Here is a 54715-nt window from a genome sequence, read left to right as displayed (position 1 = left end):
TACCGGGGCAATGGCCGGCGGCCTCGATAAGCCTTCCGGTGGCTTGGACAATCCGTCCATCGGAGCCGGCGGACCGGGTGCCGCCGAGTCGCATCCGAGCGCCCCGGGTTCGGCAGCTTCCAGCGTGCAGAACCCGACGGTGGACGATCCCGACACGCAGAATCCGGCGGTGGATGATCCCGATTCAGGGGGAGCCAGTTCCGCGCGGTAGCCGGACGCTTCGTTCTCGGCCCACAACGCTGCCCCTCAGCAGCGGTTGGTGGCCAGCGGAGGGCGGAGCAGGCCGGGGGTGACAGCCTCGGCGGGGTCCGTGCCCAGCCGCACGATCCGGTTACCGGCATCAACATGGACGACGGCGGGGACATAGTCGCGGGCCTCCGCCGTCGTCATTTGTGCGTAGGTGATCAGGATGACCAAGTCGCCAACCTGCACCAGATGGGCCGCGGGACCATTGATGCCCAGCACGCCGGAGCCTCGCTCACCCGGAATTGTGTACGTTTCCAGCCGGGCACCGTTCGTGACGTCCACAATGGAGACCAATTCGCCGGGCAGAATATCGGCGGCATCCAGCAGGTCTTCGTCGACCGTTACGGAGCCGACATAATGCAGGTCCGCGTGAGTGACAGTGGCGCGGTGGATTTTGGATTTAAACATCGTTCTGTTCATAACGGGTAATTCTAACGCGACGGAATTCTCCGGGCTCAGGCTGACTCCCTTATTGCGTCCTCGTGTGCGGGGTGAGCTTACGCCCCATGATCGCCTGGGTCAGCGCATCCACGACTTCGGTATTTGCCAACGGATTGCGGATCAGCGTGAAATCCACGTCGCCTACCGGCGGCAGACTGAAGCGTCGGGTGATGACCTTCAGATCCTCCGGCACCAGCGAGGTCGGCATCACGGCGACTCCGATGCCGGCCCGCAGTGCGGCCAGCACGCCGCTGATCTGTTTGGTGCTGCAGGTGATCCGCCAGGTGCGGCCGGCCTGCTCCAGCGCATCGATGGCGAGTTTGCGGCTCAGGCTGGGGGCGGGGTAGGCAATCAGCGGCACCGGGGCGGCGTGTTCCAGCACGGTCTGTTCCAGCCCCACCCAAGAGAAGGAATCCTGTTTAACCACCACTCCCTCCTGCGCGCCCGACACCCACTTGATGAACACCAGGTCCAGCTGCCCGGCCTTGAGCCGGCGGTGCAATTGATCGCTTTGGCTGACGGTGAGTTCGAGGTTGATCTGCGGGTACAGCTGGCGGAATTCACGCAGGATCCGAGGCAGTCCGGTGATGGCCAGATCATCGGCGGTCCCGAACCGCAGCCGCCCACGCATCGCTGCGCCGGAAAAGTAGCGGGCCGCGTCTTCGTTGGCCGCCAGAATCGTGCGCGCAAATCCCGTCATGGCGTCCCCGTTGTCCGTCAGCCGGACCTCGCGGGTGTCCCGGGCCACGAGCTGACGCCCGGACTCGGTCTCAAGTTTCTTCACATGCTGGCTGACGGTGGGCTGGCTCAAGTGCAGCCGTTCCGCGGCCCGGGTGAAGCTTCCTGTCTCGGCGACAGCCAAAAAGCTGCGCAGCTGAGCCGGATCGAACAGCATCGGGAGCCTCCTCGTCGGCCTCTCATTACAAACTGTAATGGTACTTATAGACATCATATCCTTTGGGAATACTAGCCCGCTCGCTAGGGTGGAATTTATTCCCGTAACGAAAAAACGACCTCAGAATTCTCTTGACACCCCCACCAGCGCTGCCCGGCGTTTCCACCCTGACCGCTCCAATTGACCTGGCCGCCCAACGTCCGCCGTGGCGCCAAACATTTTCCTCGCTGAAGGTACCCAACTTCAGGCTCTTCGCCGTGGCCCATCTGGTCGCTGTGATCGCGCTCTGGATGCAGCGGATCGCACAGGACTGGTTGGTGCTCCAGCTCTCCGGCAGCGTGACCGCCGTCGGCATTACGGTGGCGATGCAGTTCGCACCGTCGTTGCTGCTCATGCCGTTGGGCGGCATCATCGCCGACCGCTGCTCCAAGCGCATGATCCTCATGATCAGTCAGGGTGCCGCGGGCGTGCTGGCCGTGGTCATGGCCGTGCTCGCGCTCAGCGGCGCCATCCAGGTGTGGCACATCTACGGCATCGCCTTCCTGCTGGGCTTGGTCACCGTCGTCGACCAGCCGGCGCGTCAGGTTTTTGTCAACGAATTGGTAGGGCCGGTTCAGCTGCGCAATGCCATCAGCGTGAACTCCTCCATCTTCCAGATCGGCGCGATGATCGGACCGGCCATCAGCGGCGTGCTCATCAGCGCGGTGGGCGGCGGCTGGGCCTTCGCCGTGAATGCCCTGGCCTGTTTTTTCACGGTCGGCACGCTCGCCCGCCTGCGCACCAGGGATCTGCTCAGATCGGCGCCCGCCCCCAGATCCAAGGGCCAACTGCGCGAGGGGCTTGACTACGCGATGCGGAAACCGACCATCTTCTGGCCCGCCGTGATGGCAGGTTTCATTGCTGTTTTTGCCATGAGCCTGCCCGTGTTGATGGCGGCCTACGCAAATACTGTCTTTTATTCCGGCGCCGGCGGATACGGACTGCTGAACACGCTGGTGGCGGTCGGCGCGCTCGCCGGAGCGGTTGCCTCGACCCGGCGGCCCGTGCTGCGGCTGCGCACCGTCGTCGGGGCGGCCGGCAGTTACGGCATGCTGCTGGTCCTGGCGGCCGCCGCGCCGAGCATGTGGATCTTCTGCGCGGTGCTGGTGGCTGCCGGCTACGCGTCGCTGACCTTTCTGACCAGTTCCAACCAATTGGTGCAGATCTCCACCAATGTCCGGATACGTGGCCGCGTCATGAGCCTGTACATCATTGTGCTGATCGGCGGCCAGGCCATCGGCGGCCCGCTGATCGGCGCCCTCGCCGAGCACCTCGGCCCGCAATGGGCCATGGTCGTCGCCGGAACGGTGCCGGGCGCCGCGGCTGCCCTGATCGCCGTTGTGCTGGCGCGGCGCGGCCATCTCACCCTCAGGGTCGACCGGAAGAGCCGACGGCGTCCAGTGCTGATCGTGCGGCGCCGGGAGACCGGGGAGCTTGGTACCGCGGGCTGAGCCCGGGACGCGTGGGACCGCGGGCGGGTAACCGTCCGCGCGCCGAGAGTGCGGCCCGGGAGTGCGCCGCACGATCAGCAGATTTCTCTACTCTGGCCGGTGCTTTGACGGCCTCGGGGACTTAATCTGAAAGCGTCCATTCCGCCTTTCCGCCACCGGTCGTAGGCCCGGCTTCAGGACTGCCAAGAGAGGTAAGGGAAGCGCAGTCAGACCCCCACCGTCTGTTGTACATCCTGCTCTGAACGGTCCTGAGGTGACCGGCTTGATACCGGCGTCGTCGCCGTTCACGAGGACGCGCGGGGTCAAACATCAAGTCTCCTGCACTGGTCACCCGGCATCAGGACCCGCAGCTGTTCCCGGGTGTGGCCGCGGATCAGGGCCTGCCGCAGACAGCGCGCGCTGCGTGTTACAGCCGGGACTCGCGGAGTGCCGGTAGGGGACCGACGAGCAGGAGAATGTCATGGCACAGATAAGGGTACGCTACATCGTTGATGACGTCGGGGCGGCCATTGCGTTTTACTGTCAGCAGCTGGACTTCAGCGAGGTGATGCATCCGGCACCAAGTTTCGCGATCATTCGCCGCGGCGCACTCCGGCTGCTGCTCAGTTCACCCAGTGCGGCCGGAGGCGGCGGCCAGTCCATGCCGGACGGGACACGGCCGGCTCCCGGCGGCTGGAACAGGATATCGCTGGACGTAGCCGACCTTCCGGCAACAGTGCAACGGCTGCGCGGCGCGGGAGTCCACTTCCGCAATGACATAGTCACCGGAATCGGCGGCAATCAGATTCTGCTGGAGGACCCGTCCGGAAATCCCGTCGAACTGTTCGAGCCGGTTTCCCAGCCCGGACAAGATTGACCGGGCGCGGTCCACCCACCCGTACCCTACCGGCACCGTCCGCACGCACAGCACCCGCCCCACGCCGCGCAGGGGGCGGCGAAAGCCCCCGCTTCAGGGAACGGCCGGGTCCGCCTCGGTCAGGTGCGGGTACCCGGGTGAGCGGTGCTGAAAGCGGAGGGCGTTCTCGTTCAGGATGTGCCCGTCCTGGATTTCGATCGCGCGGCGGATCGTCTCATTGCCGGCCCACGCATCGGGGCCGGCCAGCACGGTCTCCAGGAACGGTAGCAGGGCCTCGCTGATTTCCCACGTTGCCGAGTTCCACAAATACGATGGGCTGTGGTCCACGGCGTAGTAGCCGACGTGGTCGCCGACCTCGAACATCGGTTCCGTGAACGTCGTCGACCGCGCCCAGCTGAAGCCCATGCCCTCATCACAGGAAACATCGATGATCAGACTACCGGGGCTGAAGGCGCCAAGATCCTCGGTGCGCAGGTACATCAGCGGCGCGTTCGGATCCTGCAGCGTGCAGTTGACCACGATGTCGCTCGCCGCGAGGAACGGTGCCAGCGGCATCCGGCCCTCCTCGGTCAGCACATGGCTCAGATACGGAGCGGACTCGTCCTGATCGAACCGGACGATCTGGGCCGAATGGATGGGAGAGCCGACGGCGGCAACATCACGGCTGGTGAGCACCTGGACATCGTGGATTCCGTGCGCGTTCAGCGCGGTGATGGCGCCACGGGCCGTTGCCCCGAAACCAAGAACGACGGCGCTGAGCCGGCGCCCGTAATCGCCGGTAGACCCGGTCAGTGCCAGCGCATGCAGCACCGAACAGTATCCGGCCAGTTCATTGTTCTTATGAAAGACGTGAAGGCTGAACCCACCATCGCTTGTCCAGTGGTTCATGGCTTCGAACGCGATCAGTGTCAGGCGCTTGTCGATGGCGAGCTGGGTGATCGCGCGGTCCTGTACGACGTGCGGCCAGCCCCAGAGGATTTGGCCATCGCGCAACTCGACCAGGTCCTCCGGCTGAGGTTTCGGCAGCAGCACAACGTCAGCAGCGGCAATCAGCTCTTCGCGGCTGGCGATCCGGCCCACTAAGGGCTTTAGCTGCTCATCGGAGAGACCAAAGGGCTCGCCGTAGCCGTGTTCCAGAATGATGTTTCTGCTGATTCCGGCGTTGATGCGCTCCAGATGCAGCGGATGAATCGGAAGGCGGCGCTCGTCAGGCTTGCGTGATGTTGCCAGGACACCCAGCGTCATACCGCCCGCTGACGCAATCACTTCTTTTTGGTTGCCGCGATTTTATCCACCGGGCTGGCAGAGGCTTCGGTGGCCCGCTTTTCTGCGCGCTTTTCCTTGATGGACTTGCCGGGCTTTTTTGCTGAGGATTTTCCTGGGGATTTGTCTGCCATGATCACTCCTAAAGGGAACCGAAATGGTCCGTGTGACTGACCATACACGCTAAGTGCTGCGGAGTCCCACGCCGGCCTGGGCCGTGGACACGACGACAGGCGGCTCTTTCATCAGTTGACGCCGGCGGCCAGCACGGCGGCCAGCCCCGTGCTCGGCAACCCCGGCAGCAGCGCCCGGGGCGGTCCGTCGTCGAACGTCATGTCCGTGGTGTTCAGGACGACGGCGGCACGCGCCGCCCGCGCCCGCCGCCCGCGCCAGGAACGGCGAGAAGGGCCGGGCGCCCACCGACATGAGTCTCAACACGGGCAGCGGTATCCGCTTGGTCGACCCCGCACTCCCGGCCGCGGCGTGCAGCGCCCGGGAGAGCTCGTTCAGGGTCAGGTTGAGGCCTCCCCGGTTGATTAATTGCCCGCGGGAAGCAGGATCCTGCAGGGCGTCTTCCGCCTTCCACCGGCTCCAAAAAGAACCGGGCGGCCGTTATGGCGCCGCCATGGACACTAAAGATGACGACACCGGCCATTTCGTGGGCGTCGCCATCGCGCCGGGTGCCGGTCATCAGCCACTCGGACCATACGTCAACGGCGCCCTTTCCTTCGCCGTCGACGGCGGCGTTCCGGCCGCCGTCGTCCACTCCCCCGCCCGCCTTTCCCCGGCCGTTGACGGCGGTGCCCAGCAGGCGTGTACCCAGATCCGGGACGGCGGAAAAGATGTGGGTCCAGTTGGTGCGGACCTGGTCGCGCCCGGAGAAGCCGCACAGCGGATGGGCCGGAGTTTCGTTGACGTAGTCCACCGCAAAGCAGGCGGCGGCGGCGTCGGGATCGTGGGCATTTGTTGCCTCCAAAAGACCGCTGACCGCGGCCAGCGGAGCCGCTTCCGACCGTGCATCCGGTTCCATCCGGAGCGTCCGGCAAAAATTGGATACAGTTATTTGTATCCAATAAGGAGTGTAGCATTTTGTCCCCAGCCGTCAATGAAAAACGTCCCTACGAGGCCGCCGGGCTCGTAGCAGAGCGCAACCGGGAGGTGATCCTGACGGCGGCGCGGCGCCTGCTGCTCTCCGGCGGATATGGCCCGACGACGATAGCGGCCATCGCGGCGGCGGTGTCGCCGGAAACCGTTTACAAGGCGTACGGAGGTAAGCCCGGGCTGGTGCGGGGGATCCATACACAGAGCGTGTCGGGCGGGGGTTCGGTTCCGGCGGAGATCCGCTCCGCGGCTCATCCGCGAGGCCGCCGCGGCCGGGGACACGGAGATGGCGGCATTGCAGGACGAGGTGGGCGCGGCCCGCTACGAACGCATGCTGCACAACGCCCGGACCATGGCCGCGCGGGGGCTGCTCACGGAGGGCCTCACCGCCGCCCGGGCGGCGGATGTGATGTGGACCTACACCGCTCCGGAATTGTACGAGAACGTGGTGCTCACGCGGGGGTGGACCGCGGCGGAGTTCGGCGCGTTTGTCGGCAAGGCTCTGGCGGCCGCACTGCTGGATTGACTGCGGAACTGAGCCGCGCCGGCCGGTGCCGAACTGCACCGGCCGGCGATCCGCCGCCGCACCTACGCCTTCGGCGCGAAGAGCTCCAAAGCGATATTGTCCGGGTCCCTGAATTCCAGGATGTAACCGACGCCGATGTCCTTGATTCCTTCGTGGGTGACACCGCTGCGGTCCAACTGGGCCGCCGCTGCCTCGAGCTCCGCCTTCGACTGGAGGGCGAAGCTGGCATGGTCCAGGCCCACCCGGTCTTCATCGAAGCTGTCCTTACCGACCGGACGCAGTCCAAACAGGGAGTCACCGAGTTGGTAGACCACCCCGCCGAAGAGCCAGCCCAGCTGTTCGCGGGTGGCATCATCCGCACCAGCGGGCACCTCGAAGGCCACTGGCAAGCCAAAGACTTCATCGTAGAAAGCCCGCGACCGGTCTATATCGGAGACGGTCAAGCGGATATGGGCAAACGCGCGCGTGGGGATCGTCATCTTCCCGATAGTGCCACGGGAATACCCGCGCGGCAAGGGGCCTGATCGACGTGGCGGTGGAGCAGACCGCGTGCGCAGTGGAGCGGGCGACGGGAATCGGACCCGCGTATCAAGCTTGGGAAGCTAGCGCTCTACCATTGAGCTACGCCCGCACTGGAGGGAAACCCTCAGACAGCAATGACCACACTACCTCATTCTGCGGGTCGTTTTGCGCACCCCCGACCGGGAATCAGCAGCTGGATGCACCTTCCCAATCCGATCCGCGGCGCCGGCTGGGCATGGTCAACCCCATGCCGTGCCGTCGTCGTCGTTGGTCAGCGGTAAGAAGCGGTCAGTGCGCGCCCGCACTGGTCGCGGTTGGCGCGTCAGAGGGCAGGGAGGGGCTCCCGCTGGAATAGCGTGACCAGCGGTTCGACGTAGCGGGCCGCAATGGGGCCGAAAACGGCCATGATGAGCACGTAGGTGGTGGCCAGCGCGGCCAGGTCATTGGGCACGCTGCCGGCCGCGACGGCCAGACCGGCAATGACAATGGAGAATTCGCCGCGGGCAATCAGGGCCGCACCGGCGCGTGCCCGACCCAGCCTGCGGATGCCCTGCCGGCTGGCGGCCCACCAGCCGGTGGCGATTTTGGTCACCGAGGTCACGGCGGCCAGCAGCAGGGCGAATCCGAGTACCGGCGGAATGGACGCGGGGTCCGTGTTGAGGCCGAAGACAACGAAGAACATGGCCGCGAACAGGTCGCGCAGGGGCTCCAGCACGCGCGTGGCGTTGTTGGCGGTGGCGCCGGAAATGGCGATGCCGAGCAGGAACGCGCCGACGGCGGCGGAGACCTGCATGGCCGAGGCCAGGCCGGCGATCAGCAGCGCGGCTCCGAGCAGCTTGAGCAGAAAGGTTTCGCGGTCCGGACTGTCGATGATCGCCGAGACCAGGTGGCCGAATTTCAGTGCCAGTACGAGCACCACCGTCACCACGGCCAGGGCTACGCCCACAGCGGTCAGCCCGCCGGCGATCGAAACTCCGGAGAGCACGGCGGTCAGGACCGGAAGATAGGCCGCCATGGCCAGGTCCTCGATCACCAGGATGGACAAAATCACCGGGGTTTCGCGGTTACCGAGGCGTCCGAGGTCGCCAAGGACCTTGGCGATAATTCCGGAGGAGGAGATATAGGTGACGCCCGCCATCACCAGCGCACCCACCGGGCCCCAGCCCAGCAGCAGGGCGACCGCAGCGCCGGGGGCCATGTTGAGCACCAGATCCACCACTCCGGCCAGCCAGGATTGTTTAAGTCCGGTCACCAGCTCGTTGGCCGTATATTCCAATCCCAGCATCAGCAGCAGGAGAACCACGCCGATTTCGCTGGCGATGTGGCCGAAGTCTTCGATCCCGCCGAAGTCGATCAGGCCGCCGTGGCCGAACGCCAGGCCGCCGAGAAGGTACAGGGGAACGGGGGACATGCCGATCATCCCGGCGAGCCGGCCCAGGACGCCGAGTCCGAAAAAGACGATGCCGAGCTGAATGAGCGAGAGCGTGGTGTCGTTCACAGGGGGAAGCCGCGCCTCCTATTTGGACTGCAGGATGTCTGCCGCCGCGGCCAGGCCGGAGTCGGTGCCGACAATGACAACGACATCGCCGGAGAGCAGAAGCTGATCCGGCCGCGGGGAGGCGATGACGCTTCCCTGCCGGAGGATGGCGACGACGGACGCGCCGGTGTGGGTCCGCATCTGAGTGTCACCGAGCGTGCCGCCGGCGAAGCGCGCGCTATCGTGGACGAGGAACTGCTGGGTGCTTACCCCGGGCAGATCCTTCTGTTCCGCGGACAGCTGGGCGATCAGCTTGGTACCCCCGAGCAGGCCACCCAAGGCGGCCGATTCGTCGGCGCTGAGCGGGATGGACGCGGCGCAGGCGTCCGGGTCATCGAGTCTGGAGACGATGAGTTCCGTCTGACCGTCGCGGTGCGTGACCACGCCAACGCGTCGGCCGGTGGTCAGCGTGAGCTCTCTGCGGACGCCGATCCCCGGCAGCGGGGTTTCTACAATGTTCATGGGACTACCTTAGTCGTGCGTTGAACCGTCGGTCCTTGCTGGACCGGTGCTAGATATAACAGCGCTCGGCCCGCCAATAGTCCGCCGTCGTCCCCGCCGGTCCATCCGCACACCGGCGTAGGCTGAAGCACGGCAATGACGCCCATATTAAGGACTGGCTGTGGCGGTAAAGAAGAATACGCGGAAGATTGAATCCGGCATCGAAACGGACTTCCGGGACAAGATGAGCTACGGCTCCTACCTGGCTCTCGATGAACTGCTCTCCGCCCAGCATCCGGTCAGCCGGCCCGAACATCACGACGAGATGCTCTTCATCATCCAGCACCAGACCTCCGAGCTCTGGCTCAAGCTGGTGCTGCATGAGCTCCGGGCGGTGCGGCAGGCGCTGATGGCCGATGATCTGCGCATGGCTATGAAGGGGATCGCCCGGATCAAGCACATCCAGCGGAGCCTGACCGAGCAATGGTCCGTGCTGGCCACCTTGACCCCGTCGGAATATGCCCAGTTCCGTGGTGATTTGGGGGCCGCGTCCGGTTTTCAGTCCGCCCAGTACCGCGCGGTGGAGTTTCTGCTGGGCAATAAGAACGCCGGAATGCTCAAGGTCTTTGCCTCGGACCCCGCCGCGCATGCGGTGCTTGAAGAGCTGTTGGGACAGAGCAGCATCTATGACGAATTCATCCGGCTGCTGGGCCGGCGCGGCTTCGCGGTTCCCGTCGAGCTGCTGGAACGGGACTTCACCACGGCGCACGTCTTCAACGACGAGCTGGTCCAGTTGTACCGGGCAATCTACGAGAACCCGGCGGACAACTGGGATCTCTATGAGGCCTGCGAGGAACTGGTCGACCTGGAGGATAATTTCCAGCTCTGGCGGTTCCGGCATATGAAGACCGTCCTGCGGACCATCGGCATGAAGACCGGAACCGGAGGCTCTTCGGGCGTGGGATTCCTGCAGCGCGCCCTGGAGCTGACCTTCTTTCCCGAGCTCTATGCGGTCCGCACAGAAATCGGTGCCGCTACCGTGGAGTCACGCAGCAGACGGTGAAGGTTTGACCAGGTTCCCGACCGACTCGCCGGCTGTTTTCGTGACACGCGTCGTTTTTCGCCGCCGGGTCCAATGTGGTCAAACCTTGACCAGGGCGGCGGTGGCGGCCCCTTACCTGCCGCGCTTTGGCTCCGCCGTCGCATCCTACCGGCGCACTGCTCTGCGGGGAGGATGATGCGCTAACTTTAGATGGTGCTCATCTCAGACCGCGACATCCGTGCCGAAATTGACGCCAAGCGCATTGTCTTGGACCCCTACGATCCCACCATGGTGCAGCCATCCAGCATCGACGTGCGGATTGACCGGCTGTTCCGGTTGTTCGACAACCACAAGTACGCGCACATCGATCCGGCCGAGGACCAGCCGGATCTGACCCGTCTGGTGGAGGTCGCCCCCGATGAGCCGTTCATTCTGCATCCCGGGGAGTTTGTGCTCGGCTCAACCTTCGAGGCCGTGACGCTGCCGGACGATATTGCGGCCCGGCTGGAGGGCAAATCCTCGTTGGGGCGGCTGGGCCTGCTGACGCACTCGACGGCCGGTTTCATTGATCCCGGATTCTCGGGCCACGTGACACTGGAGCTGTCCAATGTGGCCACACTGCCGATCAAGCTCTGGCCGGGGATGAAGATCGGTCAGCTGTGCTTCTTCCGGCTGAGCTCACCCGCCGAGCACCCCTACGGCAGCGGGGAATACGGCAACCGCTATCAGGGCCAGCGGGGCCCCACCGCGTCCCGTTCCTTCCAGAACTTCCATATCACCGCCATCTGACCCTTTCCCTCACCGGCCCCGGCCCAACTAGGTAGCAGCAGGTGCAGCCAAAACGCGCTTTGGGTGCACCTGCTGCTACCTAGTTGGGGAGGGGAAGGCGACCGGGGTTAGGTCGGGGCCGGGGCGGGGATGTGGTGCTCGGGAGCCTTGACGGGGAGCAGCAGGAGCAGCCCCGCCAAGAGCACGATGAGGATGCCGGCGATGCCCCAGCGCTGGGAGCCGAACCAGACGATGAACAGCCCGAAGAGCATCGGCGCGAGGAAGGACACCGCGCGCCCGGTGGTGGCGTAAAGCCCGAAAAGTTCGCCCTCCTGGCCGGCCGGGGCCAGCCTGCCGATAAAGGTGCGCGCGGAGGACTGCGCCGGCCCGACGAAGAGGGACAGCAGCAGGCCGAAGATCCAGAACACCGTCTTGCCCTGCAGGAAGAGCAGTACCGTCCCGGAGCCGAGCAACCCCACAAGTGAGATGACGATGACGGTTTTAGGCCCGAGCCGATCATCGAGGAACCCGGCTGAAATGGCGCCGACGGCGGCGACGACGTTGCCGGCGATCGCGAAGATCAGCACGTCGCCCTTCGCGAAGCCGAAGCTGCCGACGGCGATCACGGCGCCGAAGGTGAAGATCGCGGCCAGTCCGTCGCGGAAGATGGCACTGCTCATCAGGAAGTACAGCGTGTGCCGCTGGGTCCGCCACAGCCTGGCAATCGTGGCGAAGAGATCCAGATAGGAGCGGACGAGACCGACCCTGGTCTGTGCCGGATCGGCCTTGGATTCCGGCACCGCCAGCAGCACCGGGATGGAGAAAATGATGATCCACGCCGCGGAGAACAACGCCACCACCCGGTAGGTCATCCCGTCGTCGTCGGTGATGCCGAAGATGCCCACCTTGGGTGCGATCAACCCGTAGTAGACGATCAGCAGCGCCACAATGCCGCCCAGATAGCCGGCGGACCAGCCGATTCCGCTGATCCGGCCGATGGTGGCCCGGGTGGAAATCTGCAGCAGCATGGCGTTGTAATTGACCGAGGCGAGCTCGGCAAAAACATGCCCCGCGGCAATGGCCAGGCAACCGAAGAGCAGATAGGACTCATGCGGCTGGACGAAAAAGCAGCTCGCCGTGAGTGCCGCCACCATCAGCGTGTTCACTCCGAGCCACAGCCGGCGCCGGCCGCTGCGGTCCGAGCGCTGGCCGGTCACCGGGGCAAAAAGCGCGATGGCGACCCCGGAAACGGACAGCGCAAAGGCCAGCACGGCCGAGGCGTGATCGGAACCGCCGAAGGCATCCCCGGTGAGGTACAGCGCGGTGAATATGAAGGTGGTCATCACGGCGTTGAATGCCGCCGACCCCCAGTCCCAGGATGCCCAGGCGATAATCTGGCCCTTCGTGGCAGGGGCCTTGGCCTCGGCAAGACCGGAATAACCGGCCGCCGGTGTGAGCTCACTCATAGCCAGAATGCTATACGTCCCCGGGGTCCCGCGCAGCACGGCGCGGTAAACGGCAGCTGAAATACATGCCTGCGCGGGCACATGTGCTCCGGCCGGCGCAGCAGGGTTGGTAAACTGGACGCGACGGACAGGCTAAGGCCGCCCGGTTGGCGCAGAAACGACAAATGACCCCCAGGTATTGCGGAGCCGATCGTGTTGCTCATCCTTGCCCTACATTTCGTAGCCGCATTGGTGGCGCCCTTATTCTTCCGCCGACTGGGCCGGCACGCGTTCTACCTGCTGGCCGCCGTTCCGGCCGGGAGCTTCATCTGGCTGATCTTTCAGCACGACGCGGTTTACTCCTCGGGGCCTGCCAGCGTCCCGACGCAACTGGTCGAGTGGGTCCCGGCGCTCAGACTTGAGCTGGCCTTCCGAATGGACCCGCTGGCCTGGCTGATGTGCCTGCTGGTGCTGGGCGTCGGAACGCTGGTGCTGGCCTACTGCGCGCACTATTTCAAGACCGACGACGCCGACCTGGGCGGGTTTGGCGCGCAGCTGCTGGATTTCGCCGGGGTCATGTTTGGTTGGTCACCGCCGACGACCTGATCCCGCTCCATATTTTCTGGGAACTGACCAGCATCCTGTCCTACCTGCTGATCGGCTACGCACGGACCCGGATCGCCGCCCGCCGCGCCGCTCTGCAGGCTCTGCTGGTCACCATCTTCGACGGCCTGGCGATGCTGGTGGGCCTGATCATGCTGGGCCAGGCTGCGGGGACGTTCCGGATTTCCCGTGTGCTGGAGCTGGCCCCGGCTCTGCTGGCCGGCGGCGGGGGAGTCGCCAGCGGTGCGGCCACCGGTGCGGCTCCCGCGGTCGGGATTGCGCTGGTGCTGATCCTGATCGGCGCGATGAGCAAATCCGCGCTGGTCCCCTTCCACTTCTGGCTCCCGGCGGCGATGGCGGCGCCCACGCCGGTGAGCGCGTACCTGCATGCCGCCGCGATGGTCAAGGCGGGCATCTACCTGATCGCCCGCCTCGCCCCCGGCTTGGCGCAGGAGCCCGGATGGCAGGTTACCGTCACCGTGCTCGGCCGCGGCACCGTGCTGGTGGGCGGCTGGCGCGCCCTGCGTCAGCATGACTTGAAGCTGATTCTCGCCTACGGGACAGTGAGCCAGCTCGGGTTCCTGACCGTCGTCGTCGGGCTCTGCAACCGCGGCGCGGCCCTGGCCGGACTTGCCCTGCTGCTGGCCCACGGTCTGTTCAAGGCGACCCTGTTCCTGGTGGTGGGGATCATCGACCACCAGACCGGAACGCGCGATATCCGCAGACTTTCCGGCGTGTTCCGCTCCGCACCGCGGCTCGGCGTCGTGGCGGTGATCGGCGCGGCCTCGATGGCCGGATTCCCGCCGCTGGCCGGGTTCGTGGCCAAGGAATCGGTCTACGCGGCGTTCATCGAGCGCGCCCAAGGGAACCCGCTGGGCACCGCGGTGCTGTTCGGGCTCGTCCTGGGTTCCGTGCTGACTTTCGCCTACAGCGCGCGGTTCATTTGGGGCGGCTTCGCGGATAAGCCATCCGCGCTCACGCCAGCTGCGGACAAGGGCCGTGCGGATCAGGGCCGCGCGAACCGGGCACGCGCGGGTTACGGCCGCGCGGATCGGGGGAACGGCACGGCCACCGCGTTCAAACCGGTGTCATGGGGATTCCTGGCCACGCCGGCCATCCTCAGCGGACTCACGATTCTCTACGGCTTATTTCCCGGCGCCGTGGACAGCTGGATTGCCCCGTATGCGCAGCTCTTCCCAGCCGGGACGGACGACGGCGGCACCCACCTGGCACTGTGGCATGGACTCACGCCGGCGCTGGGACTGACCGCCGTGACCGTGGCAGCCGGGCTGCTGCTGTTTGCCGGCCGGATCCACGTGGAGCGGCTGCAGGAGAAGGTCCGTCCCCTGCTGGACGCGGAAAGGGGTTACCGCAGGATCATTCTGGCCCTCGACGCGGTGGCGGTGTGGGTTACCGGCCGCACCCAGCGCCGCTCGCTGTTTTTTATCTGGCGGTGATCCTCTCCACCGCGATCGTGCTCGACGTGGCGGCCCTGCTGGCCGCCGGGCGACCCCTGCCTGACACGCTCTATTTTGTGGATCCCGGGTCCCCGGTGCAGATCATTGCCGCGGTGGGGATCATTTTGGGTGCGCTCGCCGCCGTCCGGGCCAGCAAGCGTTTCCTGGCCGTGCTGATGGTCAGCGTCACCGGCTACGGCATTGCTCTGATTTTTGCCCTGCAGGGTGCGCCGGATCTGGCCCTGACCCAGATCCTGGTGGAGACGATCATTCTGGTGGCCTGTGTGCTGGCCATGCGCAGCCTCCCGGCAAGGCTGCGGGAACGGACGGCCGGTTCGCACCGCTGGATCCGTCTGCTGCTCGGGGCAGCATTCGGCACCACCATGATTTTCGTTGCCCTGACCGCTATGGGCTCCCGCGTCGACAGCCCCGTGTCGTTGGGCTTCCCGAAACTCGCCTACGAGGGTGGCGGCGGCCTGAACATAGTCAACGTCACGCTGGTCGACATCCGCACCTGGGACACCTTCGGGGAGATCTCGGTGCTGGCAATTGCCGCCACCGGTGTCGCGAGCCTGATTTTTGTGCGGGGACGCGGAGACCGGCTGCCGCGCGCGGCAACGGTGAAGACCGGCAGCGTGGGCAGGGTGCGCGGGCCGTCCGGTGGCGTCCGCCCGGACATCCGGAACGGCGCTCGATTATTTTCGAGGTGATCACCCGGCTGCTGTTCCACAGCATCATTATCTTCTCCGTGTACCTGCTGCTGGTCGGCCACAACGGCCCTGGCGGCGGGTTCGCGGGCGGACTTATGGCCGGGCTGGCGCTGGCCATCCGCTATCTGGCCGGCGGCAGGTTCGAACTGGCGGAGGCCTCCCGGGTCAGCGCCGGCTGGATGTTCGGGAGCGGCTTGGGCATCGAGGCCTGCTCCGCGTCGGCACCGCTGCTGTTGGGCAGCCAGGTGTTCCAGAGCGCCATTCTCGAGCTGTACCTCCCGGTCTTCGGCGACATCAAATTCGTCACCTCCACCCTGTTCGACATCGGCGTGTATATGGTCGTGGTCGGACTGGTGATGGACGTCCTGCGCAGCCTGGGGCGGAAATCGACCAGTATGAAGAGGACACCGAGCCCGGCGGCGCCGCGGCCATCGAGGACGAATCGCTGGAGGTGGGCCCGTGAATGCGAACATGACGCTACTGCTGGTGATGGGCGTGCTGTACGCAGCCGGTATCTACCTGCTGTTGGAACGCAGTCTTACCCGGGTGCTGCTCGGGCTGGTGCTGCTGGCCAATGCCACAAACATTCTGCTGCTGTCCACCGGCGGGTACGCCGGCTTGGTGCCGATTTTGGCAAAGGTATTCCGGCGCAGGAATACAACGACTCGCTCCCGCAGGCACTGATTCTGACTTCCATTGTCATTTCCTTCGCGGTGACGTCCTTCCTGCTCGGGCTGATTTACCGGTCCTGGCTGCTGGGCCGGCAGGACGAAATCCAGGACGATGTGGAGGATCCAGGGGTGGCCACGCAGGACAATTTTGACGCCGAAGAAGACTCGGAGATAGCCATGGAAACCACGGAGTTCGGCGACGAGGAAAAGCCTGCCGCCCAAACGCCGGGTGACCACAGGACAGACCCGCGCCCCACCGACGGAGGGAGCCGGAAGTGAACGTCACCGCTTTCGCACCCCTCGCCGTCGTCCTGCCCTTCCTGGGAGCCGCAGCGGCCTTCCTGCTGATCCGCCATCCCCGTGCCCAGCGCACCATGAGCATCTCGGTGCTGGCCTTTACGCTGCTGGTGGAGGTGCTGCTGCTGGCCTCCGTCTGGCAGAGCGGGGCGATGGCGGTTCCGCTGGGCAGCCATCAGCCTTTCCGTGTTGATCTACGCGACCGGGCAGGGCGAGGCCGACGGCGACGAAGAGGGTCCCGTTTCGGTGTTCCATCCGACGTACCTGATTCTGGTGGCGGGCGTCTCCAATGCCTTCCTGTCCGGGGATCTGTTCAATCTCTACGTGGGGTTTGAGATTCTGCTGACCGCCAGCTATGTACTGATGACCCTCGGGGGTACGGGGGAGCGGATCCGGGCCGGCGTGACCTACGTGGTGGTCAGCGTCGTGTCCTCGCTGCTGTTCCTGAGCGCCATCGCGATGATCTACGCCGCCACCGGCACCATCAACATGGCGGACCTGGCCGTCAAGCTGGCGCACCTGGACCCGGGGACGCAGACCCTGATGCACGTCGGTAAAACACCTGGAAGCTCGCGGTCACGATGTCCCGAATAAAAATCAGCGCAAAGACGAACGCCTTAACGACGTTGAAGCGGCCGCTGAGTTCGACGGGAGGAAGGTAGAACAGCCGGGATATGCCCAGTGCGATCAGGGCGCCGAACACCAAATTGCCCACGCTGAAGTCGCGCCACAGCGCACCCCAGATGATCAGCAGCCAGATCAGCAGGGGAAGTTCCTGCCGGAGCGGGACTCTTTTTCGCGTCATTTGCCCGCCGCCGTTCCGCCCAGCACCGCTGCAATGTACGCACCACGGTCCAGCATCTCGCTTGCGGCCGAATTGGTCAGCTGGAACAGCGGACCGGCGAATACGGTCAGGGCAAGCCCCAGACCCACCAGCCCCATCGTCGAGCCGACCATCATTTTCGGCAGCAGCGGAACGGTGCCTTTGCCCTGGAAACGCCCCGACGCGGTGTTGCTGACGTACTTGCTGGTGCGCAGCGCCGTCGTCCCGTCGGGTTTGGTGGCCAGCAGCACGGGATCCGGCAGTTCGGCGTCCTGTGGGGTGCGCCAGAATGCGCGGTTCCAGACGCGTGCCATGGCCAGCAGCGTCAGCAGGCTCGCCAACACCCGTGTGCGCGGCGTGGAAGCGTGGCTGATCCGGGTGATGGGCACTCAAGAGGAGGTGGCCGCCCTGCGGGCCGAAACGGGCAGGGCTAAGCCATGAACGCGATGACGTTGGTGCTCGTGATCGTGACGGTAATTCTGTCCCTGGCGGCCGCGGGCGCCATCTACCGGATGGCAGTTGGGCCGTCCCTGCTGGACCGGGTGCTGGCAGCGGATGTCCTGCTGGCCATCGTGGGGGCGGCGCTGGCCACCGATATGGCGGTGAATCACCACCTGCACAGTCTGGCGCTGCTGGTGGCACTGAGCCTCATCGGTTTCATCGGCTCGGTGACCGTAGCACGCTTCGTCTTGGACCGGAAAGGTTAGGAATGAACGGACCTGCAGCAGCCGTCGATGACATCATCGACGTCCTGAGCATCATCTTCATTCTGGTGGGCGCGCTGATGTCCCTGGCCGCCACCATCGGGCTATTGCGGTTTCCGGACCTGATGAGCCGGATGCATGCGGCCACCAAGCCCCAGGTGCTCGGTCTGCTCCTGCTGCTGGCGGCAGTGGGGCTGCAGCAACGCGACTGGGCGGTACTGCCGGTGCTGCTGGTGGCCTGGATATTCCAGCTGCTGACCGTGCCCGTCTCGGCGCACATGGTCGGACGCGCCGGCTACCGGACCAAGCACCTGCGCCAGGACATGCTCAGCGTCGACGAACTGGACGACGTGGTGGCAGCGGCGCACGCGAGGCGGTCCGTGGGAGGCCGGACCGGACACACACTGACCAGGACACCTACGAAACCGGAAACTGAGGCGCCCGTCCCGGCGGGCTAAACCTCGTTCGGGCTCTTGTTGATCCGGGCGATTGCCTTCTGCGTCCCGCGGCCGGCGATGACCTGGATGATGGCGGCGACGGCGGAGGAGACCAGCGCGAAGGTCAGCGCCGAGCGCAGGCTGTACTCCAGGTTGGTGCCGTCCTTCGGTGGCTTCTTCCCGGTGCTTTTCTGCCACACCAGGTCCACAGTCTTGTTGGCGAGGAACCCCGCACCGATGCTAACTCCGGTCCCCAGCAGTTTCAGCAGGATGTTCATGTGGCCTCCTCGGGGCTTACCGGGTCGGTACCCGGTGGGGATAAAACGTCGCTCACAACGAAAAAGAAAAAATGTGCACATGCCGCCCGGCGTCGGAACCGAAGCCCCAGCCGACCGGCTATCCGACAGCCTAGCGCGAACAGCGGCCGTTGCACGAGACCGATGAGATGCCGCGCACGGGCACGGAGTCCGGTGTAGGCTGGGAGTTGCAATTAACACGACAGGGGAGCGCCGGATCCGTCCAACGGAACCGGGCGCTGAGAGTGCGGACAGCCGCAGACCCTCGAACCTGATCCGGCTAGTACCGGCGAAGGGAGTCGAGTTCTCTTCGGCATGCGGTGCCCTGCAAGCACCCTGCCGCCCCTCCTGAAAAGGAGGAAACGCAATGAGTAAGACACACGCGGGCGGAAACGGCCCCGAATCCACACCGACATCGCCGGACCCCGGATCGACACAGCCATTGGGCAGCGCCACAGGTGCCCGGACCGCCTCAAACTGGCGGGTCGTTGACATCGTCGTCGCCTCCGTCCTGGCCGTCGCCGTCGGCGTCATTTTCTGGCTCTGGTCCGCCGGCTACGCGGGCATTTCCATTATCACTGCGGCCTTTCCGCCGCTGGGCGGGCTCTATGGCGGCGGCTGGCTGATTGCGGGTGTGATCGGCGGGCTGGTGATCCGCAAACCCGGCGCGGCGCTGTACTGCGAAATTATCGCCGCCTTGGTCGAGGCGTTACTTGGCTCACATTTCGGCCTTACCGTGCTGCTGTCGGGCCTGGTGCAGGGTATCGGCGCGGAGCTGGCCTTCGCCGTCTTCCGGTACCGCAAATTCAACCTGCCGATTGCCCTGCTGGCCGGGGCGATGGCCGGTGTGGCCATGGGAATTCTGGATAATCTGGGGTACAACGCGGAATGGGATGTGGCGTGGAAGACCGTTTACCTGGTCTTCGGCGCGGTCTCCGGTGCACTCATCGCCGGGCTGCTCTCCTGGCTTGCGGTCCGCGGACTCGCGAAGACGGGTGCGCTGGCCAATCTGGCGTCCCGGCGGGCCGCGGCGGAGTCTGCGTTCTAGGACATGGCTAGCTACGACAACGGCGGAACCCGGGAGGGCGTTCGGGCCGCCGCGGTTTCCGCGAAAGGTTGGGGCTGGCAGCATTCCGGGCGCGCGGCGCAGGCCGTCCACGATCTGGAACTGGAGATCTCCCCGGGGGAGCGCGTGCTGCTGCTGGGGCCCTCGGGGGCCGGAAAATCCACCCTGCTGCATGCCCTCGCCGGGGTGCTGGGGGCGGATCAGGATGCAGCGGAGTCGGGCCTGCTGACGGTCGACGGCGAAAATCCCGCCGCCCGCCGCGGGCGTGCCGGCCTGATGCAGCAGGATCCGGAAGCGCAGGTGGTGCTCTCGCGGATCGGTGACGATGTGGCGTTCGGTGCGGAAAATCTTGCCGTTCCCCGGGACGAGATCTGGCGCCGGGTCGTCGGCGCACTCGATGCCGTCGGACTGGATTTTCCACTGGACCGTGCCACCTCGGCACTCTCCGGCGGGCAGAAACAGCGCCTTGGTCTGGCCGGTATTCTGGCCATGCAGCCGGGTCTGCTGCTGCTGGACGAACCCACCGCGAACCTTGATCCCGCCGGGGTGCTTGAGGTCCGCGACGCCGTGCTGCGGATGCTGGACCGGACCGGGGCCACGATGGTGGTGGTCGAGCACAGGGTGGCGGTCTGGGTGGATGCGGTGGACCGGATCGTGGTGCTCGCGCCAGGGGACCGGGGCCACGGCGGCGGAGTGCTGATTGACGGTCCGCCCCGCCAGGTGCTGATGCAGGCCCGGCAAATGCTGACCGGCGCGGGAGTCTGGGTGCCCGGCTATGTGCCCGCCACCCGCCCGCGCACCCGTACCGGGGCCGAAATGCTCCGCGGGCCCGCTGCTGGCGCTGCGGTCCAGACATCCTTCGGGTATGTCAGTCCGGCGTCGAGCGGCCCCGGCAGTCTGGCCGGCGGCAGCTCCGGCAGCGGGGATCTACTGCTGCACGCTGGGCAGCTCGCGGTGTCGCGGCAGGCAACGGATAGCCGAAAGCGCGGCCGTGCCGCACGGCACCCGGCCATAGCGGCGTCGTCGGGCGTCGACCTGACGGTGACCGCAGGTTCGGCGCTGAGCATCACGGGGCCAAACGGTGCCGGGAAATCGACGCTCGCCCTCACCTTGGGCGGATTGCTGCCGCCGTTGGACGGAGAGCTGCGCGCCGGCAAAGGACTGCGCCGTGGGGCCGGACCGGAACCCCATCGGTGGAGGGGAGGAGAGCTGATCCAGCGCATCGGCACCGTGTTCCAGGAGCCCGAGCATCAGTTCATCACCGGGCGTGTGCTGGACGAGCTGAATTTCGGACCGAAAATCCTGGGCCGGGGGTCCGATCGGGTGGGGGAGCTGCTGGAACGGCTACGGCTGACGCATCTGACCGAGGCCAACCCGTACACGCTCTCCGGCGGTGAGAAACGCAGGCTCTCCGTGGCCACCGTACTGGCCGCAAGCCCATCGCTGCTGGTGCTGGACGAGCCGACGTTCGGCCAGGACGCCAATACCTGGGCCGAACTCGCGAGCCTGCTCACGGAACTGCTCGATGCCGGCACCGCGGTGATCTCGGTGACCCACGATGAGGATTTCACGGAAGTGCTAGGGGGAGCGCGGCTCCGGCTTTCAGCCGACGGCCGGCCCCTTGAAGCTGCGCGGTCCGAAGCTGCGCCGCAAAGAGTTGCGCGGTCTGACGTTGCCCGCAGCGGTGCCGTGGGTGCCCGGTGAGCCTTGATGTGATGGCCGGTCCCCGGTCCACTGCCGTGTTGGCGAAGGCGAACCCTCTCTCTAAACTGGCTGCCGCGCTGGTCCTGACAATCGCCTTACTGCTGAGCGTGGACTGGGCGTCGGCCACCGTGGCGTTGGTCTGCGAACTGGCGGTGCTGCCGCTTGCCGGTCTGAGCGTCCGGACGTTGCTGCTGCGCGGCTGGCCGATTCTGGCCGCGGCGCTGGTGGGCGGCTACGGTTCGGCGCTGCTGGCACCGAAGACCGGGGCGGTGCTGCTGGACTGGGGCCCGTTGCTCTTTACCGAAGGCTCGCTGGAGTCCGGCGTCGCGATTATGCTCCGCGGAATTGCCATTGCGCTGCCGGGACTGATCGTGCTGGCCAGTACCGACCCGACGGATCTGGCGGACGCGCTGGCGCAGAAAATGAAGCTCCCGCACCGTTTTGTACTCGGGGCCCTGGCCGCGATGCGCCTCGTCGGCCTGCTGGTGGAGGAATGGCAGACCCTGGGGATGGCGCGGCGTGCCCGCGGTGTGGGCAGTGGCGGGGGATTTGCCGCGCGGTTCAGGTCGTCCCTCGGACAGGGAATGGCACTGCTGGTCCAGGCTGTCCGGAGGGCCTCCCGACTGGCCGTGACCATGGAAGCCAAGGGCTTCGGCGCAGGACCGCGGAGCTGGGCCAGGGAATCCACGTTCGGACCGATGGACCCGTGGGTCTTCGCCGCCGGACTGCTGATCGCCGCCGCAGTGGTGGGCGCCGCCGTCGTACTGGGGACCTGGAATCCGGTGCTCGGGTAAAACGACCAACCACATGGAATCCGCGGGTTCCTGAGAGCGCAGGAACCCTATTGCGTTCTCTAGGACCCGCGGGTTTTCCGCTGTTCCCAAGTGGCCTGGGTTTCCCGGGCTGACCTTCGAAGCATGAGTCTTGCGCGCATAAAGCGTGAGTTCCGTCACGCTTTACAGCGCGAGATGCCTGCGGTGGCCCTGGTGGAGGTTTTTGGAACCGGCTCCGTGACAAAGACGGTCCATAGCTACCCGACCCCAGCATCGCACTTTGTGGTGCGTCCACGCGTCGCCATTGTCACCATACACAAATTGGCGTTGTGAAAGAGCTGCCGCGTCAAAGCCCCGCTGATTACTTTCCCTGCGGCCCTGCCGCCCTTGTGGCCGGGGAAGGGGGAAGGGGGGCCTGACCTAGCGGGGCCGGCACGCTGCGGTTCGTCGTCATAGCCAACGATGCTCAGATCTTCCGGGACGCGCAGCCGCAGCCGGCCGCAGGCAAGTAGAACGCCCACCGCCACGCGGTCATTGGCGCACACGATCCCGGTGGGCCGATCCGTCCGAGGTGTCCGGCCGTCGTCGTTGGTTAAAAGGTGCATGGCGGCGGCGAAACCTTTGTTGACTTCCCACGCGGTGGTCACAATATTCGTCGCCGGCAAGTTCGCAGCCGCCATGGCCCGTTGGAAACCATCACTACGGCGCCCCGGGGCGACGAGTTCGTCCGTGCCGGCCAGGAATGCAATGTCGCGATGGCGGGCGTTGATCAGGATCTGGGCTGCGCTGCGCCCACCGGAGAGCTCATCGGGGATGACAGAGCGGAGCGCGTTAGCGGGATCGAAACTGTTGGCCAGAATTGCCGGGACGCCTGCCATAACCGGGGCCGGAATGTGCTCGCGCAAACTCATGGCGGCGAACATGCCCCTTGGAGGAGCTTGCCGGCGAACGGCCCTCCAGCGGGCGACGGCGTTGGGAGTGTAGTTGAGTTCCTTGGCCGCAGCCAGAATGCGTTCCTGCTTATCCTTGGCGATATTGCCGTCTGTGCCGGCCGTTAAGGACTAAACTGATGGCGCTGCGCGACACGCCCGCCACGCGGGCAACATCGAAGGAAGTGGCTTTCCGTGGCACCTCCTGAATCGTGTGAGGCCAGCGTAACTCAACCCATGTGACAGGGGTTGCAGCCTCCTCGACCCGGCGTGCTGGCCTGCATGGTTTACCCGGTTTGGCACCGGACTGCGGCGTGGTGAAGGCGGCGCAACATCCGGGTAGAGGTACGGTTGACATACGCGGCGGTTCGTTGCGGTGCAAGGCCGATTATCCCCGCAAATATCGCACCACCTGGTTAGGGTGCCGGTATTAGCGGCAAGATCGCGTTGCGGGTCGTCAATTTGACACTGTTTATGCACTTCATGATATTAGTAGAGGTATGACTCAGGTAGCTGCGGAATCCGTTGGAGTGTTGGTCCGGGACGCCCGCACCGATAGGGGCTGGACCCAGGGCCGGCTGGCCGCCGAGCTCGGCACGAGCCAAAGCGCGGTCGCCCGGATGGAACAGGGGAAACAAAATCTGAGCCTCAAGATGATCCAGCGGATGGAGTCCATCTTCGGCCGCAGCATCGTCAACGTCGGCGGGAGCGGCAAGCCGCGGATCACCCATCTGCGCGTGGTGGGTGGACATCAACTCTCCGGCAGCGTAGACGTCAACTCCAGTAAGAATGCCGGCGTCGCCCTGCTGTGCGCCAGTCTGCTGAACCGCGGCTCCACGACGCTGCGCCGGCTGGCGCGGATCGAGGAGGTCAACCGGATCGTCGAACTGCTGACCAGCATCGGTGTCGAATGTACGTGGCTGAACGCCAACGATCTACTGGTCCGCCGACCCGCCGTGCTGAACCTGGCCGCCATGGACGTGGAGGCCGCGCGGCGCACCCGCAGTGTCATCATGCTGTTGGGGCCGCTGCTGGATGAAGAGGCCAGTTACCGGCTGCCGTATGCCGGCGGCTGCGATCTGGGAACGCGCACCGTGGGTCCGCATCTGCAGGCGCTGCGTGAATTCGGGCTGTCAGTCAAGGCGCATGCTGGGTTCTACGCCATCCAGGCTCCCGAGGCCGACACCGAGGACCGCTCGTTCGTGCTGACCGAGCGCGGGGACACCGTGACAGAGAATGCCATCATGGCCGCAGCCCACCGTGAAGGCACCACCGTGATCCGCAACGCCAGTCCCAACTATATGGTCCAGGATCTGTGTTTCTACCTGCAGGGACTGGGCGTTCGTGTGGACGGGATCGGCAGCACCACGCTGACCATCCGGGGCAAGGCCAGGATTGACGTCGACCTCGAATATTCACCGTCCGAGGACCCAATCGAGGCGATGAGCCTGATCACGGCCGGCATTGTGACGGGTTCCGAGGTGACGATCCGGCGCGTGCCGATCGAGTTCATGGAAATCGAGCTCAGCGTGCTGGAGCAGATGGGCTTCCGGTACCGCAAGTCCGACGAATACACCGCCCATAACGGCCATACCAGGCTCGTGGACATCACCACTCTGCCGTCCGAGCTGACCGCGGCGGCGGACAAGATCCACGCCATGCCGTTCCCTGGGCTGAACATTGACAATCTTCCGTTCTTCGCCGTGATTGCCTCCTGCGCCCAGGGGTCGACGCTGATCCATGACTGGGTCTATGAGAACAGGGCCATTTACCTGACCGAACTCAACCGGCTCGGCGCCCGGGTTCGGCTGTTGGATCCGCACCGGATCGATGTTACCGGCCCCACTCGCTGGCGCGCGGCGGAAATCGGCTGCCCGCCGGCGCTGCGTCCGGCCGCCTGCATCCTGCTGGCGATGCTGGCGGCGAAGGGCACCTCCGAGCTGCGGAACATCTACGTGATTGAACGGGGTTACGAGGATCTGGCCGAGCGGCTGAACACACTCGGCGCCGAGATCGAGTACTTCCAGGACTGAGCGGCGGTCGCTCGCCTTGGTCGGTTACGCTTGCGTCGCGGCGAGGGCGGTGGCCAGATCCCGGGTGAGGTCCCCGATGTCCTCCAGACCCACCGAGAGCCGGAGAACACCGTCAGTCAGCCCGATCGCGGCCCGGCCTTCCGGTCCCATCGCCCGGTGTGTCGTCGTGGCCGGATGCGTGATCAAAGACTTCGCATCGCCCAGGTTGTTGGAGATGTCGATGATCGTCAGGGCGTTGAGCAGGGCAAACGCGGCGTCCTTCGCCGTCGTGCCGGACGCGGCCCCTACTGCGCGTTCTGCGTCCTTGTCCGCCACTTTGGGTTCCCCGGCCATGCCCGCCACTGTGGGTTCCCCGGCCCTGGCTGTATTAGCCCGGCTCACAGGGGGAGCTTGGCCGGCTGCGGCCAGCTCGAAGGTGAGCACGGTTCCACCGGCCTTCATCTGTGCACGTGCCATTTCAAACTGCGGGTGCGAGGGCAGCAGTGGATACCTGACCCAGCTCACCGCGGGATGCTGTTCGAGGAACTCGGCGAGCCGCAGGGCATTTGCCGCGGAGTGCGCAACGCGCAGCCCCATGGTCTCGAGCCCCTTCGTCAGCACCCACGCGTTGAACGCCGACAGTGCCGGACCGGTATGGCGCATCAGCTGCTTGACCGGACCGTCAATAAACTCCTTGGTGCCCAAAATGGCGCCGCCAAGGACGCGGCCCTGCCCGTCGATGTGCTTGGTCCCGGAATACACGATCACATCCGCGCCCAGTTCGCCACACTTTTGCAACAGCGGGGTGGCGAAGACATTGTCCGCCACCACCTTGGCTCCCGCGGCATGGGCCAGTCCGCAGACGGCCCGGATATCGACAATTTCCTGCATCGGGTTCGACGGCGATTCGAAGAATACCGCCGTCGTGGGCACGGATAATGCCTCCCGCCACTGGCCGAGATCCGCGCCGTCAACGAAGACCGTCTCTACGCCCCAGCGCGGCAGGATCTCATTCAGGATCACGAAGCAGGAGCCGAACAGCGAACGGGCCGCGACCACCCGGTCGCCTGCCGCCAAGAGGGCCCCGAGGGCGGTGAAAACTGCGGACATCCCGGAGGCGGTGGCGAAGCAGGCTTCCGTGCCCTCGAGCAGCCGCAACCTTTCCTGGAACGTGGCGACGGACGGATTCCCGTACCGGGAGTAGACGAAACGGTCCACCTCACCGGTGAAGGCCGCCTCCGCCGCCTCCGCCGATTCATAGACATAACCGGAGTTCAGGAACAGCGCCTCCGAGGTCTCCTGGAAGTTGGAGCGGTCCAGGCCACCGCGCACCGCCTGGGTATCCGGCGCCCAGCCCGGAGCATCCTGATTAAAATTGCTCATCTCAGTCCTTTAGCTCGGAGCCTATTTGCAAGGGAGCTGGCGGTTTTTCCAGCCGTTGACGATCCGGTCCCCGTAAGCATCCGGGACGCCCTCGAACCCTTCCAGCACATTCCAACTGGTGAATCCGGCGCCCGACGCGGCCTCCGCGGCGCTGACCGAGCGCACGCCGGAACGGCAAAGGAAGACCAGCTCGGTCTGCCCCTCATCGGGGGCCTGGGCGCGCAGTTCGTCGAGGAAATCCGGGTTCAGCACGCCGCCGGCCAGGTTCCACTGGATCAACAGCGGGTCACGTCCGGTCATCGAGGTGTCCGGCACGCCGATGTGGTGCCATTCAGCCTCGGTGCGCACATCCACCAGCACGGCCCCGACCGCGAGCTTGTCCCAAGCCTGTGCCGGGGTGAGGTCGCCCGCGTAGCTCATTTGACGCCGTCGTCCGTTGACCCGGCACCGGGCAGAATGACCGCCTGCGCGGCAACGGTCCGGCCGCCGTCGAACGCCAGCGACGGGCTGCCATAGAGAATATAGCCTTCGGCCAAGGCGGCACTGACGCGCTCGCAGAACGAATGGTCATCCGGACCGGTGAGCAGCCGGTAAGTCAGCGGGGTTTCTTTGGCGGGTGTAGCTGTCAAGGTAGTCTCCTCATTGCAATCGAAGGGTGCAAGCGGAAGGTGCAGACAGCCCGGGGCCTTGCCGGGAACGTTCACGCTTGCAGCCCGTGGCCGTCAAGCCAGGTTTTGCCGAGTAGTCACCTGAGGCACCCCGCCGGAATAGAGGGTTGCCGGCCAGCAAGTCAGGGCTTGGCACTGGCGCTCGTTACTCATCTAGAAAATTAGCACACCGACGGATCAGCCGGTCAACAGGACGCCGGACTGTGGCGCCGGATGACGGGGGCTGATGCCGGACTGAGGAGCTACTCCGCGTCGTGGATCAGTTGGTTCAACTCGGCGGTAAGGCCGGCGCGCACGTCGGGGCTGCCGATTTCCCGGCCGTCAATATGATTCACGGGGGCGAGCAGCCGGATACTGGAAATCAGCCAGACGCCGTCCGCGTCGAAGAGATCCCCGGGCTCCACGGGGCCGTAACCCAGCTCCCAGCCGGCGGCCTTGGCGGCCGTAAACAGCGCACCCTGCGAGGTGCCGGGCAAGATTCCGCTGTCCAGCTGGGGCGTGATCAGTCGCTTGACCCGGTCGGGCCCGCCACCTTCGGCATGGGCCAGCAGAACGGACGACGTCGGGCCCTCCAGCACGCGCCCGTCACCGCTGGTGAAAATCACGTCGTCCGCGCCATGCACACGGGCGTAGCGCAAGGCCGCCATATTCACCGCGTAGGACAAGGTCTTGGCACCCAGCAGAAGCCACGGCGCACGCTCGGCGATGGAGCTGTCGTAACCGCGTTCCAGCAACAGCACATCGATTCCGCTTTCGCGTTGCGCCCGACCGGTGGCGGGAGGCTCCGAGGCCTGGACCCAAGCCGTCGGGATCGTGCTCCCCTCGACGCCGCGGGTGACGATGAGCTTGAGCACCATCTCGTCGGGGATGTTTTCCGTGGCGCTCATCCGGCTGTCTTCTCCGGTGCCGCCGGCCCCAACCGCGCCTCCGGCCCGGGCGGAGGCGCGGTTGCGGCGGAATTCGGTGACCGCCGTCGTCATGGCACGCCGCCACGCGTCCTGGGACGGTATCTGCAGATCCATGGCCCGAGCGGAGGAATCCAGCCGGTCCAGATGCGCCTGGGGCTTCCGTGGCGTCCCGCCGACCACCAGCAGGGATTCGAAAACCCCGTCTCCCCGGGTGGCTCCCTGGTCCGTGGCCATCAGTGTGGGCTTGCTGGCGTCGGCAATGCGTCCGTCCGGAGCGGAGGGGTCCAAGAATACCAAAACAGTCATGGTTCAGCTTAGTGCCGCGGGCAGGCCGCCTTTCGGCCCACCCGGGCTGGGCGCGGCGCGGTGGGCTAGCCGGGAAAGACCGTGCCGAGGGCCGAGAGCACGCCGTACGCCTTCGCCTGGATCTCCAGCCATTCCTCCTGCGGAACGGAGTCCGCGGTGATCGCACCGCCCGCGCCCAAACTGAGCCGACCGCTGCCGTCGTCCGTCGTTTCGATCACGAGCGTGCGGATGGTGACGGACAGGTCGGCGGCGCCATCGAGGGAAAAATAGCCGATGGCGCCAGAATAAATTCCGCGAGGGGCTGCTTCCAGCCGGTCCAAAATGGCCATGGTGCTGATTTTTGGCGCGCCGGTCATGGAGCCGGCGGGGAACGCGGCGGCCACGGCCTCGGTGCGGGTGGACCCGGGCCGAAGCTGCGCCTCAATGGTGCTGACCATCTGGTGCACGGTGGCGTAGCTTTCCACAGCGCAGAGACGGGGAACCGAGAGCGAATCCGGCACGGCGAAGTGCGAGAGGTCATTTCGGAGCAGATCCACAATCATGATGTTCTCCGCCCGGTCTTTCGCCGAGTTTGCCAGCTCGGATTTCAGTGCCGCGTCCAGGTCCGGATCCGGATGCCGACGCCGGGTGCCCTTGATCGGCTCCGCCCGCATCGTGCCGCCGGCGGTGATCCGCAGGAACCGCTCGGGCGAGGTACCGGCGACGGCGAGTGCGCCGAAGCGCAGGTAGCTGGCAAAAGGGGCCGGATTCCGTCGGCGCAGCTGCCGATAGGTCCGCCACGGATCGAGCGGGACCGCGGTGGTAGCCGTGAGCGACGTCGTCAGGCAGATCTCGTAGGAATTACCATCCGCAATCTGCGCCTGGGCCCGGGCGATTTTGTCCTGGTAGGCTGACTCAGAATCCCGGATGGTGAACACCGGCGCTTCGGCCCCGGCTCCGGGCCCCGTCGTCGGCGGTTCGCTCGTCAACTGGCCGGTCGTCGGCGGCCCAAACTCCGGCGAATCCGTTGGGAGCTCATCGGAAGCGAGCGCTTCGACAGCGGCGCGAGCGGCATTCAGCCAGGCCGCCGCTTCCGAAGCCCCGGCAGCACCATCCGTGCCATGGCCCTGCTGGGAGAGGGCCAATAGGTAGACGCAGCGGCGGGCATGGTCGACGACGACCGCCCGCCCGGCGAAAATCAGTGCGGCATCATCTGGGCGTCCGGCTGTTCCCGGCCCCGCTGCATCCGCTCCTCCCGTTTCCCGTTTGAGTTCATAGCCCAGGTAGCCAAGCCAGCCGAGGGCGAAGCCGCAGTCATAGTCGTCCGGGGTACGGACGGCCTTACGGCCCCAGACGGTGTCCAGCCAGCGGAAAAACGGGTCCTGGACACGGGCCGTCACGGCGCCCGTCCTGACTTTGGTCACGCCGTCGCCGTGCCGGGCAAACTGACCGTAACTGCCGCCGTCGTCCGCCATGATGGAGAACCGGCTCCGGGTGTCAAGGGCCGCCGTGGCCTGCCCGACGGGAGCCTGCCCGGCGGAAGCTGCCCGAGCCGTTCCGGGAGCCGACCGGGAATCGGCGTCCGAGCTGTCCAGCCAGACGGAGTTTTCGGACCTGCCGTACAGCGTCTCGAAAAGCGACTCCTGGTCCGGATAGGCCTCGAGCCGCCGCACCTCCAGCTCCAGCCCGCGGCGCCGGGAGCGTTCCGGTGCCAGCAGCGCCTCCAGCGGCGGCAGGGAAGTCAGCGCCAGCAGCACCTGGGCCGGCACGGAGTCATCCGCACGCCCCTCAACCAGCAGGTCTGCGGTCGCGGCGGCCCCCCCTGCGGCCAGCAGCTCATCCTCCTGGTCGGCCCAGGCATCCCAGAACGGCGCAAATGTTACGCCGTCCCTGGCCAGCGCACGGAACTTCCGCTCGCCCGGCGCCGCCTCTACCCATACGATGGTGTCCAAGTAGGGTGTGGCCGACGAATGCGCCGCCCCAACGCCTTCAACGATCACGATCTCGGCTGGCTCCGTGACGCGTGGTGCGCCGTCGTAGTGGTTTTCCCAGTCCCAGCTGGTCCACTGCGCAGGCAGGCCCTGCCGCAGCGGTGTGAGGACGGTGCTCACATAGCGCTCCACGCCGGCGGCCAGCCCGTTCCAGCCGGGATAAATGTCCTCAAGATGGAAGACCGAGACTCTGCGGTGCTCGCGCAGCAGGGCAGCGAGCTCCAGCGCCAACACGGTTTTCCCCGCTCCGGAGCGGCCGTCAATGCCGATGATCACCGGCGCGGTGCTGCTAGCGCCGAACATCGGCAGCCCCCGCCGAGGCTTGGGCACCGCCGCGAAAGGATGACGCAGGCATTGGCCCGGCCATCGGCGGACGTCCACGGTCTCCGGTGCGGCGGGCAAGGTTCCGGTAGGGCAGCGTCATGACAACAGTGTAACGAGGGGGCCGTCAGTACCGCCGACGGGGCGGCTGGTATGCGGCTGCGGGACGCCGACGGCTATCGTCAGAGGACCACGAGCAGGGCGCCGACGGCGATGAAGAGCAGACCGAATATCCTGTTCAGCGTCAGCTGCCCGCGTTCGCTGGCCGTGAGATGTTGGAGCTGCTTGGCTCCCGCGGCGAAGATCAACCACATCACCACGACGTCAATCAACACCACGGTTGCCGTCAGGACCACGTACTGCTGCGCCAATGGCTCCTGCGGGCGGATGAATTGCGGCATGAAGGCGAGGAAGAAGACAATCGCCTTGGGGTTGAGCAGATTGACCCAGAGACCGCGCAGGAACATGGAGCGGCGTGCCTCGCGGACCCTGCCGGTGGAATCTTCCGCGCTGGTGTCGGCCTTCGCCAGCAGCTTGCGGATGCCGAGGTAGACCAGGTAGGCGGCCCCGGCGTACCGGATGATGTGGAAGGCCAGCGGCGAGCTGGAAACCAGAAGGCCGACGCCGGCGGCAACAATGACGATTTGGATGATGAGCGCCAGCTGTTGGCCCAGAATTCCCCAGATCGCGCGCCGGAATCCCGCCGTCAGGGCGTTGCTCATAGTGTTGATGGCTCCCGCCCCGGGGGTGAGGCTGATCATCGCGCCAGCCCCGACCAGGGCCAGCCAGAGGGAAAATTCCATTAGGCAAGCTTAAAGCGTGCGAAACGGCCTGCCGTCACGCCGCGGCTTTCAGACGCGAGCGCAACAACCCTGTCGGGCACAAGCCTGTCGGGCACAACCCTGTCGGGCACAAGAATTTGGCCTCTACGGTGCAGCTGACGGGGCCGGCTCAATCCAGTAGCGCCGTTTGCCGTTGCGGCTGTCCTCGTAGACGCCGCCATTGCACTCGATGGTTGCCCGCGAGCCGACGTTCGCCTCGTCGCAGGTCAGTAGAACCCGATTAATGCCCAGGATCCGCGCTATCGGCAGGGCGTCACGGAGTGCCTTCCGGGCGTGCCCTTGCCGCCGCGCACTCGGACGAATGCTGTAGTCGATATGACCGCCCTGCTCGAACAGGTAGTCGGTGAGCTGGTGCCGGACGGCGATCGAGCCAAGAAAGATGTTCCCTTCAACGATCCAGCGGTAGGTGCAGGGGACGAAGCCTTCCTTGCGCTTCGTCTCCGGCAGCGCGTCCGCGATCAGTGCGGCGGTGAAACGTCGAAAGGTTTCCGGATCCCGCAGCTCATCCAGCCGCCAGTCCTCGGCGCCTGCACCATCGAGATGACCGCCGTCGAACTCCGCGGTGCCGGCCAGCCAGGACGCGTGGAAACGGATGTCGGGAACGATGAGAGAGGCCATGATTCGATCTTAGGGGCCGACGCGGCAAGGCCCCCTGCCACCAGGCAGCCCCGTCACCAATGGAACCCGTCACCAAAGGGTCTCCAGACCGGCGAGACCGGCGAAAACCGGATCGGCGGTGATCAGTGGCATACCCTCAATCATGGCCTGGGCGGCGATGATGCGATCGAAGGGGTCGCGGTGCTGCCAGTCAAGTTGGCCGGCTTCCAGCGCATGCAGTCCTGAGATCGGCAGCTCTTCGGAAGTGAGCTCCAGCACATGACGGCGGTAGCCCACGAAGAGTGCGTCCAGATCCGGCAGGCGGCCGATGTGGTGCTTGTAGGAAAGTTCGTGGGCGGTGACAGCCGAGGCAACCAGCACATTGTCAATCGATTGGATGACGCGGCGGGCTTTGGTGGACAGCTTGCGCGGCTCAGTCAGTGCCCAGACAACGGTGTGGGTGTCGAGGAGATAAGTGGCTGTTCCCATAACTGCAGTTCCTCCTCCGGCGCGGGCTCGAGAAAGCCTTCGGGAAGCCGGCCCTTGACGAAACCGAGGCGGCGTTGGGTGGGTCGCTCGATTCGGACGAGCCGCGCGACCGGCTTGCCCGCCTTCGCGATGACGACGTCTTCGCCGTTCTCAACCAAATTCAGCAGCTCAGAGAGCCTCGTTTTTGCGTCCTGAACGTTGTACTGACCCATGTAGACCAAGTCTACTTGGTCAACCTCCGCAACATAAGGCTCTGCCCGGTAATGGTATGGATAATCTGGATGTTCGTAGCTCATGAATCGACGCTAGCGGGCCGGATGGCAACGGTGGAAGACGGTGACCCGTCAATGTGGGCAACCGGGATCCTGGAAGGCTCTGTGGAGGAGCGCAGGAGAGGACTTCAGGCCCGGGCGATGACCTCCCCGTTTGGGATCAGGAACCAGCCGTCCGCGGCGGCGCCCCAGACGCGCCAGCCGGCGGAGATCCGCTCCAGGCCGGCCCGGTCCGCCAGTCCATAGTTCAGTGCCTGCTTGGCGAAGGCGGAATGAACGATCCGGTCCGCCCAGACTTCGGCGTGCCATTGTCGCTGCTCGTCCGTGGCGTAGAGCCAACTGGCCGACGACGGCGTGATGTCCGTGAAACCGGCAGCCTGCGCCCAGCTGATCAGGCGACGGCCGGCGTCGGGCTCGGCGCGGTTGTGCCGGGCCAACTCCTGATACAGGGACATCCAGTCGTCCAATTCGGGCAGCTGCGGATACCAGGACATGCCATGGAAGTCGGCATCCCGCACTGCCACGATGCCGCCGGGCTTGGTGACGCGGCGCATTTCCCGTAGAGCCGCAACCGGATCGGTCAGATGCTGCAGCACCTGGTGGGCGTGAACGACGTCGAACTGGCCATCGGTAAAATCGAGGTCATAAATGTTCCCGGTCAGGAAGCTCAGATTGTCCAGATGCTGTTCCGCCGCCAGCGCCTGGGCCTGGGCCACCACCTCCGGCGCTCGGTCCAGGCCGATAACCTCGCCGGGGGCCACCAGGCGGGCGAAGTCCGCGGTGATGGTGCCGGGACCGCTGCCCACGTCGAGCACGGAGAGCCCGTGAGTCAGGTGCGGAACCAGGTACGCGGCGGAGTTTGCGGCGCTCCGGGCCGCATGCGAGCGCAGCACGCTCTCATGGTGGCCGTGGGTGTAGACGTCGTTCTTGCTGGGCCCATGTTCGCTCATATGGGGGACAATACGCGCGGCCCGCTGCCTCCGCCAGCGTTGCTCGCGCCTTGATACGGAGTACGCAGTGCCGGTGCCAACGTGGCGGAATATACATCGCTACCCCGGCGTGGGCTGGGCATCGCCAGTGACTGCGGTCCGGTAAGCCGACGACGGCGGCCGCGTGCCGCCGTCGTCCGTTCGCCTAAAGTGAAACTTGAGTCTACTAGGCTCAACTTGATTTGACATCGATTCAGGCCTGAGTAGGGTTGAGTGCAGAACGCTCAATGGACCGCTGGTTGAGCGGAGTCGGCGGGCCTCGAAGGTTGGGGCCGGCGGCGAACTCCGGCAGCGGAAACTGAAAGGAAACGCCCTTATGTCACGTGCAGTAGGAATTGACCTCGGAACCACGAACTCCGTCGTCTCCGTACTCGAAGGCGGCGAGCCCACCGTCATCGCCAATGCCGAAGGCGGCCGCACCACGCCGTCCGTCGTCGCGTTCTCCAAGACCGGTGAGGTCCTGGTCGGCGAGATCGCCAAGCGCCAGGCCGTCAACAACATCGACCGCACCGTCGCTTCCGTCAAGCGCCACATGGGCACCGACTGGAGCGTCGCGATCGACGACAAGAAGTACACGGCGCAGGAAATCTCCGCGCGCATCCTGATGAAGCTCAAGAACGACGCCGAAAGCTACCTGGGTGAGAAGGTCACCGACGCCGTGGTCACCGTACCGGCGTACTTCAATGACGCCCAGCGCCAGGCCACGAAGGAAGCCGGCGAGATCGCCGGCCTGAACGTGCTGCGCATCGTCAACGAGCCGACCGCGGCGGCCTTGGCCTACGGACTGGATAAGGGCAAGGAAGACGAGCTCATCCTGGTCTTCGACCTCGGCGGCGGAACCTTCGACGTCTCCCTGCTGGAAGTCGGCAAGGACGAGGACAATTTCTCCACGATCCAGGTCCGCTCCACTTCCGGCGACAACCGCCTCGGCGGCGACGACTGGGACCAGCGCGTCGTGGACTACCTGCTCAAGCAGCTCAAGGTCAAGGGCATGGATCTGTCCAAGGACAAGATTGCCCTGCAGCGTCTGCGTGAGGCATCCGAGCAGGCCAAGAAGGAGCTCTCCTCCGCGACCAGCACCAACATTTCGCTGCAGTACCTTTCCGTGACCGCCGACGGCCCGGTGCACCTTGACGAGCAGCTGACCCGCGCCAAGTTCCAGGAACTGACCTCGGATCTGCTGGAGCGCACCAAGAAGCCGTTCCACGACGTGATCAAGGAAGCCGGCATCAAGGTCTCCGATATCGACCACATCGTGCTCGTCGGCGGATCCACGCGTATGCCCGCCGTCTACGACCTGGTCAAGGAACTGGCCGGTGGCCAGGAGCCGAACAAGGGCGTCAACCCGGATGAGGTGGTGGCCGTTGGCGCGGCACTCCAGGCCGGCGTCCTCAAGGGCGAGCGCAAGGACGTGCTGCTCATCGACGTCACCCCGCTTTCACTGGGCATCGAGACCAAGGGCGGCATCATGACGCACCTGATCGAGCGCAACACGGCCATCCCGACCAAGCGTTCGGAGACCTTCACCACCGCCGATGACAACCAGCCCTCCGTGGCCATCCAGGTCTTCCAGGGCGAGCGCGAGTTCACCCGGGACAACAAGCCGCTGGGAACCTTTGAGCTGACCGGCATCGCACCGGCCCCGCGCGGGTTACCGCAGGTTGAGGTCACCTTCGATATCGACGCCAACGGCATCGTGCACGTGTCCGCCAAGGACAAGGGCACCGGCAAGGAGCAGTCCATGACGATCACCGGCGGGACCGCGCTGTCCAAGGATGACATCGACCGGATGGTCCGCGAGGCCGAGGAGCACGCCTCCGAGGACAAGGCCCGCCGCGAGCAGGCCGATACCCGCAACAGCGCCGAGCAGCTGCAGTACTCGGTGGCCAAGATCTTGGCCGACAATGACGACAAGCTGCCGGAAGACGTCAAGACGGAGGTTTCGGCAGATGTCGACGCCCTCAAGGCCGCGTTGGCCGGGACCGACGACGACGCCGTCAAGAGCACATTTGAGAAGCTGCAGGCTTCCCAGTCCAAGCTCGGCGAAGCCATCTATGCCGCCGCCCAGTCCGAGGCTTCCGCCGCCGATGGTGCGGCGGGTGCCGATGCCGGAGCGGCTGGTGCTGACGGCGCCGGCGCCGATGAAGATATTGTTGACGCCGAAATCATCGACGAAGACGAGAAGAAGTAATCATGGCCAACCACGGTGACGATGCGGATAGCGCAAACGAGCAGTCGCCGGTCGAGCCGGCCGGGACCCCCGAAGAGGGGGCCGCGGCAGACTCCGCTGGCGCGGCGGCCAAGGCTGCCGATGGCGACGCGCTGTCCCAGGCCGAGGACATTCTCAACGGTGTCGAGGTGCCCGCCGAGGAATCGGTCGTTCAGGGCTCTGCAGCCGAGCTGGCCGCGGAGCTGAAGAATGATCTGCTGCGGCTCCAGGCGGAATATGTCAACTACCGCAAGCGCGTGGAGCGCGACCGTGCGGTGGCAGGGGAGATGGCCGTCGTCGGCGTCCTGAACTCGCTGCTGCCGGTGCTGGACGATATCGATGCCGCGCGCCAGCACGGCGATCTGGCGGACGGGCCGTTCGCGTCCATTTCCGTCAAGCTGGAGAACACGTTGAAAACGTATGGTCTGACGCGCATCGATGAAACCGGTGTAGCGTTCGATCCGACCGTGCATGAGGCATTGATCCAGCAGCCGGGCCAGGACGTCGAGATCGATACGGTCAGCCAGGTGCTCCGCGCCGGCTACCGGACCGAAGCCCGCGTCCTGCGCGCAGCCCAGGTTATTGTGGCCGTACCGGCCTGACCACCATCGAGTGAGCAGTAGGTGTCCTTTAGAGCCCCTATTCGTGCATCTACTGCTCACTCGATCCACGAATGTTTAGAAAGGAGACGCCTTGGCAAGTCAGGATTGGGTCGACAAGGACTTTTATAAGATCCTGGGCGTTTCCAAAGACGCTTCAGCGGCCGACGTCAAGAAGGCCTACCGCAAACTCGCCCGCAAATACCACCCGGACACCAATCCCGGCGATGCGGCCGCGGAAAAGACCTTCAAGGATATTTCCGAGGCATACTCGGTGCTTTCCAGCAGCGAGGACCGCGAACAGTATGACGCCATCCGGGCCATGGGCGGCGGTGCCCGGTTCAGCGCCGGCGGCGCGGGAACGGGCGGCCAAGGAGCCGGCTTCGATGACCTCTTCGGCGGCCTCTTCAACGCCCAGCGTGGCGGCGGCGGAGCACGCAGTCGCGGGACGCAGGGCTTCGATGCCTCTGGGCTTCCGCCCGAATTCGCCGATCTCTTCGGCGGCGGTGGCGGTGGGTTCGGCGGGTACCAGCCGCCCCCCACGAAGGGAGCGGATCGGACGGCGTCCACCACGATTTCCTTTGCTGGTTCAATCCGCGGTACCACGATTGGGCTGCGGGAACCGTCCGGCGAGGTCATCGACGTGCGGATCCCGGCCGGCATCAAGGACGGCCAGAAGGTCCGCGTCCGCGGCAAGGGCCAGCAGGGAGCGGCAGGCCCGGGCGATCTGATGGTCACGGTGCAGGTTAAGGCCCATGAATTCTTCATGCGCGACGGCAACAATATCCGCATCCACGTGCCCGTCACCTTCCCGGAGGCAGCGCTCGGCGCCGACATCTCGGTGCCCACGCTGGCCGGCGACCTGGTCAAGCTCCGGGTTCCCGCGGGGACGCCATCCGGGCGCACCCTGCGTGTCAAAGGCAAGGGCGTGACGACGGCGAAAACCTCCGGCGATCTGCTTGTCACCATCGACGTTGCGGTCCCGCGGAAGCTCAGCAAGGAAGCCGAAGAAGCGGTCAAGGCATTCGCGAAAGCGACAGCCGACGGCGATCCGAGGTCTGAACTGGCGGCGAAGGCCCGATTGTAGCGGGACCTGGGAACGGCAGGCGGGAGTGTCGAAGTGAAAGGAGAGGGCATTGGGCATAGATCCAGGCATCCCGATTTTCGTCATCTCGGTGGCGGCGGAGTTGGCGGACATGCACCCCCAGACGCTGCGACAATATGACCGATTGGGGCTCGTTTCGCCCAGCCGCGCTCCTGGTCGCTCCCGCCGGTATTCCCAGCACGACGTGGACACGCTGCGCGAGGTACAGCGGCTTTCCCAGGCGGGAGTTTCACTCGAAGGCATCAAGCGCATCCTCGAACTGGAAAACCAGGTCGCTGCCCTCCGGTCCCGGGTCGAAGAACTGACCGGAGAGCTGGCCTCCGCCGGCTCCGATGCGCGCCGCCGCCGTGGACGCGACGCGGCCCGGGTATTTGCCGCCGGCTTGGCGGGGGATGTGGTGACGCTGACCCACGGCCAGCGTCCGCGCCCGCGATCCCAGGCCGTCGTCGTCTGGCGTCCACAGCTCTAGCCGGTTGCCTTACTACCGTCACTACCGTCACGGCCCGGGCTGGTCGTAAGTTTGGGCTAGTCGCTGAACAGCCCGGCCAGATCGGCTGCGGTCAGCGCCCCGCCGGAGAGCGGATCCCCGCTCATAACGTCGGCAAACAGCTGCGACTTCTTGGCCTTGAGCGCCATGACCTTTTCTTCGATCGTGTCCTTGGCGACGAGCCGGTACACCATGACGTTCTTCTCCTGACCGATCCGGTGCGTCCGGTCCACAGCCTGGGCCTCCGACGCGGGGTTCCACCATGGATCCAGGATAAAAACGTAGTCGGCCTCGGTCAGGTTCAGCCCGAACCCGCCGGCCTTCAGGCTGATCAGGAACAGCGGCGCCGTGCCCCGTTTGAACTCGTCGACGACCGCGCCCCGGTTCCGCGTGCTGCCGTCCAGATAACAGAACTTGGTCCCCTGCGTGGTGAGCCGCTGCCTGACCTTGCTGAGGAACCCGGTGAACTGGCTGAAAATCAGTGCCCGGTGGCCCTCTTCCAGCACGTCTTCGAGCTGTTCAAAGAGGACATCGAGTTTGCTGGACCGCACGCCTTCCAGCGCCTCGTCCACCAGCGACGGGTCCAGACTGAGCTGCCGCAGCAGGGTCAGCGACTGGAAAATGGTGAAGCGGTGCTTATTAACGTTTTCCAGCAGACCCAGGATCTTCTGCCGTTCGCGCTGCAGATGGGTCTGGTAGACCTTCTGGTGCCGCGGATTGAGCGTTACCTCGAGCACCTGCTCCTGTTTGGGAGGAAGGTCCTTGATGACCTGTTCTTTGGTGCGCCGCAGCATCAAAGGCCGCACGCGGGTCCGCAGCTTGGCCAGTAGATCCGGGCTCCCGGATTTTTCGATCGGTCTTTGATAAAACTCGGCGAAACGTTTGGGGCTCGGGAACAGGCCCGGCGCCACTATCGAGGTCAGCGTCCAGAGTTCCATCAAATTGTTTTCCAGCGGCGTGCCGGTGATGGCCAGTTTGAAAGGGGCAGCCAGCTTGCGGGCGCACTGATAGGCCTTGGACTGATGGTTTTTCACGAACTGCGCCTCGTCCAGGATCAGCCCCGCCCAGGGATGGGAAGCGTAGGATTCGAAGTCGATCCGGAACAGCGCATAGGAGGTCACGACGATGTCGGCGGCGGCAAAGAAATCTCCGGCGTTGAGCCGGCTCTTGGCGAACGTTTCCCCTATCGCCGAGGTCCTCAGCCCGGGGGCAAAGCGCAAGGCCTCGGCCTGCCAGTTACCCACCACGCTGGTCGGTGCCACGACCAGGAACGGTGCCGAGTCCGGCTTCTCCTCTTTGGCTGCACAGATAAGGGCGAGCGTCTGAACGGTTTTCCCCAGTCCCATGTCATCGGCCAGGACGCCGCCCAGACCGCTGTTGAAGAGAAAACTGAGCCAGTTGTACCCCTCAAGCTGGTACGGACGCAATATGGCGTTAAGGGCTTCCGGTGCCGGCAGCGGTTCCGTGTCAGCCCCGCGCAGTAGTCCCTCAACAGAGCTGCGCCACGCCGCCGCCTGCTGATCCACGAGCCCCAGCTGCGTTAGCTCGTCCCACAGCCCGGCCTGGAAGCGGCTGATAGTCAGCTCACCGGCGGTGCTGTCCTGCAGGCCGCGAGCCTCATCGATGAGTTCGCGCAGTTTAAGAAGTTCGGGGAGATCCAGCGAAAAATGGGCACCGCCGGGCAGCAGCATCCGCGTATGGCCTGCCGCCAAGGCGGAAAAGACATCGGAGAAGGACACCGGCTCGCCTTCAAGCGTGATCACAATGCCCAGATCGAACCAGTCACGGTCGTTGGTTGCGGTGGTGGAGATACTGACCACGGGCGCCTCCACGGCTTCCCTATAGTCGGCTATTTCCCCGACCGTCTCGACCTCGACACCGGGCAGGAGCGCCAGCGCCGGCAGCACCTTCTCGGTGAAGGCCAGCGTGTGCAGGCCCTGGAGCGTGACGGCCGCACTCAGCCGGGGTTCGCCCCATAGGCTATTGGCTGATTCGCCCATCGGCGGCACAACCGACCATGGTTCCCCGACCGCTACCAGAATGCGGGCCTCCGCCACCTCATCCCGGGACCCCGAATCCTCCGGGCGCCCCCACAACGGCCGTGCGCTCACGCGGGTCCCTGCCGCATAGTGCCACTCCCAATGCAGCCGAAGTGAGTGATCCTGCCCAAAGTTGGCCAGCAATGAAAGAGTGGGCGCCGACAACGCCGGCAAATCCACTGAATGGTCGGCGGAGACCACATCCGCTGCGCGCTTGAGCTGCGGATAAAATTGCGTCAGGAACCGTTCCTCATCCTGGGCCGGGATTCGAACCTTGGCTGCACCGGTCACGAAATCCAACAGCTGTTCGGAGGACGGGGATTCCAGCGGGGCGAGAGTGATGATGCCAGGAACTATGGCGTCCGGCGCGTTCTGGACAGAGGTATCGGGCAGGAGCCCGTCGTCGTCGGCATAGAACAGCCCGTGGGCCGGCCTGCCGATGGAACCCACGATGGCCGGAGCGACGGGGCTGCCACCGACGACGACGAGAGCGCCGAGATCGAGGCCGCCGTCCTCAGGACGGCTCAGATTCAGTTGGACGACGGCGGTATGGTCAAGGACGCGGATGGGCTCCATCGAGCCGCGGCTATGAACCAAGTTCAGCCCTATGCCCTTGGCCTCGGACAAGAGTATCCACAGGTTCCTGCCGGCAAAGGTGTTAAGCGACAGCCACGGTGGCACCGCGCCCTGATGGTGGAGCACGGGGGAGTGCGAGCCGAGGAATTCGATCAGCCAATCCAAATGGCTTTCGTTGAACTTGCGACCGAAGTTCAGATAATTCAGAGTGCTCCAGCCGATGCCGGTGCGGAGCCATTTGCCCTTGGCACCCATTGCAACGGGACGGACATTGAGCTGTGGCTTGCTGGGACTCTTGTCCCGGTATCCGCTGATGCCTCGGCGGCCGGCCGGTGAGAACTGTGGGACGGGCTGTTCAATTTCAAACTGCAGGGCGAGCGGTGGCCGGTCATCCTGCGGGGTGATCGCCCTCGTCGGAAGCAGATTCTGCAGCGCCTCCTCCCAGCCGGACGATTCCCCCGTTGCAGTGGTGCCGCTAGGGGGCGCGGTAGCGCGGGCGCCGAGCAGCGCTCCGATGAATGGATCGTCTTCGCCGGCGAAGAGAAGCGCCGCGACGTGCTTGCAGTTCTGCCGGACGGGGCAGCTGCAGATACCCCCGGTGCAGGACCATGCCCCATCAACTCCGTGGACGAGTTTGGCTGTGGCGTTATATACGGTGGTTCCGGCTACCTCGCCTCGCAGCAACCCCGTGCCTGGTTCGAATTCGATCCCGGCGACGCGGTCTGACCTGAAATAATCAAATCCGGCAGCGGCGGATTGTTCATTGATTCCGGCGGCCCGGGTAACCAGTTCCGAAGAGCCGGCGGGGGGAAACGTCACTGAATAGACTTCCTGCAGATTATTTAGGGGATCTGAAGACCAGACCTCTACTGTTCAATCTTAGGCGGCGGCAGGACCCGCATCGCAGCCGCGGCCTGCGTTGTTCGGCCGCTGAGCCAGACAAAGTGGCCCGACCCGCGTGGAGTTGACTTGGATTGAGAGGACGTCATGGATTTTCAACGCATTATCGAAGCCGCCGGACAGTATCTGGACGCTGCCGGAGTGGCCGTCATGATCGTTGGGGCATTGGTATCTTTTCCGTTGGCCCTGCGCGGCTACCGGCCAAAGCGGGTGGCAGTGGCCGGCAAGCTATCCCTGTACACGGCGTACCGTCAACTCCTCGGGAGGTCCATTCTGCTGGGTCTTGAGCTGCTGGTGGCCGCAGACATTATCCGGACCGTCGCAGTGACCCCGACGTTTACCAGCGTGGGGGTGCTGGCCGTCATCGTGATTATTCGTACGTTCCTCAGTTTTTCCCTGGAGTTGGAAATTACCGGACGGTGGCCCTGGCAGAAGCAGCCCGACCCAGCGGTAGCCGTGTAACGCGGTAAGGGCCCCTCACGCACGGAGCCATACAGCATTCGAAAGTCCCATTAGAAAATTCCATTAACCTACCAGATTGACGGAACAGATTTGACGGCTCAGGTCGGGCTATGCAAGTTTGTCGGTCCCGCGCCTGAGGTGTGTTCCGGCGGTGGGACCCGGGATTAGGGCGACGAGAATCGGCCGGGTACGACTTGGCGGAAGTATTTCTTTCTCTTGGCGGTGGTTCTCGTTCCCGGCCGGCCGGCTCCCGTTCGTGTGGTGCCGGGTAGGGCGGGTGCGGTGGATTGGTAGGTGTGTCCGGTGGGGGTGGTGATTTGGACGGTATGGCGGGGTCCGGGTCGTGGGATGGAGGACCAGCCGGGCGCTTCCTTGGCGAGGTTGCAGCGTTCGCATGTTCCCTCCCCGTTGATTTCGCTGGTGGCGCCTTTGCGGTTGTGTGGCATGATGTGGTCCGCGTGCCGGATCGGCGCGTCGCAGTAGGGGGTCCGGCAGGTCTGGTCCCTGGTCCGGATGAGGCGCTGCAGTCCCGGCGGGAAGAACCTGGACCTCGCGTCCATGCCGACGAGCTGCCCGGTCCCCGGGGCGGTGAACAGTCTGCGCAGCGACACCCGGATCCCCGGTTCATCCGGCATCGCCGCGTCCGGCATCTCCCCGCCGGAGCTGCCGGCGGATCCACCGGGTTTGGTGGGTCTGTTGGTGGGTCTGTTGGTGTGGGTGCGGCGGGTGAGGTTCCGGGCCCATTGCGCGGGGACGATGCCGTAGCCGGGGAGGTAGGCCGGTTCGCTGTCGCCCTGGAAGAGGGTCCGGTCTGTCATGACGAGTTGGATCTCAACGCCGGTGATCCCGCCGGGGGTACCGGTGACGCGGTGGACGAGGGTGTCGGCCATGATCTGCCCGCGTCCGCGTCCGTCTCCGGACGCGCGCAGGGAATCCGCTTCCCTCGCCAGTGCCGCGTACACGGCCACGCCCTGAGCGACGGGGAGCAGCCCGGTCAGGTACGTCATGGTGTCCGGCGCGGGCCGGCAGCTGACGTGCCGGTCGTTTTCGGCCTTCGCGTTCCGCGCGGTGACGGACTGCGGGTCAAGGGCGTACGCGGCCCGTTTGGCCTCGTTGACGAGCTTGTTGTTCCCCATCCCCGCCAGCGCCCCGGTGTCGGCGGCGAGCCCGGCATCAACGGTGCGCCGGTCATCGGCGCTCAGGCACGCGGTCTCCCGGGCCAGCAGTACCGCCCGCCACTCATTGAGCAGCCCGCTGCTCAGGGCCGTGAGGGTGTGCGGCATCTCGGTCACGAGGATCCGGGCCAGGCCCAGCAGCCGGTTTCCCTGCTGCGGGGATTCCCGCCGCGCCAACGCGATCTGCCCCCCGATGCCCTTGCCCAGCTCCGCGGCCGGGATACCCGCCCCGGCCTGCGCCCGGCGCTGGGACGCGTCGAACGCGGCAGCGGTACGGGCCTGCCCCGCGCAGGCAGCGGATTTGAGGTCCTCCATCACCCGCAGCAACCCGATCCGCTCCCCGTCATCCCCGTCCTCGGGATCCATCCCCGCCAAAACAGTGATCCACCCCGCAATCATCCCAACCCGACCAGCAACAACAGGACCGGCAGAAACAGGACCGGCAGAAACAGGACCGGCAGCAACAGGACCGGCAGCAACAGGACCGGCGCCCGCGGAAGCGGCGCCCGAGCGAGCACCCGCTCCGGCGGCAGCTCGGGCGCCCGAGTGGGCAGTGCCGAGGGTCGAAGCCGGGGGTGTGCCGGCCGCGTTGTGTGCGGACCCTGCGGAACCGGAACTCAATGTATCGAACATGTATACCATAATACGCGCTGACGGAGGAGAATAATAGTACACATTTGGGTTGGGGATAACCTCTTGAGCGGGGCTAACTTATTTCCCTGTTGCCGATTTCCCGGTTTCCCGGTTTCCCGCCCGGGGTCGCCGGCGAAACTGATGAACCACCTATGACGGCAAAAGAGGGTGGCGCCCAAGTCTCCGCTCGCCCGCGGTGGTGGTCTACAGCTCACAGCATGAAGTGCCGGACTTCGCTCAGTTGCCGAAGGAGTTACGCCGGAAGGCCTCCACGCGGCCGCTGGTGACCTCCGCGACGACCACCCACAGAAAGAAATGCCGGTGGCCGCTCAGCTACCGTAGGGGTCCATTGCAGCGGGCAGGGGATTGGGCCGCGGCCAGTCTTGTCGGCCTCGGGAAAGTGCCCTCCGGGTGAGTTCACAGCCTGCTACTATCCGCATGGCAAGCGCTGGCCCTACGCCATCCACCTCCAGGAGCTGCTCCACGGTGACCTCGGTGAGGGCCGCGGCTCCCGACGTCTTTTTCAGGATCCGGGCGGCCAGTTCCAGGCTGCTGCAGCCCGGCAGTCCGGACCCGATGATCACGGCCAGCAGCTCCGCGTCGCGAAGCCTGCGCACACCCACACGCCGGAGCCTTTCGCGGGGTCGCTCCGCTGTAGCCATTTGCGCAATCGCTCTGTGTGCTCTCATGCTCCGAGGCTAGGCCGCCGATGGCACCGGGCTAAGCCGGCCCCGGACAATGTGCGCAACCGCGGGCCTCCGCAACGATGTGCAGGGAAGGCCAGCCACCTGTGAAGCCAGCTACAGGCGCCGGAAAGTCAGATCGAAAACAGTCCGCCCTGCCAGCTGCGCCTTATTCTCGAATCCGGTCAGGATCCGACCGGCGAAGCGCGGCGCCCACCCGCCCTCGGTGTCCGGCTCATCGGATCGGTCGCAGTCGACCGCCGTCGTCCTGGACTGAGTAAGCGGGCTATCTGCTCCAATTCGTTCCCCGTCGTGGACGTTGGCGAAGTCCTCGGAGGTCGAGAGAACCTCGCGCATTTGCCGGGCGTAATCGGACCAGTCCGTCGCCAACCGCCAGAGACCGCCCGGCTGCAGGACCCGGGAGACCAGCGGGGCGAAGGTTTCCTTGACCATGCGGCGCTTGTTGTGTTTGGTTTTGTGCCACGGATCGGGGAAGAACACCCAGACTTCGCTCACGGACCCCGCCGGCAGCATGGTGCTGAGCACTTCGGGTGCATTGGCTTGGACAACGCGGACGTTAGTGAGCCCCCGTGACGCGACCTTCAGCAGGGTCTGCGCCAGCCCGGGGAGATAGACCTCCACGGCCAGAAAATCCTTGTCCGGGTTCTGCTCAGCGGCAAAGACGACGGCGTCGCCTAGCCCGGATCCGATCTCCACGATCAACGGCGCGCGGCGGCCGAAGGTGTCCTCGGCAGCAAAGACGAAGTCCGGGTGTACTGAAGTATCCGCCACATGCCGGGGAACGTCGATGGCGTAGGTTTTTTCGTATTCCTGCCAAGCCCGCTCGCGCCGTCCCTGCAGCCGTGTGCCACGGCGTACAAAGGAAACGGGCTGGGCCTGATAGGTTCCGTGCGAGGCTTGGCTGCCGGGTGTCACAGCGCGCGGAAGGGATGCGCGGGCTGCTTCTGGGAATTCGCTCATTGCCTCCAGAATACCGGCCGCAGGCCACGGGGGGCGGCCTGCCCGGCTGTTCGGGCCGCCGCCCGGCCCTTCGGAACGTCTGGCCGGGACGGCGGTTGCAACGCAGAGCGCGCAGGGAGGACGACGACGGCGGCACCCGACGCAGGAGCGCGGCAGTGCCGCCGCCGTGGGCGGTCCTGGCGTGCCCGCCGCCGTCGTCGGCTATGTCAGGTCTTTGCGGATACCCGTCCACGGTGGGGTCGGCAGCTTAACCCGCTGCTGGCCAGCGGCCTGCTCTCCTCTCGGTGCGAGCCGGCGCAGGGTTATTCCGGCTATCCTGCCAGCTGCGAGTGGACCGGCAGGGTTCCCGCGGCGCGCCATGATGAGGTTGCGCGGATCCTGCGCTCGTTCCGCCAACTTTCTCGTGCTGATGTGGCTGCATCCGGCGGAGGACATGATGAGCGCAGAGGTGGCCATGGCCGAGCGGATTCCGGAACTGGAAATTGTGGAAAGCACTGTGATTCTGAACTCGCCAAAGCGGGTGGGGTGGCGGCTTGCCTCCGACGTACGGCAACGGGCGCCGTCGTGCTGCCGGGAGGTCCGTCCGATTTGGCAGGACTTGAGTCGGTGGCCTGATAGACTGAAGGCACTTGAAGCGCCTTAGCGCCCTTCATGCGTCGATGAACGCGTTGATCCAGTCCCGCAAGTTATTTTCCATGATTTCAGATGAGCCCGCATATGCCGGGCCCGGTGCATGGTCTGCGGTAGACATTTTCTGACATTTCTTCGGCGAATCCCTGCGCCGGCCGGCGCAGGGCATCGTATTTATGCCGAACCGAAAGCAACTATCTCCTATGACTACGTTCTCCAGCCTTGGTGTGCCCAAGGTCCTTGCCGCTTCCCTCGCCGCCAAAGGGATCGAGGAGCCGTTTCCGATCCAGGTCAAGACCCTTCCGGACACGCTGGCAGGCCGGGATGTCTTGGGCCGCGGCCGCACCGGCTCCGGTAAGACCATTGCCTTTGCCCTTCCGCTGGTAGCGCGCCTGGCCGAGGCCGAGGCCGAAGCCGCCTACCGCCGGAAACCGGGCCGCCCGTTGGGCCTGGTCCTGGCACCAACCCGCGAGCTGGCCACCCAGCTGAACAACACGATTGAGCCGCTGGCCAAGGAAATGGGCCTCACGACCACCGTGATCTACGGAGGTGTCTCCCAGCAGCGCCAGGAGCGTGCACTCAGGGCCGGCGTCGACATCGTCATCGCCTGCCCGGGCCGGCTTGAAGACCTGATGAAGCAGCGCCTGGTCACCCTGGAAGCGGTCGAAATCACCGTGCTGGACGAGGCCGACCACATGGCGGACCTCGGCTTCCTGCCGGTGGTCAAGCGGCTCCTGGACACCACGCCGAAGGATGGCCAGCGCCTGCTGTTTTCCGCCACGCTCGACAATGGCGTGGACAAGATCGTCCAGCGTTACCTCAGCAACCCGTTGACGCACTCGGTCGATGATCCCAAGGCGTCCGTGAGCACCATGGAACACCATGTTCTGGTGGTTGGCGACCAAACGGTCAAGAAGCAGCTAATCGTGGAGTTGGCTTCCGGAGCCGGCCGCCGTCTGCTGTTCATGCGCACCAAGCACCACGCCCGCAAGCTGGCCAAGACGCTGACCGACGCCGGCATTCCCGCCGTCGACCTGCACGGGAACCTGTCGCAAAACGCCCGTGACCGCAACCTGGCGGAGTTCTCCTCCGGTGAGGTGCGTGTGCTTGTCGCCACCGATGTGGCCGCCCGCGGCGTGCACGTCGACGACGTCGAACTAGTGATCCATGTCGACCCGCCCACCGAGCACAAGGCCTATCTGCACCGCTCGGGCCGTACGGCACGGGCCGGATCCGATGGAACCGTTGTGACCATCACGCTGCCGGAGCAGCAGTCCGACGTCAAGAAACTGATGAAGGCAGCCGGCGTCGACGTCTCCTTTGAGCGCGTCACCGCCAGCCACCCGCTGATTGCCACGCTCGTGGGTGAGGTTGCCGGTAAGGTCGACCCGCGCACCCGTGCCGCTCTGCAGGCGGGCAAGACCGGTCAGCAGGGCGGCGGTGAGTCCACCGGTGCCAATGCCGAGCGCAAACGCGCACGCCGATCCGGTCAGGGCGCCCCGGCCGCCGGCGGTCGGGGAGGTCGCGGTGAACGCGGCAGGGTTTACGCCGGAGCCCCCGAATCGAGCAACCGTGAGGACCGCCGCAAGGAACAGACACAGGCACCCCGGTTTGGCAGCGAGAACCGTCGTCCGGCCCGCGCCGAGGGCGCCGGTGACGTTGCACGCGGCCCTAAGCGCGCTCCGCAGGCAGCATCGCACCGCAATGATGCGCCGCGGGCTGCCGGCCGTTCGGGTGCGGGGCAGAATGCCGCAAGTCAGCGCGGCACTGCCCCTCGTGCCCAAGGATCGGCCCAGGTCTGGTCCTCCACCACTGGGGGAACCTCAACCGGCAGCTATAAGGGCGGCGGCTCCGATCGAACGGCACGCGGAGCTGGTCCCCGCCGCGCCTCGGCCCCGGCGTCGAACCAGCGCCGCAGCCGCTAAGCGGGCAGGTTTCATCCCGGACGGGCAGCTGGCGACAGGTATTTTCAGGTACCTTTTCGCCGGCTGCTCGGCCATTTAACTGTGCGGCCGCTGCAGGTCCGCTCCGATCAGATCGGCGGCGGGAAGGGCCCTGAACCGGGCCTTCGAGGGGCGCTGGCATTAACGCGGGCGCGGCCGCCGGCACGGGCGAGATCACTGACCCGCGAAAGCGACCCGTTGATCCGCTTCCGATGACCATCCACGTCGAAGGACATAATGGCGTCGGGACCGCCCTCTGTCAGCCGTTCCGTTGTGGCGAACGCCGCACTGATCTCCGACTGCATTTATAGGGCCGCCGGCATGTCCGTGGCCTCGCCGAGGTACCAGATACCGCAGGCAAACTCATCCAGCAAATTGGTACAGGGTTCGCCGGCATCCTAATCGATGGAAAAATCCGCCGAGCACGGGCCCCGTGTCAGTGGGGCTCTCCCCGGGTCGGCTGGCACAGTTGCTTGCCGCACTATGTAGCGCTACGTTGTTTCCAGCGTTAAGCGCCGAGGAGGTGAGAGCGATTACTGCTGTATCAGCTCGGGCGCCTCCGCATCGCGGACGTGTGGTTCACCCCGCGCAGGTGACGCAGGAGGGCGCCAGGGCACACCGAAAGGCACTCCATTGTCAGCTTCCCCGTCTCCTCTGCCGCCTTCTTCCTCCTCAGTCGCCATCATCAGGAGGCTTCGGGCCGCCGGGTGCGTCTATGCCGAAGATGAGGCGAAACTTCTCCTTTCCGCCGCGCTGACGCCCGCAGATCTCGACAGCATGGTGGACCGGCGGGTAGCCGGCCTGCCGCTGGAGCACATACTCGGCTGGGCAGAGTTCTGCGGCCTGCGGATCGCAGTGGATCCGGGTGTTTTTGTGCCTCGCCGCCGCACCGAGTTCCTCGTCCAGCAGGCCTTCGCGTTGTCCGGGCCCGAAGCCGTCGTCGTCGACCTTTGCTGCGGCTCCGGCGCGATAGGCGCGGCACTGGCCGCCGCCGCTCCGAGCGCCCGGATATACGCCGCCGACATCGATCCCGCCGCGGTCCGGTGCGCCCGCCGCAACATCACCGCCGTCGGTGGTCAGGTGTTCGAAGGTGATCTTTTTGAGCCCCTTCCGCCTGCGCTGCGGGGCTGCGTCGACGTTCTGGTCGTCAATGCGCCCTATGTCCCGACCGGGGAGATCGGGATGATGCCACCGGAAGCGCGGATCCACGAACCACGGGCGGCGCTCGACGGCGGCGGGGACGGGCTTGACGTGCAGCGGCGGGTGGGGGCTGCCGCGCCATTGTGGCTGGCGCCCGAAGGCCATCTGCTGGTCGAATGCAGCGAGCGTCAAGCGCCACGCACCGTAGGTATTTTTACCCGCTGCGGGCTGCTCCCGCGGGTGGTCGAATCCGACGAGCTGGCTGCCACCGTCATCATTGGCAGCCTCCCGCGCTGACATCGAAGGCGCGGAGCGCCATTTCGAACCCTGGCGCTGGCCGTGTGTTAAGAACTGTTTCCGTACTTTGGTGGCGGTTTACTGTTCTGCGGCGGCGATGCTCACAATAGCCAGAAAGCCGCGGCCAGTCAGCTCGGGCGCCGCGTCGGAACCGGCGACGGCGTCAAAGCGGGACAGTGCCACGCCCCCGGTTCCGCTGGTGGTTGCCGCGGCCGGGCCACCAGCCGTCGTGGTTGCATCGCCCTGCAGCAGGACGGCATGCTGGCCGGCGAAGACCGGGTGCGGGCGTTTCCGGGAGAGCTCGATGATGGTGGTGTAAGCCTTGAAACCGCCGCGCCGCGTCATCACGCTCAGATCCATCACGTTGCCCGTCGGCAGGGCGGCGTCGGTGGCGCTGTCCCCGGAGAAGCGGAACGGTCGGTATTTCTCCAACAGGTGCTCGTCGCCGTCGACCTCCAGCATCAGCAGATCACCGTCAATCACAGTGACTATGCGGTCGATGCCCGGCAGCGGGGAAAACGGACCCGCATGGCTGACCTCCGCGATGCTGATGCGCCAGTCCCAGTTGCTGCCGCTGGACGGGGAGGCGGCGACCGTGCGCGTCACACCGCCTCCGTTGGCCCAACGGGACGGCCTGAGTTCGCTGTAGCGGATGACGTCCACCGGGTTAGTCCTCCACGCTTTCGATGCTGATCACGCGCATCCTTTTCGGCTCGGCTCTCCTGCGCCGGTTCCTTCGCCGCGCGCTGGTGTAGACCGCCGAGAGCAGCAGGGAGAGCCCGAAGGCGGCGGCAATTTTGACCGGAAAGGGCCACGGCAGCACCGACAGGGCCAGACAAACTAGGGCAAAGCTAACGAACTGGAAGACCAGATCGGCCCGGTCGGCTTTTTTACGCATGGCTTCAGACTACCCGGCGGGTGTTCGGGTGGCCGCCTCGGTAGCGTGCCGCGGGCTGTCCGGATTCATCAGCGAGTGCTTGCGGCCGTAGAGAAAGTAGATGACCAGACCGATCAGCAGCCAGATCACGAACCGCAGCCAGGTCTCCCAGTGCAGCTGGGTAATCAGGAAAGCGGACGCGATGACACCGAAGGCGGGCACGACGGGCATGAAGGGGAGCCTGAAGGTGCGGGGTTCATCCGGCTTGGTACGGCGGAGGACGATGACCGCCACGCAGACCACCACGAAGGCCGCCAGGATGCCGATATTGGTCAGGTCGGCAACAAGCCGGATGGGGAGCACCCCGGCCAGCACCGCGGAGGCACCGCCGGCAATCCAGGTAACCCGCTGTGGGACACGTTTCTTGTCCGTCTGGGAAAACCATTTGGGCAACAGGCCATCACGGCTCATCGCGAACCAGACCCGGGTCACCCCCAGCAGGAAGGTCAGCATCACGGTCAGGATGGAAATAACGGCGAAGCCGGCAATGATGGTGGCGATTGTGGGCAGTCCCACGGAATCGAAAGCGGAGGCGAAAGCGCTGTTCGGGTTGAGCTCGGTGTACTTCTGCATCCCCGTGAGCACCAGGGTCGCCAGCACGTAGAGAATCATCGCGATCACCAGCGAGAGAATAATCGCCTTGGGCATATGTTTCTTGGCGTCCGTGGCTTCTTCCGCAGCGGTGCTCATTGCGTCATAACCGAAGACGGCGAAAAAGACGGTTGCCGCGCCTCCGAGGACCGGCCCAAAACTGGTGGGCATAAAGGGGACGAAGTTCGAGCCGTTAAGGTGGAACATGCCGATCCCGATGATGCCTAAAATCAGCAGCACCTTCACCGCCACGGCCACCAGCTCAAACCGGCCGAAGCTCTTCGAGCCGCGGCTGAGGATCCATGTCACCAGCAGACAGACAACGATGGCGGGCAGATTAATGATGCCGTGGGGGGTGTCGGGGGTCCAGGCGCTGGAGATCCAGTCCGGGACCTGAACCCCGATCCCGCTCATGAACGCACTGAAATAGCCGGAGATCCCGATGGCTACGACGGCCACAATCGCAATATATTCAAGCAGCAGGTCCCAGCCGATGAACCAGCCGATAAGCTCGCCCAGGGCAACGTAACCGTAGGTATAGGCGGAGCCAGCCCTGGGGATCATGCCCGCAAATTCGGCGTACGAGAGGGCCGCGGCGCCGCTGGCCAGGCCGGCGACCAAAAAGGAGATAACGACGGCGGGTCCGACGCCGGGATTGGCGCTGTCGCCGTGCGCCACCACACCGGCAAGCGTGAAGATGCCCACGCCGATAATGCCGCCGACGCCGATCGCCGTGAGCTGCCACAGCCCAAGGCTCCTCAGCAGTCCGCCGCCTTTCTCATCGTCGACTTCTTGAACAGGTTTGCGCCGCCAGATTGAGTAGGGGCTTGTTGTCTGACTCATGAATGCCTCCGGAAGATCGTGCAACCACTCGGATCGGCCCAGTTTACTCCCGTGTCAAGATGCACCGACGGGCGCCTTCGGGTAGCGTCCGGCGGGCAGGTGATGAGAGCGGGACGGGTTCGGTCAGGCATGATCTTTGGGGGCCGGCGGAGGGGTCCGTATGCTGTTGCATGGAAAGGCTGCCGGTGCGGCATGCCTACATCGCCGGAAAGGCCCGTATGTCCCGTTTGCCCACCGCCGAGCTGCACCTGCACATCGAAGGCACGCTCGAGCCCGAGTTGATCTTCGAACTGGCCCGCCGTAATGCTATTGTGCTGCCGTACCGGGATGTCGAGGACCTTCGGAAGCAGTACGAATTCACCGACCTGCAATCGTTCCTGGACCTGTATTACGCCAACATGGCGGTACTGCGGACGGAGCAGGACTTCGCGGACATGACTAGCGCATACCTCGCCCGGGCCCATGCCGCAGGGGTGCGGCATGCGGAAATTTTCCTCGATCCGCAGGCGCATCTGGTCCGCGGGGTGCCGCTGGAAACCTGCATCAACGGCGTCGCCGCGGCGCTGCGCGACAGCGAGGCCCGAAATGGCATGAGCACGTCGCTGATTGCGGCATTCCTGCGGGACCGGCCCGCCGAAGAGGCCCTTGGCGTGCTCGAGCAGCTGATCGCGATGGACGCGCCGATCATTGGGATTGGACTGGACTCGGCCGAAGTGGGACACCCGCCGTCTAAATTCACGGCAGTTTTCGCGCGCGCCCACGCGGCCGGGCTCAAATGCGTGGCACACGCTGGGGAGGAAGGGGAACCCGGCTATATCTGGGAGGCACTGGACCTGCTCGGTGTGGCCCGGATCGATCATGGCATCCGGGCCCTGGAGGACGAAGTTCTGGTGCAGCGGCTGGTGGCCGAGCAGATCCCGCTGACGGTATGCCCGCTGTCCAACGTGCGGTTACGTTCGGTGGACACGCTGGCTGACCACCCGCTGCCCCGGATGCTCGCCCGCGGGCTCAACGTTTCCGTCCATTCCGATGATCCGTCCTACTTCGGCGGGTATCTCGACGACAATTTCGCGCAGCTGACAGGGACCTTCGGATTGGGCACGGAACAACTGGCACAGCTGGCCGCAAATTCCGTTCGTTCAGCGTTCCTGGGCGCCGAACGGAGCAGCACGCTGCTCGACGAAATCGACCAGTGGCGGGACTCGCAGCCCGCAGACTAGCGGCCGCGCCGACGACGAGAACAATTGGCGACGACCGTGCCTATCCGGCTGACTCAGCTTGCGTGACGATTATGGCTCGTCCTGATTTTCCGAGGTCGATTGTGGAGTTTCGGCACCCATTCCGCGGGGTCGTGGTGATCGCGGCCAAACCACCCACTCCGAAGAGCTGAGCTGACTGGATAGGCATGGACGACGACAAATGACGGCGCCGGCTTTTCGACGGAGGGTCGCATTGTCCGGCAGGCACGGTTGATTGAAGGCCGGTAGCGGCATTGACTTTTCTGGAAGGGGGAACCAGAAGGGGGCAGTACCGTGGTCCAGATTGTGCCGAGCGAGAGGAACGCACGAGCGCTTTTGCAGGCCTTACCTCTTTCTTTGCCTCCGCGGAAGTTCAGCCAATTCCATCAGGGAGCATTAAGGAGGCGGGACAGCTGGCTCCCGCCGGCCACCCGCCGTGCGTGCTAGGCTTCTGCGCATAAGCCGCTGCTCCGGATGCTGCTGCGGCTTCGGCTGTGTGGAGGTAGCGCGGAAAATGGATCCCGGAAGCGTTCTTCTGATCGTGCTGCTGGGCATCTTGTTGATGTTCCTCGCAGCGGCCATCACCGCTGGAATTCTGCTCTACCGGGGCGCCCGGGGACTGGTCAGGCGCGCGGCTCCCGGTGCAAGAGCCCGACGAGGCGCACTGATCCACCGCGCCCGGACCGGTACCCCGCATCGGCGCGGGCTGGCTACTTCCCGGCTACGGCTGCAGGATTCCCTGGCCGCAACCAACCGCAGCCTCGGCGTTGCGGCGGACTCACGGCAGCACGTGGGCAACCTGGGTTACATTGTGCAGACGCTCAATCATGCCGCGCACGTGGTGGACCGCCAGCTCGCGGTAGCCGAAAAAGAGCCGGACCCAGACGTTCAGCGCGCGTACGCGCAGACCCTGGGCGCCCAGACCGAACAGATTCTGCAGACAGCCGCCGGCGTGCGGCAGGCACTGGCCCGAACCTCCCAGCCCATGACCGCCGTCGACCTTTCCGAGCTGATGCGGCGCCTGGACATCGAGGCGAAAATGCTGGACAACTGGACCGCCACCTATACTCGCCTTAGATACCCGCAGTCGCCGCCCCCGGATCCGCCGAATCCCCAGTCGCCGAACCCCAAGCTCCGAAACCTCTAACCCCGCAGGAGGGCGCCATGAAGCTGACCCAGCGAATCACCATGATTTTCCGGTCCAAGGCCAATGCCGCCGTGGACAAGTATGAGGACCCGCAGCTGAGCATGGACTACTCCTACCGGAATCAGCTGGCCGCCCTGCATGAGGTCCGCCGGGGAATCGCGGACGTGTCCACCAGCCGGCATCGTCTGGAACTGCAGGCCAACGAACTGCACGCGGCAATGGTGCGGCTGCACCGGCAGGCACAGCAGGCCGTCGACCTGGACCATGAAGAGCTCGCCCAGCTGGCACTTTCCCGGCGGG

The 54715-nt window shown here is 65.4% G+C and carries 54 protein-coding genes, 1 tRNA gene, 5 pseudogenes and 2 riboswitches (2 of these 62 only partly in view); of the genes and pseudogenes, 27 read left to right on the top strand and 33 right to left on the bottom strand.

The genetic code is table 11. The annotated features are described in order from the left end of the window. A protein-coding gene (locus tag ACLLJI_RS19470; RefSeq protein ID WP_434615841.1) for an SRPBCC family protein crosses the window boundary here: on the top strand, positions 1 to 211 show its final stretch. 512 nt of this gene lie to the left of the window's left edge; 211 of the gene's 723 nt are visible here — the last part of the coding sequence; its start codon lies beyond the left edge, outside the window; it ends in the stop codon at positions 209 to 211. Between the two features lie 35 nt (positions 212 to 246). Here the strand turns inward: ACLLJI_RS19470 and panD are convergent, their stop codons facing one another. Next, positions 247 to 666, bottom strand: a complete 420-nt coding sequence (gene panD, locus ACLLJI_RS19465; RefSeq protein ID WP_283560030.1) for an aspartate 1-decarboxylase — start codon at positions 664 to 666, stop codon at positions 247 to 249. A 49-nt stretch (positions 667 to 715) separates the two neighbouring features. Continuing rightward, the gene (locus ACLLJI_RS19460; RefSeq protein ID WP_434621677.1) at positions 716 to 1579 is read right to left on the bottom strand and encodes a LysR substrate-binding domain-containing protein; all 864 of its coding nucleotides are present in this window, start codon (positions 1577 to 1579) and stop codon (positions 716 to 718) included. Between the two features lie 134 nt (positions 1580 to 1713). On the opposite strand from ACLLJI_RS19460, the gene ACLLJI_RS19455 reads away from it, so the two are divergent. Both ACLLJI_RS19455 and ACLLJI_RS19450 read left to right on the top strand, forming a co-directional pair. Further along, complete coding sequence (locus tag ACLLJI_RS19455) at positions 1714 to 3072, top strand: MFS transporter (RefSeq protein ID WP_434615837.1); 1359 nt, start codon at positions 1714 to 1716, stop codon at positions 3070 to 3072. Between the two features lie 460 nt (positions 3073 to 3532). Next, a complete protein-coding gene (locus ACLLJI_RS19450) occupies positions 3533 to 3928 on the top strand; it encodes a VOC family protein (RefSeq protein ID WP_283560028.1) in 396 nt (131 codons plus the stop codon). A gap of 93 nt (positions 3929 to 4021) precedes the next feature. Here the strand turns inward: ACLLJI_RS19450 and ACLLJI_RS19445 are convergent, their stop codons facing one another. The 3 genes from ACLLJI_RS19445 to ACLLJI_RS19435 all read right to left on the bottom strand — a co-directional run bounded on the left by ACLLJI_RS19445 (position 4022) and on the right by ACLLJI_RS19435 (position 6221). Continuing rightward, complete coding sequence (locus tag ACLLJI_RS19445) at positions 4022 to 5173, bottom strand: N(5)-(carboxyethyl)ornithine synthase (protein ID WP_434621674.1); 1152 nt, start codon at positions 5171 to 5173, stop codon at positions 4022 to 4024. A 17-nt stretch (positions 5174 to 5190) separates the two neighbouring features. After that, positions 5191 to 5325, bottom strand: coding sequence for a hypothetical protein (locus ACLLJI_RS19440; protein ID WP_283560026.1), 135 nt, complete (start codon positions 5323 to 5325; stop codon positions 5191 to 5193). Positions 5326 to 5537: 212 nt separating this feature from the next. Beyond that, positions 5538 to 6221 (bottom strand): nuclear transport factor 2 family protein, encoded by a 684-nt coding sequence (locus ACLLJI_RS19435; RefSeq protein WP_434615833.1) that lies wholly within the window; start codon positions 6219 to 6221, stop codon positions 5538 to 5540. On the opposite strand from ACLLJI_RS19435, the pseudogene ACLLJI_RS19430 reads away from it, so the two are divergent. Next, a pseudogene (locus ACLLJI_RS19430) lies at positions 6206 to 6421 on the top strand (hypothetical protein); the annotation flags it as partial. The gene ACLLJI_RS19435 and the pseudogene ACLLJI_RS19430 overlap by 16 nt on opposite strands. 157 nt (positions 6422 to 6578) lie before the next feature. After that, complete coding sequence (locus ACLLJI_RS19425; protein ID WP_434615830.1) at positions 6579 to 6818, top strand: hypothetical protein; 240 nt, start codon at positions 6579 to 6581, stop codon at positions 6816 to 6818. 62 nt (positions 6819 to 6880) lie between these two features. Here ACLLJI_RS19425 and ACLLJI_RS19420 read toward each other — a convergent pair whose 3' ends face one another. From ACLLJI_RS19420 to ACLLJI_RS19405, 4 genes are all read right to left on the bottom strand, one after another. Beyond that, positions 6881 to 7297: a VOC family protein gene (locus ACLLJI_RS19420; protein ID WP_434615827.1), complete on the bottom strand. Its 417-nt coding sequence runs from the start codon at positions 7295 to 7297 to the stop codon at positions 6881 to 6883. A 78-nt stretch (positions 7298 to 7375) separates the two neighbouring features. Beyond that, positions 7376 to 7449, bottom strand: a tRNA-Gly gene (locus ACLLJI_RS19415). Between the two features lie 213 nt (positions 7450 to 7662). Beyond that, the gene (locus ACLLJI_RS19410; RefSeq protein WP_434615824.1) at positions 7663 to 8838 is read right to left on the bottom strand and encodes a cation:proton antiporter; all 1176 of its coding nucleotides are present in this window, start codon (positions 8836 to 8838) and stop codon (positions 7663 to 7665) included. 18 nt (positions 8839 to 8856) lie between these two features. Then, the gene (locus tag ACLLJI_RS19405; RefSeq protein ID WP_283560022.1) at positions 8857 to 9339 is read right to left on the bottom strand and encodes a cation:proton antiporter regulatory subunit; all 483 of its coding nucleotides are present in this window, start codon (positions 9337 to 9339) and stop codon (positions 8857 to 8859) included. A 160-nt stretch (positions 9340 to 9499) separates the two neighbouring features. Here ACLLJI_RS19405 and kynA point away from each other — a divergent pair, with 160 nt between their 5' ends. Beyond that, positions 9500 to 10381, top strand: a complete 882-nt coding sequence (gene kynA, locus ACLLJI_RS19400; RefSeq protein ID WP_434615821.1) for a tryptophan 2,3-dioxygenase — start codon at positions 9500 to 9502, stop codon at positions 10379 to 10381. Positions 10382 to 10573: 192 nt separating this feature from the next. Further along, positions 10574 to 11149 carry a dCTP deaminase gene (gene dcd, locus ACLLJI_RS19395; RefSeq protein ID WP_283560124.1) on the top strand — a complete coding sequence of 192 codons (576 nt, stop codon included), beginning with the start codon at positions 10574 to 10576 and terminating at the stop codon, positions 11147 to 11149. 107 nt (positions 11150 to 11256) lie between these two features. Here dcd and ACLLJI_RS19390 read toward each other — a convergent pair whose 3' ends face one another. After that, positions 11257 to 12594: an MFS transporter gene (locus ACLLJI_RS19390; protein WP_434615818.1), complete on the bottom strand. Its 1338-nt coding sequence runs from the start codon at positions 12592 to 12594 to the stop codon at positions 11257 to 11259. 192 nt (positions 12595 to 12786) lie between these two features. Here ACLLJI_RS19390 and ACLLJI_RS19385 point away from each other — a divergent pair. The 3 genes and pseudogenes from ACLLJI_RS19385 to ACLLJI_RS19375 all read left to right on the top strand — a co-directional run. Further along, positions 12787 to 15768, top strand: a pseudogene (locus ACLLJI_RS19385) (Na+/H+ antiporter subunit A); the annotation flags it as partial. A 288-nt stretch (positions 15769 to 16056) separates the two neighbouring features. Beyond that, on the top strand, positions 16057 to 16293 hold the full coding sequence (locus ACLLJI_RS19380) for a hypothetical protein (RefSeq protein WP_434621670.1): 237 nt from the start codon (positions 16057 to 16059) through the stop codon (positions 16291 to 16293). After that, a pseudogene (locus ACLLJI_RS19375) lies at positions 16290 to 16863 on the top strand (proton-conducting transporter transmembrane domain-containing protein); the annotation flags it as partial. The gene ACLLJI_RS19380 and the pseudogene ACLLJI_RS19375, both read left to right, overlap by 4 nt. Before the next feature lies 1 nt (position 16864). Here ACLLJI_RS19375 and ACLLJI_RS19370 read toward each other — a convergent pair. Both ACLLJI_RS19370 and ACLLJI_RS19365 read right to left on the bottom strand, forming a co-directional pair. Beyond that, positions 16865 to 17116: pseudogene (locus ACLLJI_RS19370) on the bottom strand (Na+/H+ antiporter subunit E); the annotation flags it as partial. Then, positions 17113 to 17478: pseudogene (locus ACLLJI_RS19365) on the bottom strand (Na+/H+ antiporter subunit D); the annotation flags it as partial. The pseudogenes ACLLJI_RS19370 and ACLLJI_RS19365, both read right to left, overlap by 4 nt. On the opposite strand from ACLLJI_RS19365, the gene ACLLJI_RS19360 reads away from it, so the two are divergent. The 3 genes from ACLLJI_RS19360 to mnhG are packed head-to-tail and all read left to right on the top strand — an operon-like array spanning position 17447 to position 18296. Next, positions 17447 to 17575: a hypothetical protein gene (locus ACLLJI_RS19360; protein ID WP_434621765.1), complete on the top strand. Its 129-nt coding sequence runs from the start codon at positions 17447 to 17449 to the stop codon at positions 17573 to 17575. The pseudogene ACLLJI_RS19365 and the gene ACLLJI_RS19360 overlap by 32 nt on opposite strands. 5 nt (positions 17576 to 17580) lie before the next feature. After that, positions 17581 to 17841: a monovalent cation/H+ antiporter complex subunit F gene (locus ACLLJI_RS19355; RefSeq protein ID WP_434621667.1), complete on the top strand. Its 261-nt coding sequence runs from the start codon at positions 17581 to 17583 to the stop codon at positions 17839 to 17841. A gap of 2 nt (positions 17842 to 17843) precedes the next feature. Continuing rightward, the gene (mnhG, locus tag ACLLJI_RS19350; RefSeq protein ID WP_434615815.1) at positions 17844 to 18296 is read left to right on the top strand and encodes a monovalent cation/H(+) antiporter subunit G; all 453 of its coding nucleotides are present in this window, start codon (positions 17844 to 17846) and stop codon (positions 18294 to 18296) included. Here the strand turns inward: mnhG and ACLLJI_RS19345 are convergent. After that, complete coding sequence (locus ACLLJI_RS19345) at positions 18293 to 18553, bottom strand: DUF4235 domain-containing protein (RefSeq protein ID WP_283558630.1); 261 nt, start codon at positions 18551 to 18553, stop codon at positions 18293 to 18295. The genes mnhG and ACLLJI_RS19345 overlap by 4 nt on opposite strands. 212 nt (positions 18554 to 18765) lie before the next feature. After that, positions 18766 to 18886: riboswitch (TPP riboswitch) on the top strand. 52 nt (positions 18887 to 18938) lie between these two features. Between ACLLJI_RS19345 and ACLLJI_RS19340 the strand changes: the two genes are divergently transcribed. Genes ACLLJI_RS19340 through ACLLJI_RS19330 form a run of 3 tightly spaced genes read left to right on the top strand, consistent with a single transcriptional unit; the run spans position 18939 to position 22135 of the window. Continuing rightward, complete coding sequence (locus ACLLJI_RS19340; RefSeq protein ID WP_434615812.1) at positions 18939 to 19619, top strand: ECF transporter S component; 681 nt, start codon at positions 18939 to 18941, stop codon at positions 19617 to 19619. Positions 19620 to 19622: 3 nt separating this feature from the next. Continuing rightward, on the top strand, positions 19623 to 21341 hold the full coding sequence (locus tag ACLLJI_RS19335; protein WP_434615809.1) for an ABC transporter ATP-binding protein: 1719 nt from the start codon (positions 19623 to 19625) through the stop codon (positions 21339 to 21341). A gap of 11 nt (positions 21342 to 21352) precedes the next feature. Further along, complete coding sequence (locus ACLLJI_RS19330; protein WP_283558851.1) at positions 21353 to 22135, top strand: energy-coupling factor transporter transmembrane component T family protein; 783 nt, start codon at positions 21353 to 21355, stop codon at positions 22133 to 22135. Positions 22136 to 22371: 236 nt separating this feature from the next. On the opposite strand, the gene ACLLJI_RS19325 is transcribed toward ACLLJI_RS19330, so the two are convergent. Next, on the bottom strand, positions 22372 to 23025 hold the full coding sequence (locus ACLLJI_RS19325) for a substrate-binding domain-containing protein (protein WP_434615806.1): 654 nt from the start codon (positions 23023 to 23025) through the stop codon (positions 22372 to 22374). Positions 23026 to 23543: 518 nt separating this feature from the next. On the opposite strand from ACLLJI_RS19325, the gene ACLLJI_RS19320 reads away from it, so the two are divergent. Continuing rightward, positions 23544 to 25076: a UDP-N-acetylglucosamine 1-carboxyvinyltransferase gene (locus ACLLJI_RS19320; RefSeq protein ID WP_434615803.1), complete on the top strand. Its 1533-nt coding sequence runs from the start codon at positions 23544 to 23546 to the stop codon at positions 25074 to 25076. 24 nt (positions 25077 to 25100) lie between these two features. Here ACLLJI_RS19320 and ACLLJI_RS19315 read toward each other — a convergent pair whose 3' ends face one another. From ACLLJI_RS19315 to ACLLJI_RS19270, 10 genes are all read right to left on the bottom strand, one after another. After that, positions 25101 to 26438: an O-succinylhomoserine sulfhydrylase gene (locus tag ACLLJI_RS19315; protein WP_434615800.1), complete on the bottom strand. Its 1338-nt coding sequence runs from the start codon at positions 26436 to 26438 to the stop codon at positions 25101 to 25103. 21 nt (positions 26439 to 26459) lie between these two features. Next, positions 26460 to 26858, bottom strand: a complete 399-nt coding sequence (locus tag ACLLJI_RS19310) for a rhodanese-like domain-containing protein (protein ID WP_434615797.1) — start codon at positions 26856 to 26858, stop codon at positions 26460 to 26462. Further along, positions 26855 to 27067 (bottom strand): DUF1737 domain-containing protein, encoded by a 213-nt coding sequence (locus ACLLJI_RS19305; RefSeq protein ID WP_283558637.1) that lies wholly within the window; start codon positions 27065 to 27067, stop codon positions 26855 to 26857. The genes ACLLJI_RS19310 and ACLLJI_RS19305 overlap by 4 nt, the downstream gene beginning before the upstream one ends. Before the next feature lie 68 nt (positions 27068 to 27135). After that, positions 27136 to 27256: riboswitch (SAM riboswitch) on the bottom strand. A 92-nt stretch (positions 27257 to 27348) separates the two neighbouring features. Continuing rightward, positions 27349 to 28320, bottom strand: coding sequence for an aminodeoxychorismate lyase (locus ACLLJI_RS19300; RefSeq protein ID WP_434615793.1), 972 nt, complete (start codon positions 28318 to 28320; stop codon positions 27349 to 27351). A 65-nt stretch (positions 28321 to 28385) separates the two neighbouring features. Further along, positions 28386 to 30593, bottom strand: coding sequence for a chorismate-binding protein (locus ACLLJI_RS19295; protein ID WP_434615790.1), 2208 nt, complete (start codon positions 30591 to 30593; stop codon positions 28386 to 28388). Between the two features lie 200 nt (positions 30594 to 30793). After that, positions 30794 to 31414: a LysE family transporter gene (locus tag ACLLJI_RS19290; RefSeq protein WP_283558640.1), complete on the bottom strand. Its 621-nt coding sequence runs from the start codon at positions 31412 to 31414 to the stop codon at positions 30794 to 30796. 123 nt (positions 31415 to 31537) lie between these two features. Next, positions 31538 to 32071 carry a GNAT family N-acetyltransferase gene (locus ACLLJI_RS19285; protein WP_434615786.1) on the bottom strand — a complete coding sequence of 178 codons (534 nt, stop codon included), beginning with the start codon at positions 32069 to 32071 and terminating at the stop codon, positions 31538 to 31540. A 69-nt stretch (positions 32072 to 32140) separates the two neighbouring features. Continuing rightward, complete coding sequence (locus ACLLJI_RS19280) at positions 32141 to 32539, bottom strand: type II toxin-antitoxin system VapC family toxin (RefSeq protein ID WP_434615783.1); 399 nt, start codon at positions 32537 to 32539, stop codon at positions 32141 to 32143. After that, positions 32488 to 32835 (bottom strand): type II toxin-antitoxin system Phd/YefM family antitoxin, encoded by a 348-nt coding sequence (locus tag ACLLJI_RS19275; RefSeq protein WP_434615780.1) that lies wholly within the window; start codon positions 32833 to 32835, stop codon positions 32488 to 32490. Before ACLLJI_RS19275 ends, ACLLJI_RS19280 begins: the two co-directional genes overlap by 52 nt. A 104-nt stretch (positions 32836 to 32939) precedes the next feature. Beyond that, positions 32940 to 33761 carry a methyltransferase domain-containing protein gene (locus tag ACLLJI_RS19270; RefSeq protein WP_434615777.1) on the bottom strand — a complete coding sequence of 274 codons (822 nt, stop codon included), beginning with the start codon at positions 33759 to 33761 and terminating at the stop codon, positions 32940 to 32942. A gap of 355 nt (positions 33762 to 34116) precedes the next feature. Here ACLLJI_RS19270 and dnaK point away from each other — a divergent pair, with 355 nt between their 5' ends. From dnaK to ACLLJI_RS19250, 4 genes are all read left to right on the top strand, one after another. Further along, positions 34117 to 35991 carry a molecular chaperone DnaK gene (gene dnaK, locus ACLLJI_RS19265; RefSeq protein WP_434615774.1) on the top strand — a complete coding sequence of 625 codons (1875 nt, stop codon included), beginning with the start codon at positions 34117 to 34119 and terminating at the stop codon, positions 35989 to 35991. 2 nt (positions 35992 to 35993) lie between these two features. Next, positions 35994 to 36611: a nucleotide exchange factor GrpE gene (locus ACLLJI_RS19260; RefSeq protein WP_283558646.1), complete on the top strand. Its 618-nt coding sequence runs from the start codon at positions 35994 to 35996 to the stop codon at positions 36609 to 36611. A gap of 91 nt (positions 36612 to 36702) precedes the next feature. After that, positions 36703 to 37695, top strand: a complete 993-nt coding sequence (locus tag ACLLJI_RS19255) for a DnaJ C-terminal domain-containing protein (protein ID WP_283558647.1) — start codon at positions 36703 to 36705, stop codon at positions 37693 to 37695. Positions 37696 to 37744: 49 nt separating this feature from the next. Then, entirely contained in the window at positions 37745 to 38182 is a 438-nt protein-coding gene (locus ACLLJI_RS19250) for a heat shock protein transcriptional repressor HspR (RefSeq protein WP_434615770.1), read from the top strand. A gap of 56 nt (positions 38183 to 38238) precedes the next feature. On the opposite strand, the gene ACLLJI_RS19245 is transcribed toward ACLLJI_RS19250, so the two are convergent. After that, positions 38239 to 41634 carry an SNF2-related protein gene (locus ACLLJI_RS19245; RefSeq protein WP_434615766.1) on the bottom strand — a complete coding sequence of 1132 codons (3396 nt, stop codon included), beginning with the start codon at positions 41632 to 41634 and terminating at the stop codon, positions 38239 to 38241. A gap of 168 nt (positions 41635 to 41802) precedes the next feature. On the opposite strand from ACLLJI_RS19245, the gene ACLLJI_RS19240 reads away from it, so the two are divergent. Further along, the gene (locus ACLLJI_RS19240; protein ID WP_434615763.1) at positions 41803 to 42177 is read left to right on the top strand and encodes a DUF1622 domain-containing protein; all 375 of its coding nucleotides are present in this window, start codon (positions 41803 to 41805) and stop codon (positions 42175 to 42177) included. 164 nt (positions 42178 to 42341) lie between these two features. Here the strand turns inward: ACLLJI_RS19240 and ACLLJI_RS19235 are convergent, their stop codons facing one another. The 4 genes from ACLLJI_RS19235 to ACLLJI_RS19220 form a co-directional block, all read right to left on the bottom strand. Then, entirely contained in the window at positions 42342 to 43751 is a 1410-nt protein-coding gene (locus ACLLJI_RS19235; protein ID WP_434615760.1) for a DUF222 domain-containing protein, read from the bottom strand. 563 nt (positions 43752 to 44314) lie between these two features. Continuing rightward, on the bottom strand, positions 44315 to 44647 hold the full coding sequence (locus ACLLJI_RS19230; protein WP_434615757.1) for a UPF0758 domain-containing protein: 333 nt from the start codon (positions 44645 to 44647) through the stop codon (positions 44315 to 44317). 138 nt (positions 44648 to 44785) lie between these two features. Beyond that, a complete protein-coding gene (gene trmB / locus ACLLJI_RS19225; RefSeq protein WP_434615754.1) occupies positions 44786 to 45649 on the bottom strand; it encodes a tRNA (guanosine(46)-N7)-methyltransferase TrmB in 864 nt (287 codons plus the stop codon). A 201-nt stretch (positions 45650 to 45850) separates the two neighbouring features. After that, positions 45851 to 46144, bottom strand: a complete 294-nt coding sequence (locus tag ACLLJI_RS19220) for a hypothetical protein (RefSeq protein WP_434615751.1) — start codon at positions 46142 to 46144, stop codon at positions 45851 to 45853. A 338-nt stretch (positions 46145 to 46482) separates the two neighbouring features. On the opposite strand from ACLLJI_RS19220, the gene ACLLJI_RS19215 reads away from it, so the two are divergent. Next, positions 46483 to 48204 (top strand): DEAD/DEAH box helicase, encoded by a 1722-nt coding sequence (locus tag ACLLJI_RS19215; RefSeq protein WP_434615748.1) that lies wholly within the window; start codon positions 46483 to 46485, stop codon positions 48202 to 48204. Positions 48205 to 48311: 107 nt separating this feature from the next. Here ACLLJI_RS19215 and ACLLJI_RS19210 read toward each other — a convergent pair whose 3' ends face one another. Further along, positions 48312 to 48527: a hypothetical protein gene (locus ACLLJI_RS19210; RefSeq protein ID WP_434615745.1), complete on the bottom strand. Its 216-nt coding sequence runs from the start codon at positions 48525 to 48527 to the stop codon at positions 48312 to 48314. Between the two features lie 328 nt (positions 48528 to 48855). On the opposite strand from ACLLJI_RS19210, the gene ACLLJI_RS19205 reads away from it, so the two are divergent. Further along, on the top strand, positions 48856 to 49659 hold the full coding sequence (locus ACLLJI_RS19205; RefSeq protein WP_434615743.1) for a putative protein N(5)-glutamine methyltransferase: 804 nt from the start codon (positions 48856 to 48858) through the stop codon (positions 49657 to 49659). 78 nt (positions 49660 to 49737) lie between these two features. On the opposite strand, the gene ACLLJI_RS19200 is transcribed toward ACLLJI_RS19205, so the two are convergent. From ACLLJI_RS19200 to ACLLJI_RS19190, 3 genes are read right to left on the bottom strand one after another with little or no spacing between them, the layout of a single operon-like run. After that, positions 49738 to 50322: a HutD/Ves family protein gene (locus ACLLJI_RS19200; RefSeq protein ID WP_434615740.1), complete on the bottom strand. Its 585-nt coding sequence runs from the start codon at positions 50320 to 50322 to the stop codon at positions 49738 to 49740. Positions 50323 to 50326: 4 nt separating this feature from the next. Then, on the bottom strand, positions 50327 to 50557 hold the full coding sequence (locus tag ACLLJI_RS19195) for a hypothetical protein (RefSeq protein ID WP_283559058.1): 231 nt from the start codon (positions 50555 to 50557) through the stop codon (positions 50327 to 50329). 9 nt (positions 50558 to 50566) lie between these two features. Then, on the bottom strand, positions 50567 to 52030 hold the full coding sequence (locus ACLLJI_RS19190) for an amino acid permease (RefSeq protein WP_283559057.1): 1464 nt from the start codon (positions 52028 to 52030) through the stop codon (positions 50567 to 50569). 218 nt (positions 52031 to 52248) lie between these two features. Here ACLLJI_RS19190 and ACLLJI_RS19185 point away from each other — a divergent pair, with 218 nt between their 5' ends. The 3 genes from ACLLJI_RS19185 to ACLLJI_RS19175 all read left to right on the top strand — a co-directional run. Then, positions 52249 to 53250, top strand: a complete 1002-nt coding sequence (locus ACLLJI_RS19185) for an adenosine deaminase (RefSeq protein ID WP_434615736.1) — start codon at positions 52249 to 52251, stop codon at positions 53248 to 53250. Positions 53251 to 53782: 532 nt separating this feature from the next. Next, on the top strand, positions 53783 to 54415 hold the full coding sequence (locus ACLLJI_RS19180) for a hypothetical protein (RefSeq protein WP_434615733.1): 633 nt from the start codon (positions 53783 to 53785) through the stop codon (positions 54413 to 54415). A gap of 17 nt (positions 54416 to 54432) precedes the next feature. Continuing rightward, a protein-coding gene (locus ACLLJI_RS19175) for a PspA/IM30 family protein (RefSeq protein ID WP_434615730.1) crosses the window boundary here: on the top strand, positions 54433 to 54715 show its 5' end (the start). It continues 542 nt past the right edge of the window; 283 of the gene's 825 nt are visible here — the first part of the coding sequence; it begins with the start codon at positions 54433 to 54435; the stop codon falls past the right edge of the window.

It is taken from the genome of Arthrobacter sp. A5, from assembly GCF_051131705.1.
In the GTDB taxonomy this organism is placed as follows: domain Bacteria; phylum Actinomycetota; class Actinomycetes; order Actinomycetales; family Micrococcaceae; genus Arthrobacter_M.
Note: the sequence above shows the minus strand (reverse complement) of the source record. Positions and strands in the feature narration are given on the sequence as shown.

What these genes read in the sequence shown, in the direction of transcription:
- ACLLJI_RS19330 (WP_283558851.1), top strand. Translation starts at nt 21,353, where the DNA reads ATGGCCGGTCCCCGGTCCACTGCCGTGTTGGCGAAGGCGAACCCTCTC.
- ACLLJI_RS19445 (WP_434621674.1), bottom strand. Translation starts at nt 5,173, where the DNA reads ATGACGCTGGGTGTCCTGGCAACATCACGCAAGCCTGACGAGCGCCGC.
- ACLLJI_RS19240 (WP_434615763.1), top strand. Translation starts at nt 41,803, where the DNA reads ATGGATTTTCAACGCATTATCGAAGCCGCCGGACAGTATCTGGACGCT.
- ACLLJI_RS19450 (WP_283560028.1), top strand. Translation starts at nt 3,533, where the DNA reads ATGGCACAGATAAGGGTACGCTACATCGTTGATGACGTCGGGGCGGCC.
- ACLLJI_RS19195 (WP_283559058.1), bottom strand. Translation starts at nt 50,557, where the DNA reads ATGCGTAAAAAAGCCGACCGGGCCGATCTGGTCTTCCAGTTCGTTAGC.
- ACLLJI_RS19270 (WP_434615777.1), bottom strand. Translation starts at nt 33,761, where the DNA reads ATGAGCGAACATGGGCCCAGCAAGAACGACGTCTACACCCACGGCCAC.
- ACLLJI_RS19440 (WP_283560026.1), bottom strand. Translation starts at nt 5,325, where the DNA reads ATGGCAGACAAATCCCCAGGAAAATCCTCAGCAAAAAAGCCCGGCAAG.
- ACLLJI_RS19180 (WP_434615733.1), top strand. Translation starts at nt 53,783, where the DNA reads ATGGATCCCGGAAGCGTTCTTCTGATCGTGCTGCTGGGCATCTTGTTG.
- ACLLJI_RS19340 (WP_434615812.1), top strand. Translation starts at nt 18,939, where the DNA reads ATGAGTAAGACACACGCGGGCGGAAACGGCCCCGAATCCACACCGACA.
- ACLLJI_RS19190 (WP_283559057.1), bottom strand. Translation starts at nt 52,030, where the DNA reads ATGAGTCAGACAACAAGCCCCTACTCAATCTGGCGGCGCAAACCTGTT.
- ACLLJI_RS19310 (WP_434615797.1), bottom strand. Translation starts at nt 26,858, where the DNA reads ATGAGCTACGCGGGCGACCTCACCCCGGCACAGGCTTGGGACAAGCTC.
- ACLLJI_RS19285 (WP_434615786.1), bottom strand. Translation starts at nt 32,071, where the DNA reads ATGGCCTCTCTCATCGTTCCCGACATCCGTTTCCACGCGTCCTGGCTG.
- ACLLJI_RS19260 (WP_283558646.1), top strand. Translation starts at nt 35,994, where the DNA reads ATGGCCAACCACGGTGACGATGCGGATAGCGCAAACGAGCAGTCGCCG.
- ACLLJI_RS19210 (WP_434615745.1), bottom strand. Translation starts at nt 48,527, where the DNA reads ATGCAGTCGGAGATCAGTGCGGCGTTCGCCACAACGGAACGGCTGACA.
- ACLLJI_RS19345 (WP_283558630.1), bottom strand. Translation starts at nt 18,553, where the DNA reads ATGAACATCCTGCTGAAACTGCTGGGGACCGGAGTTAGCATCGGTGCG.
- ACLLJI_RS19360 (WP_434621765.1), top strand. Translation starts at nt 17,447, where the DNA reads ATGGCCAGCAGCGTCAGCAGGCTCGCCAACACCCGTGTGCGCGGCGTG.
- ACLLJI_RS19235 (WP_434615760.1), bottom strand. Translation starts at nt 43,751, where the DNA reads ATGATTGCGGGGTGGATCACTGTTTTGGCGGGGATGGATCCCGAGGAC.
- ACLLJI_RS19355 (WP_434621667.1), top strand. Translation starts at nt 17,581, where the DNA reads ATGACGTTGGTGCTCGTGATCGTGACGGTAATTCTGTCCCTGGCGGCC.
- trmB (WP_434615754.1), bottom strand. Translation starts at nt 45,649, where the DNA reads ATGAGCGAATTCCCAGAAGCAGCCCGCGCATCCCTTCCGCGCGCTGTG.
- ACLLJI_RS19230 (WP_434615757.1), bottom strand. Translation starts at nt 44,647, where the DNA reads ATGGCTACAGCGGAGCGACCCCGCGAAAGGCTCCGGCGTGTGGGTGTG.
- ACLLJI_RS19315 (WP_434615800.1), bottom strand. Translation starts at nt 26,438, where the DNA reads ATGAGCAATTTTAATCAGGATGCTCCGGGCTGGGCGCCGGATACCCAG.
- ACLLJI_RS19295 (WP_434615790.1), bottom strand. Translation starts at nt 30,593, where the DNA reads ATGTTCGGCGCTAGCAGCACCGCGCCGGTGATCATCGGCATTGACGGC.
- ACLLJI_RS19300 (WP_434615793.1), bottom strand. Translation starts at nt 28,320, where the DNA reads ATGACTGTTTTGGTATTCTTGGACCCCTCCGCTCCGGACGGACGCATT.
- ACLLJI_RS19435 (WP_434615833.1), bottom strand. Translation starts at nt 6,221, where the DNA reads ATGGAACCGGATGCACGGTCGGAAGCGGCTCCGCTGGCCGCGGTCAGC.
- ACLLJI_RS19405 (WP_283560022.1), bottom strand. Translation starts at nt 9,339, where the DNA reads ATGAACATTGTAGAAACCCCGCTGCCGGGGATCGGCGTCCGCAGAGAG.
- ACLLJI_RS19390 (WP_434615818.1), bottom strand. Translation starts at nt 12,594, where the DNA reads ATGAGTGAGCTCACACCGGCGGCCGGTTATTCCGGTCTTGCCGAGGCC.
- ACLLJI_RS19420 (WP_434615827.1), bottom strand. Translation starts at nt 7,297, where the DNA reads ATGACGATCCCCACGCGCGCGTTTGCCCATATCCGCTTGACCGTCTCC.
- ACLLJI_RS19280 (WP_434615783.1), bottom strand. Translation starts at nt 32,539, where the DNA reads ATGGGAACAGCCACTTATCTCCTCGACACCCACACCGTTGTCTGGGCA.
- panD (WP_283560030.1), bottom strand. Translation starts at nt 666, where the DNA reads ATGAACAGAACGATGTTTAAATCCAAAATCCACCGCGCCACTGTCACT.
- ACLLJI_RS19275 (WP_434615780.1), bottom strand. Translation starts at nt 32,835, where the DNA reads ATGAGCTACGAACATCCAGATTATCCATACCATTACCGGGCAGAGCCT.
- ACLLJI_RS19425 (WP_434615830.1), top strand. Translation starts at nt 6,579, where the DNA reads ATGGCGGCATTGCAGGACGAGGTGGGCGCGGCCCGCTACGAACGCATG.
- ACLLJI_RS19185 (WP_434615736.1), top strand. Translation starts at nt 52,249, where the DNA reads ATGTCCCGTTTGCCCACCGCCGAGCTGCACCTGCACATCGAAGGCACG.
- ACLLJI_RS19290 (WP_283558640.1), bottom strand. Translation starts at nt 31,414, where the DNA reads ATGGAATTTTCCCTCTGGCTGGCCCTGGTCGGGGCTGGCGCGATGATC.
- dnaK (WP_434615774.1), top strand. Translation starts at nt 34,117, where the DNA reads ATGTCACGTGCAGTAGGAATTGACCTCGGAACCACGAACTCCGTCGTC.
- ACLLJI_RS19320 (WP_434615803.1), top strand. Translation starts at nt 23,544, where the DNA reads ATGACTCAGGTAGCTGCGGAATCCGTTGGAGTGTTGGTCCGGGACGCC.
- ACLLJI_RS19215 (WP_434615748.1), top strand. Translation starts at nt 46,483, where the DNA reads ATGACTACGTTCTCCAGCCTTGGTGTGCCCAAGGTCCTTGCCGCTTCC.
- ACLLJI_RS19325 (WP_434615806.1), bottom strand. Translation starts at nt 23,025, where the DNA reads ATGAGTTTGCGCGAGCACATTCCGGCCCCGGTTATGGCAGGCGTCCCG.
- mnhG (WP_434615815.1), top strand. Translation starts at nt 17,844, where the DNA reads ATGAACGGACCTGCAGCAGCCGTCGATGACATCATCGACGTCCTGAGC.
- ACLLJI_RS19335 (WP_434615809.1), top strand. Translation starts at nt 19,623, where the DNA reads ATGGCTAGCTACGACAACGGCGGAACCCGGGAGGGCGTTCGGGCCGCC.